This window comes from Pseudomonas subflava (assembly GCF_023823685.1).
Lineage (GTDB): Bacteria > Pseudomonadota > Gammaproteobacteria > Pseudomonadales > Pseudomonadaceae > Aquipseudomonas > Aquipseudomonas subflava.
Genome location: NZ_JAMXBF010000019.1, coordinates 1 through 51,779 on the forward strand (window position 1 = coordinate 1; position 51,779 = coordinate 51,779).

General features: G+C 67.1%; 56 protein-coding genes. 25 read left to right on the top strand and 31 right to left on the bottom strand.

Translation table 11 applies throughout. The annotated features are described in order from the left end of the window. Positions 1-58: 58 nt before the first annotated feature. Positions 59-250: a hypothetical protein gene (locus NF616_RS20720; protein WP_252275663.1), complete on the bottom strand. Its 192-nt coding sequence runs from the start codon at positions 248-250 to the stop codon at positions 59-61. A 16-nt stretch (positions 251-266) separates the two neighbouring features. Next, complete coding sequence (purU, locus tag NF616_RS20725; protein ID WP_252275664.1) at positions 267-1,118, bottom strand: formyltetrahydrofolate deformylase; 852 nt, start codon at positions 1,116-1,118, stop codon at positions 267-269. A 277-nt stretch (positions 1,119-1,395) separates the two neighbouring features. Here purU and mvaT point away from each other — a divergent pair, with 277 nt between their 5' ends. Then, complete coding sequence (gene mvaT / locus NF616_RS20730; protein ID WP_252275665.1) at positions 1,396-1,773, top strand: histone-like nucleoid-structuring protein MvaT; 378 nt, start codon at positions 1,396-1,398, stop codon at positions 1,771-1,773. A gap of 44 nt (positions 1,774-1,817) precedes the next feature. On the opposite strand, the gene sbcB is transcribed toward mvaT, so the two are convergent. Further along, positions 1,818-3,257 carry an exodeoxyribonuclease I gene (gene sbcB, locus NF616_RS20735; RefSeq protein WP_252275666.1) on the bottom strand — a complete coding sequence of 480 codons (1,440 nt, stop codon included), beginning with the start codon at positions 3,255-3,257 and terminating at the stop codon, positions 1,818-1,820. 141 nt (positions 3,258-3,398) lie between these two features. Here sbcB and NF616_RS20740 point away from each other — a divergent pair, with 141 nt between their 5' ends. The 7 genes from NF616_RS20740 to NF616_RS20770 all read left to right on the top strand — a co-directional run bounded on the left by NF616_RS20740 (position 3,399) and on the right by NF616_RS20770 (position 11,228). Next, a complete protein-coding gene (locus tag NF616_RS20740; RefSeq protein WP_252275667.1) occupies positions 3,399-4,205 on the top strand; it encodes a hypothetical protein in 807 nt (268 codons plus the stop codon). A 93-nt stretch (positions 4,206-4,298) separates the two neighbouring features. Next, on the top strand, positions 4,299-5,012 hold the full coding sequence (locus tag NF616_RS20745; protein WP_252275668.1) for an RDD family protein: 714 nt from the start codon (positions 4,299-4,301) through the stop codon (positions 5,010-5,012). Next, the gene (locus tag NF616_RS20750) at positions 5,009-5,989 is read left to right on the top strand and encodes a stage II sporulation protein M (protein WP_252275669.1); all 981 of its coding nucleotides are present in this window, start codon (positions 5,009-5,011) and stop codon (positions 5,987-5,989) included. Before NF616_RS20745 ends, NF616_RS20750 begins: the two co-directional genes overlap by 4 nt. Continuing rightward, entirely contained in the window at positions 5,976-7,562 is a 1,587-nt protein-coding gene (locus tag NF616_RS20755) for a DUF4129 domain-containing protein (RefSeq protein WP_252275670.1), read from the top strand. Before NF616_RS20750 ends, NF616_RS20755 begins: the two co-directional genes overlap by 14 nt. Further along, a complete protein-coding gene (locus tag NF616_RS20760; RefSeq protein WP_252275671.1) occupies positions 7,559-8,818 on the top strand; it encodes a DUF4350 domain-containing protein in 1,260 nt (419 codons plus the stop codon). The genes NF616_RS20755 and NF616_RS20760 overlap by 4 nt, the downstream gene beginning before the upstream one ends. Next, positions 8,815-9,900 (top strand): AAA family ATPase, encoded by a 1,086-nt coding sequence (locus NF616_RS20765; RefSeq protein WP_252275672.1) that lies wholly within the window; start codon positions 8,815-8,817, stop codon positions 9,898-9,900. Before NF616_RS20760 ends, NF616_RS20765 begins: the two co-directional genes overlap by 4 nt. Then, positions 9,897-11,228, top strand: a complete 1,332-nt coding sequence (locus NF616_RS20770; protein WP_252275673.1) for a DUF58 domain-containing protein — start codon at positions 9,897-9,899, stop codon at positions 11,226-11,228. The genes NF616_RS20765 and NF616_RS20770 overlap by 4 nt, the downstream gene beginning before the upstream one ends. A 54-nt stretch (positions 11,229-11,282) precedes the next feature. On the opposite strand, the gene NF616_RS20775 is transcribed toward NF616_RS20770, so the two are convergent. Next, a complete protein-coding gene (locus tag NF616_RS20775; protein WP_252275674.1) occupies positions 11,283-11,648 on the bottom strand; it encodes a diacylglycerol kinase in 366 nt (121 codons plus the stop codon). 109 nt (positions 11,649-11,757) lie between these two features. Continuing rightward, a complete protein-coding gene (gene erdR / locus NF616_RS20780; RefSeq protein WP_252275675.1) occupies positions 11,758-12,408 on the bottom strand; it encodes a response regulator transcription factor ErdR in 651 nt (216 codons plus the stop codon). 48 nt (positions 12,409-12,456) lie between these two features. Between erdR and NF616_RS20785 the strand changes: the two genes are divergently transcribed. Continuing rightward, positions 12,457-13,422, top strand: coding sequence for a DMT family transporter (locus tag NF616_RS20785; protein WP_434091919.1), 966 nt, complete (start codon positions 12,457-12,459; stop codon positions 13,420-13,422). A gap of 25 nt (positions 13,423-13,447) precedes the next feature. On the opposite strand, the gene NF616_RS20790 is transcribed toward NF616_RS20785, so the two are convergent. Next, positions 13,448-14,164 carry a tRNA-uridine aminocarboxypropyltransferase gene (locus NF616_RS20790; RefSeq protein WP_252275677.1) on the bottom strand — a complete coding sequence of 239 codons (717 nt, stop codon included), beginning with the start codon at positions 14,162-14,164 and terminating at the stop codon, positions 13,448-13,450. Between the two features lie 120 nt (positions 14,165-14,284). Here NF616_RS20790 and NF616_RS20795 point away from each other — a divergent pair, with 120 nt between their 5' ends. Further along, positions 14,285-14,686, top strand: a complete 402-nt coding sequence (locus NF616_RS20795; protein WP_252275678.1) for a quorum-sensing-regulated virulence factor family protein — start codon at positions 14,285-14,287, stop codon at positions 14,684-14,686. A gap of 1 nt (position 14,687) precedes the next feature. On the opposite strand, the gene NF616_RS20800 is transcribed toward NF616_RS20795, so the two are convergent. The 4 genes from NF616_RS20800 to NF616_RS20815 form a co-directional block, all read right to left on the bottom strand. Beyond that, complete coding sequence (locus NF616_RS20800) at positions 14,688-14,879, bottom strand: hypothetical protein (protein ID WP_252275679.1); 192 nt, start codon at positions 14,877-14,879, stop codon at positions 14,688-14,690. A 511-nt stretch (positions 14,880-15,390) separates the two neighbouring features. Beyond that, entirely contained in the window at positions 15,391-15,855 is a 465-nt protein-coding gene (gene recX / locus NF616_RS20805; protein WP_252275680.1) for a recombination regulator RecX, read from the bottom strand. 14 nt (positions 15,856-15,869) lie between these two features. Next, a complete protein-coding gene (gene recA / locus NF616_RS20810) occupies positions 15,870-16,916 on the bottom strand; it encodes a recombinase RecA (protein WP_252275681.1) in 1,047 nt (348 codons plus the stop codon). Between the two features lie 87 nt (positions 16,917-17,003). Next, positions 17,004-17,504, bottom strand: coding sequence for a CinA family protein (locus NF616_RS20815; protein WP_252275682.1), 501 nt, complete (start codon positions 17,502-17,504; stop codon positions 17,004-17,006). A gap of 76 nt (positions 17,505-17,580) precedes the next feature. Between NF616_RS20815 and mutS the strand changes: the two genes are divergently transcribed. Both mutS and fdxA read left to right on the top strand, forming a co-directional pair. Further along, on the top strand, positions 17,581-20,148 hold the full coding sequence (mutS, locus tag NF616_RS20820; protein WP_252275683.1) for a DNA mismatch repair protein MutS: 2,568 nt from the start codon (positions 17,581-17,583) through the stop codon (positions 20,146-20,148). A 139-nt stretch (positions 20,149-20,287) separates the two neighbouring features. Continuing rightward, on the top strand, positions 20,288-20,611 hold the full coding sequence (fdxA, locus tag NF616_RS20825; protein ID WP_192321587.1) for a ferredoxin FdxA: 324 nt from the start codon (positions 20,288-20,290) through the stop codon (positions 20,609-20,611). Positions 20,612-21,047: 436 nt separating this feature from the next. Here fdxA and rpoS read toward each other — a convergent pair whose 3' ends face one another. The 9 genes from rpoS to NF616_RS20870 all read right to left on the bottom strand — a co-directional run bounded on the left by rpoS (position 21,048) and on the right by NF616_RS20870 (position 28,575). Further along, positions 21,048-22,052: an RNA polymerase sigma factor RpoS gene (rpoS, locus tag NF616_RS20830; RefSeq protein WP_252275684.1), complete on the bottom strand. Its 1,005-nt coding sequence runs from the start codon at positions 22,050-22,052 to the stop codon at positions 21,048-21,050. 194 nt (positions 22,053-22,246) lie between these two features. Next, a complete protein-coding gene (locus NF616_RS20835) occupies positions 22,247-23,137 on the bottom strand; it encodes a peptidoglycan DD-metalloendopeptidase family protein (protein ID WP_252275685.1) in 891 nt (296 codons plus the stop codon). Positions 23,138-23,242: 105 nt separating this feature from the next. Further along, complete coding sequence (locus NF616_RS20840) at positions 23,243-23,878, bottom strand: protein-L-isoaspartate(D-aspartate) O-methyltransferase (RefSeq protein WP_252275717.1); 636 nt, start codon at positions 23,876-23,878, stop codon at positions 23,243-23,245. Between the two features lie 38 nt (positions 23,879-23,916). Next, positions 23,917-24,666 carry a 5'/3'-nucleotidase SurE gene (gene surE / locus NF616_RS20845; RefSeq protein ID WP_252275686.1) on the bottom strand — a complete coding sequence of 250 codons (750 nt, stop codon included), beginning with the start codon at positions 24,664-24,666 and terminating at the stop codon, positions 23,917-23,919. Continuing rightward, positions 24,654-25,712, bottom strand: coding sequence for a tRNA pseudouridine(13) synthase TruD (gene truD / locus NF616_RS20850; RefSeq protein ID WP_252275687.1), 1,059 nt, complete (start codon positions 25,710-25,712; stop codon positions 24,654-24,656). Before truD ends, surE begins: the two co-directional genes overlap by 13 nt. Beyond that, entirely contained in the window at positions 25,709-26,182 is a 474-nt protein-coding gene (gene ispF / locus NF616_RS20855) for a 2-C-methyl-D-erythritol 2,4-cyclodiphosphate synthase (RefSeq protein WP_252275688.1), read from the bottom strand. Before ispF ends, truD begins: the two co-directional genes overlap by 4 nt. Positions 26,183-26,256: 74 nt before the next feature. After that, positions 26,257-26,514, bottom strand: a complete 258-nt coding sequence (locus NF616_RS20860) for a hypothetical protein (protein WP_252275689.1) — start codon at positions 26,512-26,514, stop codon at positions 26,257-26,259. A 3-nt stretch (positions 26,515-26,517) separates the two neighbouring features. Then, positions 26,518-27,360, bottom strand: coding sequence for an S-formylglutathione hydrolase (gene fghA / locus NF616_RS20865; protein WP_252275690.1), 843 nt, complete (start codon positions 27,358-27,360; stop codon positions 26,518-26,520). 102 nt (positions 27,361-27,462) lie between these two features. Beyond that, positions 27,463-28,575 (bottom strand): S-(hydroxymethyl)glutathione dehydrogenase/class III alcohol dehydrogenase, encoded by a 1,113-nt coding sequence (locus NF616_RS20870; protein WP_252275691.1) that lies wholly within the window; start codon positions 28,573-28,575, stop codon positions 27,463-27,465. Between the two features lie 103 nt (positions 28,576-28,678). Between NF616_RS20870 and NF616_RS20875 the strand changes: the two genes are divergently transcribed. After that, the gene (locus tag NF616_RS20875) at positions 28,679-29,587 is read left to right on the top strand and encodes a LysR substrate-binding domain-containing protein (RefSeq protein WP_252275692.1); all 909 of its coding nucleotides are present in this window, start codon (positions 28,679-28,681) and stop codon (positions 29,585-29,587) included. Positions 29,588-29,642: 55 nt separating this feature from the next. Here the strand turns inward: NF616_RS20875 and NF616_RS20880 are convergent, their stop codons facing one another. The 3 genes from NF616_RS20880 to NF616_RS20890 are packed head-to-tail and all read right to left on the bottom strand — an operon-like array spanning position 29,643 to position 30,728. Further along, positions 29,643-30,260 carry an SOS response-associated peptidase gene (locus tag NF616_RS20880; RefSeq protein WP_252275693.1) on the bottom strand — a complete coding sequence of 206 codons (618 nt, stop codon included), beginning with the start codon at positions 30,258-30,260 and terminating at the stop codon, positions 29,643-29,645. A 25-nt stretch (positions 30,261-30,285) separates the two neighbouring features. Then, on the bottom strand, positions 30,286-30,546 hold the full coding sequence (locus tag NF616_RS20885) for a putative signal transducing protein (RefSeq protein ID WP_252275694.1): 261 nt from the start codon (positions 30,544-30,546) through the stop codon (positions 30,286-30,288). Then, on the bottom strand, positions 30,546-30,728 hold the full coding sequence (locus NF616_RS20890) for a CPXCG motif-containing cysteine-rich protein (protein ID WP_252275695.1): 183 nt from the start codon (positions 30,726-30,728) through the stop codon (positions 30,546-30,548). Before NF616_RS20890 ends, NF616_RS20885 begins: the two co-directional genes overlap by 1 nt. A gap of 83 nt (positions 30,729-30,811) precedes the next feature. Here NF616_RS20890 and NF616_RS20895 point away from each other — a divergent pair, with 83 nt between their 5' ends. Beyond that, positions 30,812-31,978, top strand: coding sequence for a 1-acyl-sn-glycerol-3-phosphate acyltransferase (locus NF616_RS20895; RefSeq protein WP_252275696.1), 1,167 nt, complete (start codon positions 30,812-30,814; stop codon positions 31,976-31,978). A gap of 62 nt (positions 31,979-32,040) precedes the next feature. Here the strand turns inward: NF616_RS20895 and NF616_RS20900 are convergent, their stop codons facing one another. After that, positions 32,041-32,319: a hypothetical protein gene (locus tag NF616_RS20900; RefSeq protein WP_252275697.1), complete on the bottom strand. Its 279-nt coding sequence runs from the start codon at positions 32,317-32,319 to the stop codon at positions 32,041-32,043. A gap of 329 nt (positions 32,320-32,648) precedes the next feature. Between NF616_RS20900 and NF616_RS20905 the strand changes: the two genes are divergently transcribed. Next, the gene (locus NF616_RS20905) at positions 32,649-32,855 is read left to right on the top strand and encodes a hypothetical protein (RefSeq protein ID WP_252275698.1); all 207 of its coding nucleotides are present in this window, start codon (positions 32,649-32,651) and stop codon (positions 32,853-32,855) included. A gap of 55 nt (positions 32,856-32,910) precedes the next feature. Here NF616_RS20905 and NF616_RS20910 read toward each other — a convergent pair whose 3' ends face one another. Continuing rightward, a complete protein-coding gene (locus tag NF616_RS20910) occupies positions 32,911-33,498 on the bottom strand; it encodes a YajG family lipoprotein (protein ID WP_252275699.1) in 588 nt (195 codons plus the stop codon). Positions 33,499-33,656: 158 nt separating this feature from the next. On the opposite strand from NF616_RS20910, the gene NF616_RS20915 reads away from it, so the two are divergent. Continuing rightward, the gene (locus tag NF616_RS20915) at positions 33,657-33,887 is read left to right on the top strand and encodes a hypothetical protein (RefSeq protein ID WP_252275700.1); all 231 of its coding nucleotides are present in this window, start codon (positions 33,657-33,659) and stop codon (positions 33,885-33,887) included. A 54-nt stretch (positions 33,888-33,941) separates the two neighbouring features. Here the strand turns inward: NF616_RS20915 and mqo are convergent, their stop codons facing one another. From mqo to NF616_RS20935, 4 genes are all read right to left on the bottom strand, one after another. Beyond that, on the bottom strand, positions 33,942-35,426 hold the full coding sequence (gene mqo / locus NF616_RS20920; protein ID WP_252275701.1) for a malate dehydrogenase (quinone): 1,485 nt from the start codon (positions 35,424-35,426) through the stop codon (positions 33,942-33,944). Between the two features lie 370 nt (positions 35,427-35,796). Beyond that, the gene (locus NF616_RS20925) at positions 35,797-36,084 is read right to left on the bottom strand and encodes a PA4642 family protein (RefSeq protein WP_252275702.1); all 288 of its coding nucleotides are present in this window, start codon (positions 36,082-36,084) and stop codon (positions 35,797-35,799) included. A gap of 109 nt (positions 36,085-36,193) precedes the next feature. After that, positions 36,194-36,679, bottom strand: coding sequence for a WbuC family cupin fold metalloprotein (locus NF616_RS20930; protein ID WP_252275703.1), 486 nt, complete (start codon positions 36,677-36,679; stop codon positions 36,194-36,196). Beyond that, positions 36,680-37,237, bottom strand: coding sequence for a hypoxanthine-guanine phosphoribosyltransferase (locus NF616_RS20935; RefSeq protein ID WP_252275704.1), 558 nt, complete (start codon positions 37,235-37,237; stop codon positions 36,680-36,682). It lies immediately after the preceding gene. Between the two features lie 276 nt (positions 37,238-37,513). Between NF616_RS20935 and upp the strand changes: the two genes are divergently transcribed. The 3 genes from upp (at position 37,514) to NF616_RS20950 (ending at position 41,072) form a co-directional block, all read left to right on the top strand. Continuing rightward, positions 37,514-38,152 (top strand): uracil phosphoribosyltransferase, encoded by a 639-nt coding sequence (upp, locus tag NF616_RS20940; protein ID WP_252275705.1) that lies wholly within the window; start codon positions 37,514-37,516, stop codon positions 38,150-38,152. Positions 38,153-38,154: 2 nt separating this feature from the next. Continuing rightward, positions 38,155-39,417 (top strand): uracil-xanthine permease family protein, encoded by a 1,263-nt coding sequence (locus tag NF616_RS20945; RefSeq protein ID WP_252275706.1) that lies wholly within the window; start codon positions 38,155-38,157, stop codon positions 39,415-39,417. 167 nt (positions 39,418-39,584) lie between these two features. After that, positions 39,585-41,072, top strand: a complete 1,488-nt coding sequence (locus tag NF616_RS20950) for a flavin-containing monooxygenase (protein ID WP_252275707.1) — start codon at positions 39,585-39,587, stop codon at positions 41,070-41,072. Here NF616_RS20950 and NF616_RS20955 read toward each other — a convergent pair. Next, positions 41,069-42,133: an SMP-30/gluconolactonase/LRE family protein gene (locus tag NF616_RS20955; RefSeq protein WP_252275708.1), complete on the bottom strand. Its 1,065-nt coding sequence runs from the start codon at positions 42,131-42,133 to the stop codon at positions 41,069-41,071. The genes NF616_RS20950 and NF616_RS20955 overlap by 4 nt on opposite strands. Positions 42,134-42,340: 207 nt before the next feature. Between NF616_RS20955 and NF616_RS20960 the strand changes: the two genes are divergently transcribed. Together NF616_RS20960 and NF616_RS20965 are read left to right on the top strand one after the other, a co-directional pair. Then, on the top strand, positions 42,341-43,261 hold the full coding sequence (locus NF616_RS20960; RefSeq protein WP_252275709.1) for an aldo/keto reductase: 921 nt from the start codon (positions 42,341-42,343) through the stop codon (positions 43,259-43,261). A gap of 2 nt (positions 43,262-43,263) precedes the next feature. Continuing rightward, positions 43,264-44,556, top strand: a complete 1,293-nt coding sequence (locus NF616_RS20965) for an NTP/NDP exchange transporter (RefSeq protein WP_252275710.1) — start codon at positions 43,264-43,266, stop codon at positions 44,554-44,556. Here NF616_RS20965 and NF616_RS20970 read toward each other — a convergent pair. Both NF616_RS20970 and NF616_RS20975 read right to left on the bottom strand, forming a co-directional pair. Continuing rightward, entirely contained in the window at positions 44,553-45,056 is a 504-nt protein-coding gene (locus NF616_RS20970) for a hypothetical protein (protein ID WP_252275711.1), read from the bottom strand. The genes NF616_RS20965 and NF616_RS20970 overlap by 4 nt on opposite strands. A gap of 279 nt (positions 45,057-45,335) precedes the next feature. Next, a complete protein-coding gene (locus tag NF616_RS20975; RefSeq protein WP_252275712.1) occupies positions 45,336-46,235 on the bottom strand; it encodes a LysR family transcriptional regulator in 900 nt (299 codons plus the stop codon). A 95-nt stretch (positions 46,236-46,330) separates the two neighbouring features. Here NF616_RS20975 and NF616_RS20980 point away from each other — a divergent pair, with 95 nt between their 5' ends. The 4 genes from NF616_RS20980 (at position 46,331) to NF616_RS20995 (ending at position 51,647) form a co-directional block, all read left to right on the top strand. Beyond that, positions 46,331-47,569: a 3-hydroxyacyl-CoA dehydrogenase gene (locus tag NF616_RS20980; RefSeq protein ID WP_252275713.1), complete on the top strand. Its 1,239-nt coding sequence runs from the start codon at positions 46,331-46,333 to the stop codon at positions 47,567-47,569. Further along, on the top strand, positions 47,566-49,356 hold the full coding sequence (locus NF616_RS20985) for an acyl-CoA dehydrogenase C-terminal domain-containing protein (protein ID WP_252275714.1): 1,791 nt from the start codon (positions 47,566-47,568) through the stop codon (positions 49,354-49,356). Before NF616_RS20980 ends, NF616_RS20985 begins: the two co-directional genes overlap by 4 nt. Positions 49,357-49,472: 116 nt before the next feature. Continuing rightward, positions 49,473-50,465 (top strand): CE1 family esterase, encoded by a 993-nt coding sequence (locus NF616_RS20990; RefSeq protein WP_252275715.1) that lies wholly within the window; start codon positions 49,473-49,475, stop codon positions 50,463-50,465. 18 nt (positions 50,466-50,483) lie between these two features. Then, positions 50,484-51,647: an iron-containing alcohol dehydrogenase gene (locus NF616_RS20995; RefSeq protein WP_252275716.1), complete on the top strand. Its 1,164-nt coding sequence runs from the start codon at positions 50,484-50,486 to the stop codon at positions 51,645-51,647. Positions 51,648-51,779 lie beyond the last annotated feature (132 nt).

Sequence of the window (51,779 nt, forward strand, 5' to 3'; positions counted from 1 at the left end):
GTGGCGACCTGGAGCAGCAGGCCGCGCGGCTGAAGCAGCTGGTCGACAGCTTCCGGATCTAGTCCCGGCCCGGCGCAGGGCTCTCCTGCGCCTCGCCCTTCTCTGCCGCAGGCTTGTCCTGCAGTTGCTTCCAGAGCTCGGCGGCACCGGGAAACTCGGTGCCGTCGCTGTCCTTCAGCGCCTCGGGATCGTAGCGCTGCAGGCAACCCTCGCCGAGGGTGGGCGGCGGTATGGCCTCGCCCCTTTTCATCCTCGCCTCCCGACGGTCAGTCGAACACCACCGTCTTGTTGTCGTGAATCAGCACGCGATCTTCCAGGTGGAAGCGCAGGCCGCGGGCCAGCGCCATCTTCTCCACATCCTTGCCCAATCGCACCATGTCCTCGACGCTGTCGCGATGGCTCACGCGCACCACGTCCTGCTCGATGATAGGGCCGGCATCCAGTTCCTCGGTGACGTAGTGACAGGTGGCGCCGATCAGTTTGACCCCGCGCAGCGAGGCCTGGTGGTACGGCTTGGCACCGACGAACGACGGCAGGAAGCTGTGGTGAATGTTGATCACCCGGCCAGCGTAGGCCTGGCACAGCTGCGGCGGGAGAATCTGCATGTAGCGGGCGAGCACCACCACGTCGGCCTGGTATTCGCCGACCAGCCGCGACACCTCGGCGAAGGCCGGCGCCTTGTCCTTGGGGTCCACCGGCACGTGATGGAAGGGAATGCCGTGCCACTCGACCATGCTGCGCAGGTCGTCGTGGTTGGAGATCACGCAGGGAATCTCGCAATCCAGCTCGTCGCTGTGCCAGCGGTGCAGCAGGTCCGCCAGACAGTGGGACTCGCGACTGGCCATCAGTACGACGCGCTTCTTCCGCTCGGAATCGGTAACGCGCCACTCCATGGAGAATTCCCTGGCGATAGGCGCAAAGGCCTGGCGGAAGCCGTCCAGATCGAATGGCAGCGAATCGGCCCGGATTTCGTGGCGCATGAAGAACCAGCCACTCTGATTGTCCGAGTGATGGCTGGCTTCGGTGATCCAGCCGTTATAGGTGGCGAGAAAACTACTGACCTTAGCCACAATACCAACGCGGTCGGGGCAGGCAATCACCAGCCGAAAAGTGCGCATGAATAACTCCAGAAACTTCGCGAGTCGGCCATTCTAGCCGCAGAGCAGGAAAACTTCAGCAGCCAACACCGGACATGCCCGCGTGCGCCACAACTTGCCCAAAGATCAACGGACGGCATCGGTCATCTATTTGCACACATGCTGCAACAGAGCGCTGCAGCACCAGAAACATGCAAAGGAATTAACCGATAAAACTTCTTCAACTTGTTTACTTGATCAATTGCCCTGTCTATTATTGCCCTACTTACAACAGCAACTGGCCATTGGGTAGAACAATATGTCGCTGATCAATGAATACCGCGCCACCGAAGAAGCCATCAAAGAGCTGCAAGAGCGCCTGAAAAATCTGTCGCAGGACGACAAGCTGAAGAAAGAGCTGGAGTTCGAAGGCAAACTGCGCACCCTGATGGGCGAATACCAGAAGTCGCTGCGCGACATCATTGCCCTGCTCGATCCGGAAGGCAACAAAGGCGCCAAGACCACTCGCGCCGCCAAGCCGGCCGGCGGCAAGCGCGCTCGCAAGGTCAAGCAGTACAAGAACCCGAACACCGGTGAAGTGATCGAAACCAAAGGCGGCAACCACAAGACGCTGAAAGAGTGGAAGGCCAAGTGGGGCGCTGCCACCGTGGAAAGCTGGGCCACTCTGCTCGGTTAATCACCAGGCGATACGAAAATGCCGGCAAATGCCGGCATTTTTATTTACGGCGCCATCCAATAACGACTGCGCAATAATTGTGCATGCTCACGCCAGGCCTGCAGCACTTGCTGCTGCGCTGGCGATGCCGATGCCCACTCCTGCTGCAACACCTGCTCGAACTTGTCCAGCGTATTAGGCGCACCGGCCGCTTCATCGCTCAATCGACTCCGACAGAAATCGCACCAAAGCCCCAACTCTTCAATGGACAATGAGTCGGGGAAGTTACGGGCCCGATAGCGAAATAGCAGTTGGCCAAGCCGCTCATCCGCGAAGGCCCAATTGTCGTTGGCCAACTGGGCCGCAGACGAAGTTCTCACTCGCTCGCACATTCGGCGATCACGATCATCGAGGAATCCGGCATATAACTGTTGTTCCGGGTCTGACGAGGTCGCGAAATCGTCCGCGGCATAGAGATCGTTCAGCTTCGCCTGCCAGACCGCCTGACTGTCTCTCAGCGATTGGGCACGCCGCTCGTATGCGTCGAGATCCAGCTGCAGGCGGACGACGTCCTCCGGGCGCAGCACCTTGAGCGGCGCCACCACCGGGCATTTGTTGATGTGCAGCAGCTTGAGCGGCACTGGCAGCTCGCCCTCGGCCAACGCGTCGCGGCGCGTATAAAGCCGACGACGCAGCTCCTCGACGGACAGTTCCAGCAACGGCTGGGCATCGCCATGCAGGTCGCAGACGATCAGGGCGTTGCGGTTGCGGGGGTGCCAGGCCAGCGGTAGCGCCACGGCCAGGTAACTGCGGCTTCCCGCAAAACGTCCGGAGACATGAACCAGCGGCTGTAGCAGCTGGATCTGCTCCGCCACCCTGGCCTTGCTGCGCAGCTGATAGAAGAAGTCGTAGAGACGCGGCTGGCGATCACGAATCAGGCGGGCCAGGCCGATGGTCGCGCGCACGTCCGACAACGCGTCGTGGGCCTGGCCGTGCTCGATGCCATTGGCGACGGTCAACCGCTCCAGCTTGAGCGATACCCTGCCCTCCTCATCCTTCGGCCACTCGATCCCTTCGGGACGCAAGGCGTAGGCCGTGCGCACCAGGTCGATCAGGTCCCAGCGGCTGTTGCCGCCCTGCCACTCGCGCGCGTAGGGATCATAGAAGTTGCGGTACAGGCTGTAGCGGGTCACCTCGTCATCGAAGCGCAGGCTGTTGTAGCCGGCGCCACAGGTGCCGGGCAGAGCCAGTTCAGCGTGCACGCGCGCCATGAACTCGGCCTCGGACAGGCCCTTTTCCGCGAGGACCTGGGGCGTGATACCGGTGATCCGACAGGCCGCCGGATGCGGCAGGATGTCGTCCGAGAGGCGGCAATGCAGGTTGACCGGCTCGCCGATCTCGTTGAGCTGCTCGTCGGTGCGAATGCCCGCCATCTGCAACGGTCGGTCGCAACGCGGGTTGATACCCGTGGTTTCGTAGTCGTACCAGAAGATGCTGGCGCTCATGTGCGGTCCTTGAACGGTCGAGGCGGCAGTCTAGCAAAGCATGATCTCGCTCACGCGAAGGTGCGCCCATGCTTGCTGGCGCGAGGCCACTGTCGCTAGGATGCGGGCTTGGAAAAACTCCATGACCAGGGAAAGTCTCACATGAACGAAGTAGCGATTCAGAACCCCTATGCCGTGCCCAGCAGCGACCTGATGGACAAGGCGGCCCCGGGCCAGGCCCTCTCCATCGAGGAAGCCCTCACCCGCGGCTACAACTTCTCGATTTCCGATCTGCTGGGCGAAGCCTGGCGCAAGACCAAAGGCACCAAGGGCATCATCTGGGGCGGCTTCTTCGCCCTCTTTGGCGCACTGATCGGCGCTCAGCTGGCGATCTACCTGCTGACGCTGGTGCTGGGCGTCGGTGCCGTCGGCCTGGCCGCGCTGGGCGGTGGCGAGGGTGCCGCCGTCGCCGGCATCTCCGGTCTGATCCTCATTACCCTCCTCAGCTCGCTGATCATGCTGGCCGTGACCTACCCCTTCATGGCCGGCTTCAACATGGTCGGCATCCGCCAGGCGGCCGGCCAGCCGGTGCGCTTCGCCGAAATCTTCAGCCACTTCAACCGCACCCTGCCGCTGCTGGGCGCGGGCATCCTGATGACCATCGTCACCGTCATCGGCTTCGCCCTGTTCGTTCTGCCGGGCATCTACCTGTCCATCGCCCTGCTGCTGACCATCCCGCTGGTGGTGGAGCGCAAGCTGTCGCCCTGGCAGGCCATGATGGTGTCCTGCAAGGCCATCAGCCAGCACTGGTTCAAGGTGTTCTTCCTGTTCCTGGCGATGAACATCATCCTCTGGATCAGCATGCTGCCGCTGGGCATCGGCCTGATCTGGACCCTGCCGATGGTCATGGTGATGATCGGTGCGCTGTACAACACCATCTTCGGTGTGCTGCCGCCTGAGTCCAACTGATCCGCTGTCAGAATTCGGGCCGCCGCGGGCGGCCCGATTGCTTTAGCGTCCTGCTGCTGGCTAGCATCAGGCTTTCTTCGATGCAGTTGACCGATGCAGCCTAACCTCGCCCTCTCCAGCACCTCGCTTCTGGACACCCGTCGTCAGGTGGAAACCCCGGAAGGCATCGACCTGATTCTGCGCCCCGCCGGCCTCATGCCCCGCGCCCTGGCGTTCGGTATCGATCTGCTGATCCGCGGCGCCATTCTGCTCGGCGCGTTTATCCTGCTCGGTGTGCTCGGCCAGTTCGGCGCCGGCCTCGGCACCATCCTCTATTTCCTGGTCAACTGGTGGTACCCCGTGCTCTTCGAGATGCTGTACCAGGGCCGCACCCCCGGCAAGAAGACCATGGGCCTGCGCGTGGTACACGACGATGGCACCCCGGTCGGCTGGGCTGCCTCGCTGACCCGCAACCTGCTGCGCGCCGTGGACATGCTGCCATTCGCCTACTGCGTCGGCGCCATCAGCTGCCTCAGCCACTCCTCGTTCAAGCGCCTCGGCGATCTCGCCGCCGGCACCCTGGTGGTCTACCGCGACGAGGAGCCCAAGCGCCCGCAGATTCCGGAGGCGGACATCGAGCGCGCGCCCTTCCCGCTCAGCCTGGCCGAACAGCGCGCCGTGCTGGACTTCGCCGAGCGCCGCGCCGACCTCTCCGGCGCTCGCCGCGCCGAGCTGGCCGCCATCCTCGCCGAGCCGTTGGACAGCCTGCCGGACCATGCCGAGAAGCGCCTGCACGGCATCGCCCGCGGATTGGTGGGCTCGGCATGAAACAGCACCTGTTCGAGCAACGCCACGGCGCCGACTGGCAGCGCTTCGAGACCCTCCTGGCGCCCCTGGAAAACGGCAAGGCCGAACGCCAGCAGTGCGAAAGCTTCGCCGCCGACTACCGACACCTCTGCCAACACCTGGCCCTGGCCGAGGAGCGCGGTTACAGCAGCCACCTGATCGATCGCCTGCAGCAGCTGGCCATGCGCGGCCACCAGCAGTTCTATCGTCACCGCAGCCACCTGGGCGCGCAGATCATCCGTTTCGTCATCGCCGGCTTCCCGCAACTGGTACGCCGCGAGTGGCGCGCCGTGCTGGCCGGCAGCCTGTTGTTCTTCGGTGCGCTGATCGGCATGGGCCTGCTGAGCTACCTCTTCCCCGAGCTGATCTACAGCCTGATCGCGCCCGAGCAGGTGCGGCAGATGGAGGAAATGTACGACCCGGGTGCCCGGCGCATCGGCCGCTTCGCCGAGCGCGACTCCGGCGAGGACTGGGTGATGTTCGGCTACTACATCATGAACAACATCGGCATCGCCTTTCAGACCTTTGCCAGCGGCCTGATCTTCGGCCTCGGCAGCCTGTTCTTCCTGCTCTACAACGGCCTGGTGATCGGCGCCATCGCCGGCCATCTGACGCGCATCGGCTACAGCGAGACCTTCTGGTCCTTCGTCGTCGGCCATGGCGCCTTCGAGCTCACCGCCATCGCCTTCGCCGGCGCGGCCGGTCTCAAGCTCGGCTGGGCCCTGCTCGCGCCAGGCCGCCTGCGCCGCGCGGAAGCGCTGCGGCGCGCCGCCGGCCAGGCCATCCAGCTGGTCGCCGGGGTCATTCTGTTCCTGCTGATCGCCGCTTTCGTGGAGGCCTACTGGTCATCCATGACCTATGCCAGCGCAGTGACCAAATACTGGGTCGGTGCCGGCCTGTGGCTGCTGGTGATCGCCTACTTCCTGTTTGCCGGACGGACCCGCCATGCGCCTGACTGACGCCAGCGTCGCCATCCGCCCGCGCACCGCCTGGGAGGCCATCGACCTCGGCGTGCTTCTGGCGCGCCGCCATGCCGGCCTGCTGATGCTCAGCTGGGCCGCCGTGACCCTGCCGCTGTTCGCGGTGATCAGCGCCCTGCTCTGGCAGTACCCGAGCCTGACCGTGCTGCTGTTCTGGTGGCTGAAACCGGCCTGGGAACGCCTGCCGCTGCACATCCTCTCGCGCGCACTGTTCGGCGACACGCCGACCTTGAAGGAAGCGCTAACGGCCCTGCCACGCCTGCTCAAACCGCAACTGATCGCCAGCCTGACCTGGCGCCGGCTGAGCCCGACGCGCAGTTTCGACCTGCCGGTGATGCAGCTCGAGGGCCTTGGTGGCGAGGCGCGCGGCAAGCGCCTCACGGTGCTGGGTCAGCGCCATTCGGGCGGCGCCGCCTGGCTGACCATCCTCGGCTTCCACCTCGAAGGTCTGCTGTGGTTAGGCCTGGCCACGCTGATCTGGCTGCTGGTGCCGCAACAGATGGAGACCCAGTTCGACTGGGAGACGCTGATCCAGGCCAGCAGCGGCAAGTGGCTGTGGCTGGAACACCTGTCCAACCTGATCTACGCCCTGGTGCTGGTGTTCTGGGAGCCGATCTACGTTGCCTGCGGCTTCACCCTCTATCTCAACCGGCGCACCGATCTCGAGGCCTGGGACATCGAGCTGACCTTCCGCCGCCTGCGCCAGCGCCTGGTTGGCAGTGCGTATGCCCTGCTGCTGGCCTGCGCCGCCGTGACGCTGATGCTGCCGGCCGGCGATGCCCTGGCCGCCGAGCCGGTCGGCACTTGCCCGGTACCTTTCGACGACCCCGCCGGGCCGGACGCCGAGCGCCTGCTGAACCAGCCGCTGACCAGCAAGGCCGCCCACGAGGGCATCGGCACGCTGCTCGACAACCCGCCGTTCGAGAACCGCGAGAGCGTCACCCGCTGGCGCTTCGGTGACGAAGAAAAGGCCGAGGAGCCGAGCGAGGAAGAGATCAAGGATTTCGCCGAACTGCTCGAGAAGCTGTTCAAGCTCAGCGAGTGGTGGGGCAAGCTGGACCCGGTCGCCCTGGCGTTCGAGGTCATGCTCTGGACCCTGCTGATCCTCGCCATCGCGCTGCTGTTGTGGCGCTACCGTGAGTGGCTGGAGACGTTCGGCGGCCGCCTCGGCCTGCCCCGTCGGCGGGTGCGCGAGATGCCGAGCCAGCTGTTCGGCCTGGAACTGGCCCCCGAGAGCCTGCCCGACGATGTCGCCGGCGAGGCCGAAAGGCTCTGGGCCGAGCACCCGCGCGAGGCCCTCGGCCTGCTCTATCGCGCCCTGCTCAGCCGCCTGCTGCACGACTTCCGCCTGCCGCTCAAGAGCTCGCACACCGAGGGCGAGGTCCTCCGTCTGGTCGAGGGCCTGCAACACGAGGAACTCGGTCGCTTCGCCCAGGCCCTGACCCGCCACTGGCAAAACCTCGCCTACGGCCACCGGCTACCGCCTGAGAGTCTCAAGCGCGGGCTCTGCGAGGGTTGGCGCCGGCTGTTCGGGCGGAGGGCAGCCGCATGAACCGCGCCCTGAAGATTGGCCTGGCCGGCCTTCTGCTGTTGACGCTCGCCGGAATCGTGCTGTTCGTGGTGCAACAGCTGCAGCCCTACGAGGAAACCGTCGAGCACGGCCCCTCCCCCGAGGCCCGCGCCAATGAATACCTGGCCGCGGAGATGTTCCTGCGCCAGCAGAAGATCCCGTTCCGCCGCGCCGACGGACTGGACGCGCTCAACGGCCTGCCCTCGGCGGGCCAGACGCTGATGCTGTTCGCCCCGCGCAACAACATGACCCCGCGCCAGGCCGAGCGGGTGCTGGCGTGGGCGGCCAACGGTGGCCACCTGGTGTTCGTCGCCGAGGAAGTCTGGGACGAGGAAGAGGGGCGCAGCGGCGATCTGCTGCTCGATGCCCTCGGCATCCAGCAGTACGACGCCTACGAAGAGGACGACAACAGCGAGGCCGCCGAGGAGACGCCGACCGAAGACGACACGGTCGAGCTCGAAGCCGAAGCCGAAGCCGAAGCCGAGGTTGCGACCGCGTCAGCGAATGAGGAAGCGGCTGAGGAAGACCGTTATCCCGAGCTTACTAAGATCTATCTGGAGAACGAGGAAGCGCCGGCCTACGCCGAGTTCGACACCGACTTCCACCTGTTCGACGGCCAGGACCGCGCCTACGCCTGGGCCAACAGCGGCGAGTCCACCCACATGCTGCAGCTGGAACACGGCAAGGGGCTGGTCACCGTGGTGACCGACGCCTGGCTGTGGCAGAACCACAGCATCGGCGACTACGACAACGCCTGGCTGCTCTGGTACCTGAGCCAGGACAGCGCCGTGACCCTGATCTACAACGCCGAGCGCGACGGCCTGTTCAGCCAGCTGCTCGAACACTATCCCGCCGCCCTGGCCGCACTCGCCCTGCTGATCGCGCTGCTGCTGTGGCACGTCGGCATGCGCCACGGCCCGTTGCTGGCGCCGCAGGCCGCGTCGCGCCGACAGCTCGAGGAGCACCTGCGCGCCGGCGCCGATTTCCTGCTGCGCCGCGCCGGCCAACAGCGCCTGCTCGGCAATCTGCAACGCGACATTCTGCGTCGTGCCCGCCATCGCCATCCCGGTTTCGAGCGTCTCGCCGTGGCCGATCAGTGGCAAGTGCTCGGACGCCTCACCCGCCTCCCCAGCAGCGCCATCAGTGCGGCCATGCGGCCCTTGCCGACGCGGCGCCTGTCCGCAGCCGACTTCACCCGCCAGGTCGCCAACCTGCAAACCCTCAGGAATGCCCTATGAGCGAAAACATCCCGCAGCAACCCAGCACCACTCCCGAAGCGACCACGGCGCCGGCGGATGTCGCCGGCTCGACGGCAGCCGCCGGCGCCGCACCCGCTGCAGCCCCGGTGAATCCGGTGGCCCAGCAGCGCCAGCGCGCCACCCAGATGTTGCAGGCCCTGCGCCAGGAGCTGCAGAAGGCGGTCGTCGGCCAGCGCGAGGTGGTGGATGACGTGCTCACCGCGCTGATCGCCGGCGGCCACGTACTGGTCGAGGGCGTGCCCGGCCTGGGCAAGACCTTGCTGGTGCGCGCGCTGGCCAAGTGCTTCGGCGGCGAATTCGCGCGCATCCAGTTCACTCCTGACCTGATGCCCAGCGACGTCACCGGCCACGCCGTGTACGACCTCGCCAGCGAGCAGTTCAAGCTGCGCAAGGGCCCGGCCTTCACCAACCTGCTGCTGGCCGACGAGATCAACCGCGCGCCGGCCAAGACCCAGGCCGCCCTGCTGGAGGTGATGCAGGAGCGCCAGATCACCCTGGAAGGCCGCGCCATGCCGGTGCCCCTGCCGTTCCTGGTGCTGGCCACGCAGAACCCCATCGAGCAGGAAGGCACCTACCCGTTGCCGGAAGCCGAGCTGGACCGTTTCATGCTCAAGCTGCGGATGGACTATCCGCAGGCCGACGAAGAACTGACCCTGGTGCGTCAGGTGACCCGTTCCGCCAAGGCCGACATGCTCGAAGTAGCGCCACTGCGCACCCTGCTGCAGGCCAAGGACGTGCTGGCCCTGCAGAAGATCGCCAGCGAGCTGCAGATCGACGATCAGGTGCTCGACTACGCCGTGCGTCTGGCTCGCGCCACCCGCAGCTGGCCGGGCCTGGCCATGGGTGCCGGCCCGCGCGCCTCCATCGCCCTGGTCCGCGGCGGTCGGGCTCGTGCCCTGCTGCGCGGCGGCGACTTCGTGGTGCCGGACGACGTCAAGGCCTGCGCCCTGGCCGTGCTGCGCCACCGCGTACGCCTCGCGCCGGAGCTGGATATCGAGGGCCTGTCCGTCGACCAGGTGCTGCAACAGCTGCTCGATCAGGTTCCGGCGCCGCGCCTGTGAAGCCATCGCGCCTGTTCCTCGGCCTGCTCGGTGGCCTGCTGGCCCTGGCCGTCGTGCTGGGTACGCTGCCGTTGCTCGACATCAAGCTGCCGCAAAGCCTGCAGCCACTGTGGTGGGGCCTGCTGCTGGCGCTGCTGCTGATCGCCGGCCTGGACGCCGCCCGCCTGCGCCGCCTGCCGTCGCCGCGCCTGGAGCGCCAACTGCCCGGCAACCTGCCGCTGGGCCGCTGGAGCGAGGTGCGCCTGACCCTGCACCACGACTATCGTCAGGCTCTGGCGGTGCAGGCCTTCGACCACCTACCCGAGCACATGGACTTCGAGTTCCTGCCGCAGCAGGTGGAGTTGCATCCGGGTGAGCAAACCGAGTTCGGCTATCGGGTACGCCCGCTCAAGCGCGGGCACTTCCGCTTCCCCCGCTGCGAGCTGCTGCTGCCCAGCCCGCTGCGCCTGTGGCAGTCGCGCCGCTTCGTCGGCCAGGCCAGCGAGACCCGCGTCTACCCGGACTTCGCCCGCCTCTATGGCGCCCAGCTGATGGCCGTGGACGACTGGCTCAGCCAGATGGGCGTGCGCCAGCGCCAGCGCCGCGGCCTCGGTCTGGAGTTCCACCAGCTGCGCGAATTCCGCGACGGCGACACCCTGCGCCAGATCGATTGGAAGGCCACCGCGCGCAAGCGCACGCCGATCGCCCGCGAGTATCAGGACGAGCGCGACCAGCAGATCGTCTTCCTGATCGACTGTGGCCGGCGCATGCGCAGCCAGGACGACGAGCTGTCGCACTTCGATCACGCCCTCAATGCCTGCCTGCTGCTCAGCTACGTCGCCCTGCGCCAGGGCGATGCGGTGGGCCTGGCGACCTTCGCTGGCGAGCAGGACCAGTACGTCGCGCCGGTCAAGGGACAGGCCCACATCAGCAGCCTGCTCAATGCCGTGTACGACCTCGACAGCACCCGCCGCCCGGCCGACTACGCCGCGGCGATCAACGCCCTGCTCGCCCGCCAGCGCCGCCGCGCCCTGGTGGTACTGGTCACCAATCTGCGTGACGAGGACGACGAGGAGCTGCTCGGCGCAGTCAGGCGTCTGGGGCGTCAGCACCGGGTACTGATCGCCAGCCTGCGCGAGGAAGTGCTGGATCGCCTGCGCCACACCCAGGTGCAGGACTACGAGCAGGCCCTGGCCTACTGTGGCACGGTGGACTACCTGAACGCCCGCGCCGGCCTGCACGAGCGCCTGCTGGCCCATGGCGTGCCGGTGCTGGATGCCAGGCCGAAGGAGCTGGGGCCGGAACTGGTCGGGCGCTATCTGGCCTGGAAGAAGGCTGGGGTGCTCTGAGCCCGGCGCCATTCGCGGCGCACGCGCGCAGGCCTCGGGCGAGGCCCGGGACGGTCAGCCCAGCAGGATGATCGCCCAGACCAGGGTGATCACCGCGAGCGAGGTGAGCTGGGCGGCGCTGCCCATGTCCTTGGCGTTCTTCGACAGCGGATGGCGCTCCAGGGAGATGCGGTCGATGGCCGCCTCCACCGCCGAATTGAGCAGCTCGACGACCAGCGAGAGCATGCTCACCGCCACCATCAGCGCCCGCTCCACCGGGCTCACATCGAGCCAGAAGGCCAGCGGGATCAGCACCACGTTGAGCAGGACCAGTTGGCGGAAGGCAGCTTCGCCAACGAAGGCGGCGCGCAGGCCGTCGAACGAATAGCCGGCGGCATTGAGGATACGTTTCAGGCCGGTCTGGCCCTTGAATGGCGACATGGAGAACTGCTGTCCTGTAGCGATGACGGGCGGCACCTTAGAGGCTGCGCCGTCAAAAATGCGTGAAGTGTGCGGCGCAAGCCGTTGCGAGGTGAGCAACGCGAAGGCGCTAGTGCCCCGGAATCGACTCCATCTGCTGCAGCAGCAGCGCCGCCTGGGTGCGGGTGCGCACGCCCAGCTTGCGGAAGATGGCGGTGACGTGGGCCTTGATGGTGGCCTCGGAGACGTTCAGCTCGAAGGCGATCTGCTTGTTCAGCAGCCCGTCGCACACCATGGTCAGCACGCGGAACTGCTGCGGCGTCAGGCTCGCCAGGCCGGCGCTGGCTGCCTTGGCCTCGGCCGATACGCTGGCAGCGGCGAAGGCCTGCGGCGGCCACCAGGCGTCGCCGTCGAGGATCTGGCGCACGGCCTGCTGGATCGTCTCCAGCGGGCTCGACTTGGGGATGAAACCGCTGGCACCGAACTCGCGGGAACGCGAGACCACCGCCGCGTCTTCCTGCGCCGAGACCATCACCACCGGGATCTGCGGATACTGCCCGCGTAGCAGCACCAGACCGGAAAAACCGTAGGCGCCGGGCATGTTGAGATCGAGCAGGACCAGGTCCCAATCACCCTTCTCGGCAAGGCGCGCCTCCAGTTCGGCGATGCTGGCCGCCTCCACCAGACGCACGTCCGGGCCCAACCCCAGGGTCAGGGCCTGCTGCAGGGCACTGCGGAACAGCGGGTGATCGTCGGCAATGAGGATCTCGTAGGCGGCCATGGCTTTCCTGTTCTTGTTGTCCAGCTGGCTGGCGAGGCGGCGCTCAGCATGCCGAGCCGTAGCGGGGTGGTCAAGCTCCGCGCTTTGCGGCAAAGTCGCCAGCTTTTGCCGCCGAGAACCGACATGCGAAGCCAAGCCCTGCGCGCCGACCTGCTGATGCTGCTGACCGCGATGATCTGGGGCTCCTCCTTCGTCGCCCAGCGCCTGGGCATGGACGCCGTCGGCCCCTTCCTCTATACCGGCCTGCGCTTCGCCCTCGCCACCGCGGCCCTGCTGCCGCTGGTGGTCTGGCTCGGCAGGCGCGAGGGCGAACAGCGGCCCGCACCGGTCAATCGCGGCCTGCTGCTCGGCGGCCTGGCCATGGGCCTGGCACTGTCGCTGGGCATCAACCTGCAGCAGGTCGGCCTGCTGTTCACCAGCGTGACCAACTCCGGCTTCATCACCGGGCTGTACGTCATCGTGGTGCCGTTGCTCGGTCTTGTGATCGGCCAGCGCACGGGCCTGGGCACCTGGCTGGGCGCAGGACTGGCGGTGCTCGGCATGTTCCTGCTCAGTGTCGGCGAGGGTTTTCAAGTCGCCTCCGGCGACTGGCTGCAGCTGGCCGGTGCCTTCGTCTGGGGCGTGCATGTACTGCTGGTGAGCTTCTTCGCCAGCCGCCACGACCCGCTGCGCCTGGCCCTGCTGCAGTTCGCCGCCTGCGCGGTGCTAAGCCTGGTTCTCGCGGTGCTGTTTGAGGAAATCCGGCTGGATGCCATTCTTGCCGCCGGCCCGGCCATCCTCTATGGCGGTCTGCTCGGCGTGGCGGTCGGTTTCACCCTGCAGGTGGTGGCACAGAAGCACGCCATCGCCTCCCATGCCGCCATCATCCTCTCGCTGGAAGCGGTGTTCGCCGCCATTGCCGGCGCCCTGTTGCTCGGCGAGACGCTGGCACTGAAAGGCTACTTCGGCTGCGTCCTGATGTTCGCCGGCATGTTGCTGGCCCAGCTGTGGCCGAAGAAGGTCGGCATCGCGTAGGAGTGCAATACCGGCGGCGCCCTGTTTATCGAAGAAACGGCTCGATGGCCCGGTGCGCCGGACTCCGTTCATCCACGACCCGGCGGTGCTTGGCGCCCAGGTAATGTTCGGTGAACAGGTCCAGCCAGGCATCCAGGGCGGCGGACGCCTGCGGCTCGCCGGCCAATTCCAGACAGAGCGCCGCAACCTCGGCGGTGCATAGGTGCTCGTCGCGAGTGGAGCGGCGCAGGCGATAGCGCGACAACTGCTCCGGCCTCAGGCTGAGCACCGGAAAGCGGTTCAGATACGGGCTCTTGCGGAACATCTTGCGCGCCTCGGTCCAGGTTGCATCGAGCAGGATGAACAGCGGGCGCTTGCCCTCTGCCAGCGGCGGCAGCTCCTCGATCACCCGTCCGGGCTCGGCGTATTCGCCGGGGAACACCACGCAGGGCGCATATTGCGGGTCGTCGAGCAGCTCCAGCAGGCGCGGGTCGACCTCGGTGCGCTGCCAGCCGAAGGCATGGGTGTCGGCCACCAGATCGGCGATCAGCCAGCCGGTATTGCTCGGTTTCAGCGCCTCCACGTCGTACATCAGCAGGCACACGCCGGCCCGCACCTCGACGTTCGGCCGCCATACGCACAGGCAGTAGCTGGGAATCACCCGGCAACCGGGACAGCGCTCGGAGCGCGAGCCTCGGGACACGAAGGGCTTGAGGCTGCGCGCCAGGCGCTCGGCGCGCAGGCGGGCGACGGCATGACTCATGACGGACTCCACGGGAAAGGCGCGCAGTCTACTCTCGCCGTCGACAGCGAGTAAGATGGGCGCTGCTGAACCCGGGCAAGGAGCGCCGGTCGAAGGCACATCGCAATCATGGAGATCGTCATGCCCCGCCTCATCGCCCTGCTCGCCCTCGCCACCGTACTGCCTGCCGTCCAGGCCGCCTCGCTGCAGGAGCACGAGCTGACCCGCACCCTTGAGCAGGTCGCCAAGGAAAGCAGTGCCGGCACGCCGCGGGCGATCAACGAGGACATACTCGACCAGGGCTATACGGTGGAAGGCAACGAGCTGGTCAACCATCTCAGCGTGCGGGCCGCCCATGCCGAGCAGATGCGCAGCAATCCGGCCACGGTGCGCAACCAGCTGGGCGCCAGTGTGTGCAGGAATCAGGGCTATCTGCGTCTGCTGGCCCAGGGCGCCGTGCTGCGCTACCAATTCAGCGAATACAAGAGCAATCAGCCGGTGGCCACCGAGCGCTTCGCCAAGGCCGACTGCGGCCTGCAGTGATTCAACCCTTGCCGCGGCGCTGCTCGCCGTCGGCACGCAATTCGGCCAGCAGCGCCTGCATGTAGCTGGCCCGCCGCACCCCACCCTCCAGGCGGCGCAGGCATTCATCTTCGAGGGTTAGGTTGTTGGTGCGCGCGGCCTGCGTCAGCAGGCGGTACAGCTCACGATCCAGCTCCAGTGTCAGCTTGGGCATGCCTGCCCCTCCCTTTCCAGTCGCCGCACCCCCGGCGGCATGCGGCGGTGCGTCTTCAGCAAGTAAAACAGAGGGCCGCCCGCCCTCCAGCCTGGCGGACGAACGGCGGTGCTCTTAAGGCATCACGAGCTAGGCCAAGTCCTGAATCACACCGCAGCGGGGAGCGCGGCCTCGCGCCAGCATCGCAGGAAGAAGATTTCAGGCCTGACGCGCCATCTGCATCATCCACCCGCGCTGCGTAGCGCCATGACCACACCGGACAGAGAGTTCGCGGGACGGCGTCTGAGGTGGCTATCAGCAGTCAGCTCACTGGAAGATCCACGAAGAGCCGGAACGGCTCGTTCTGATGCGCCCGGTCTGCCACGTTATACGCATGCGCATGAGAGCCTGCGCTCACAGCTGGAATATCAACCGGACGCACAACTGGATGCGGAACGCTTGCTACCAAGGCGACCTACCAGGCAGAAAAAACGGAGCCCGGAGAGGGGAACGCTCCGGGCTCAAGGGGAAGTCAGTCCAGACTGGCACCACGCAGCAGGCGGCCGATCTGCTCCTGGGAAAAACCACGGTAGGCGAGAAATCGAGCCTGCTTGGCCTTCTCGCGCAGGTCCGCTGGCAACTGCCCGGCGAACTTGCGCTGCCACAGCTCACGCAGTTGCTCACCCCAGTCGATCTCGGCCTCGCTCAGCGATTGCTCGATGGCGGGGCGCGGCAACCCGCGCTGGGCCAGCTCCTCGCGGATACGCATTGGGCCGTAGCCAGCTCGCGCGCGACTGGCGACGAAACTTTCCAGATAACGGCTCTCCGACAGCAGGCCCTCCCCCACCAGACGGTCGAGGGCCGCGTCGATCAACTCCTGGGGAGCACCGCGCTGGCGCAGCTTGCGGGTCAGTTCTACCCGACCATGCTCGCGCCGGGCCAGCAGATCCATGGCGGCGCGGCGCACGGCAACCGCGGTGTCGAGCATGACGCTCATGGGCGAGCAGCAGATCAGGCGTTGAGGTCAGCCAGATCGTCCTCTTCTTCCTCGGCGGCACCACGGGCGGCGCCAGCCACCAGCAGTTTCTCGCGGATAATTTTCTCGATAGCGCTGCCGGTTTCCGGATTGTCTTCCAGGAACTTGGCGGCGTTGGCCTTGCCCTGACCGATCTTGTTGCCCTGGTAGCTGTACCAGGCGCCGGATTTCTCCACCAGACCGAGCTGCACGCCCAGGTCGATGATCTCGCCGGTGCGATAGATGCCCTTGCCGTACATGATCTGGAACTCGGCCTGGCGGAATGGCGGAGCCACCTTGTTCTTCACTACCTTGACGCGGGTTTCGCTACCGACCACCTCGTCGCCTTCCTTCACCGCGCCGGTGCGGCGGATGTCCAGGCGCACGGAGGCGTAGAACTTGAGGGCATTACCGCCGGTGGTGGTTTCCGGGTTGCCGAACATCACGCCGATCTTCATACGGATCTGGTTGATGAAGATGACCAGGCAGTTGGCGTTCTTGATGTTGCCGGTGATCTTGCGCAGCGCCTGGCTCATCAGGCGGGCCTGCAGGCCGACGTGGGCATCGCCCATCTCGCCTTCGATCTCGGCCTTGGGCACTAGAGCGGCCACGGAGTCGACGATGATCACGTCAACCGCATTGGAGCGCACCAGCATGTCGGTGATTTCCAGGGCCTGCTCACCGGTATCCGGCTGGGACACCAGCAGGTCGTCGACATTCACACCCAGCTTGCCGGCGTAGTCCGGGTCCAGGGCGTGTTCGGCGTCGACGAAGGCGCAGGTGGCGCCCATCTTTTGAGCCTCGGCGATCACCGACAGGGTCAGGGTGGTCTTACCCGAGGATTCAGGACCGTAGATCTCGACGATACGGCCCTTCGGCAGGCCGCCGATGCCGAGCGCGATGTCGAGGCCAAGGGAGCCGGTGGAAATGGCCGGAATCGCCTGGCGCTCGTGGTCGCCCATGCGCATCACGGCACCCTTGCCGAACTGCTTTTCGATCTGCCCCAGGGCTGCCGCCAACGCGCGCTTCTTGTTCTCGTCCATTTCCATCCTCACGTGATCAAAGGGAGCCGATCGCTCGCCAACAACTGTATAAGTAGACAGTAGTATTCCATAAGGCAAGTCGCTCGCCTACCCCCACCCGGGATTTTCTCCTGCAGCCAGTCGGAGCAATCCTTCCAACGCCCGTAACACCGTCTGCCGGCGCACTGCATCGCGATCACCGGCGAACTGGCAGCGCTCGGCGAAGCAGCTCTCGCCGTCGGCCCAGGCGAGCCAGACGGTACCGACCGGTTTCTCCGGCGAACCGCCACCGGGACCGGCCACACCGCTGACCGCCACCGAAAAACGCGCACCGCTGCGCAGCCGAGCACCTTGGGCCATGGCCTCCACCACCTCGCGGCTGACCGCACCTACGCGGACGAACAACTCCGTAGGCACGCCCAGCTGAGCGGTCTTCTGCGTATTGGAATAGGTGACGTAGCCCGCCTCGAACCAGGCCGAGCTGCCGGCGATACGGGTGATGGCCTCGGCGATGCCGCCGCCGGTACAGGACTCGGCGGTGCTCACCTGGGTCCCCAGCCCTAGAAGCGCTGCGCCCAGCCGCTCGGCCAACTGCGTGATGGAATCCATATGCTCTCCGGGGTGAAACGGGCAAGGGGGATACCCTACACTACGCGCTTTTGCGATTTCAGCCGGACCGAACAGCATGAGCGATTTGTCAGCCCACACCCCGATGATGCAGCAATACTGGAAGCTGAAGAACCAGCATCCGGACCTGCTGATGTTCTACCGCATGGGCGACTTCTACGAGCTGTTCTACGACGACGCCAAGAAGGCCGCGGCCCTGCTCGACATCACCCTCACCGCCCGCGGCTCCTCCGCCGGCCAGTCCATTCCCATGGCCGGCATCCCCTTCCATTCGGCCGAGGGCTATCTGGCACGCCTGGTGAAATTCGGCGAGTCGGTGGCGATCTGCGAGCAGATCGGCGACCCGGCCACCAGCAAGGGGCCGGTGGAACGCCAGGTGGTGCGCATCATCACCCCCGGCACCATCAGCGACGAGGCGCTGCTGGATGAGCGCCGCGACAACCTGGTCGGCGCCGTGCTGGGCGACGAGAAGCTGTTCGGCCTGGCCACACTCGACATCACCAGCGGCCGCTTCAGCGTGCAGGAGCTGAAGACCTGGGAAAACCTGCTGGCTGAGCTGGAGCGTCTGGCGCCGGCCGAGCTGCTGATTCCCGACGACTGGCCGCAAGGCCTGCCGCTGGAGAAACGCCGCGGCGTGCGCCGCCGAGCGCCCTGGGATTTCGAGCGCGACAGCGCACGCAAGAGCCTGTGCCAGCAGTTCGGCGTGCAGGACCTCAAGGGTTTCGGCTGCGAAGGCCTGACGCTCGCCATTGGCGCCGCCGGCTGCCTGCTGGTCTACGCCAAGGAAACCCAGCGCACCGCCCTGCCGCACCTGCGCAACCTGCGCCACGAGCGCCTGGACGACACCGTCATCCTCGACGGCGCCAGCCGCCGCAACCTGGAGCTGGACACCAATCTCGCTGGCGGCCGCGACAACACCCTGCAATCGGTGGTCGACCGCTGCCAGACCGCCATGGGCTCGCGCCTGCTGACCCGTTGGCTGAATCGCCCGCTGCGCGACCGCTCCGTGTTGGAAGCACGCCAGGAAGCCATCGCCTGCCTGCTTGACCGCTACCGCTTCGAACTGCTGCAGCCGCAGCTCAAGGACATCGGCGACGTCGAGCGCATCCTCGCCCGCATCGGCCTGCGAAATGCCCGCCCACGTGACCTGGCGCGCCTTCGTGACGCTCTCGCCGCCCTGCCGCAGCTGCAAAGCGCGATGGCCGAGCTGGACGCCCCGCACCTGGCCGAGCTGGCGGTGAATATCCGCACCTACCCGGAACTGGCCGACCTGCTGGCCCGCGCCATCATCGACAACCCGCCGGCGGTGATCCGCGACGGCGGCGTGCTCAAGACCGGCTACGACGCCGAGCTGGACGAGCTGCAGTCGATCAGCGAGAACGCCGGCCAGTACCTCATGGACCTGGAGACGCGCGAGAAGGAGCGCACCGGCCTGGCCAACCTCAAGGTTGGCTACAACCGCGTGCACGGCTACTTCATCGAGCTGCCCAGCAAGCAGGCCGAGTCGGCCCCGGCCGACTACATCCGTCGCCAGACCCTGAAGGGCGCGGAGCGCTTCATCACGCCGGAACTGAAGACCTTCGAGGACAAGGCGCTATCGGCCAAGAGTCGCGCCCTGGCCCGCGAGAAGCAGCTCTACGAGGAACTGCTGGAGCTGCTCATTGGCCAGCTGGCACCGCTGCAGGATACCGCCGGCGCGCTGGCCGAGCTGGATGTGTTGAGTAATCTGGCCGAGCGCGCGCTGAATCTCGATCTGAATCGCCCGCGCTTCGTCGATGAGCCGTGCATGCGCATCGACCAGGGGCGCCACCCGGTGGTCGAGCAGGTGCTCGATACGCCTTTCGTGGCCAACGACCTGGGTCTGGACGATGCCACTCGCATGCTGATCATCACCGGCCCGAACATGGGCGGTAAGTCCACCTACATGCGCCAGACCGCGCTGATCGTGCTGCTGGCCCACATCGGCAGCTACGTGCCGGCCGCCGCGTGCGAGCTATCGCTGGTGGACCGCATCTTCACCCGCATCGGCTCTTCCGACGATCTGGCCGGCGGCCGCTCCACCTTCATGGTGGAGATGAGCGAGACCGCCAACATCCTGCACAACGCCACCGACCGAAGCCTGGTGCTGATGGACGAGGTGGGTCGCGGCACCAGCACCTTCGATGGCCTGTCGCTGGCCTGGTCGGCCGCCGAGCACCTGGCCAAGCTGCGCGCCTGGACGCTGTTCGCCACCCACTACTTCGAGCTGACCGTGCTGCCGGAGAGCGAGCCGGTGGTGGCCAACGTCCATCTCAACGCCACCGAGCACAACGAACGCATCGTCTTCCTGCACCACGTGTTGCCCGGCCCGGCCAGTCAGAGTTATGGCCTGGCAGTGGCGCAACTGGCCGGTGTGCCGGGCCCGGTGATCCAGCGCGCCCGCGAGCACCTGGCTCGCCTGGAGACCACCAGTCTGCCCCATGACATGCCGCGCAGCGAACCCGGGCAGCCAGCGGCGCCGCTGCAAAGCGACATGTTCGCCGTGCTGCCGCATCCCGTGCTGGAGGAATTGGGCAAGATCAATCCGGATGATCTGAGCCCGCGCCGTGCGCTGGAGCTGTTATACACGTGGAAGACGCGCATCTGACAGACTGCCGCGCAAGCTGTTAGAATCGCGCGCATTTTTCAGATCGCCCCGGTTTACAGCCTGAGCCGCGGCCTTTATCGAGCGCCTGCAGAACCTGCGCAGACGGGACCAGGCGTCGCCGCCCGAGGAGAGAATCAGCATGACCTTCGTTGTTACCGACAACTGCATCAAGTGCAAATACACCGACTGTGTCGAAGTCTGCCCGGTGGACTGCTTCTACGAAGGTCCGAACTTCCTGGTGATCCACCCGGACGAGTGCATCGACTGCGCCCTGTGTGAGCCGGAGTGCCCTGCTCAGGCGATCTTCTCCGAGGACGAGGTGCCGGACGGCATGCAGGAGTTCATCGAGCTCAATGCCGAACTGGCGGACGTCTGGCCGAACATCACCGAGAAGAAGGACGCTCTGGCGGACGCCGAGGAATGGGACGGCGTGAAGGACAAACTACAGCACCTGGAGCGCTAAGCGCCCCTGAGGCAAAAGGCCCGCACATGCGGGCCTTTTTGTTTCCAGCTTTCCTGCGGGCAAAAAAAGGGGCGGTGATTAGCCGCCCGCTCTTTCTTCCCTACTCCCTGAGAATCCTTTCATCATCCTGATGAACCGCTCCCTGCGGTGCTTCCCTGGCCGCCGTCCTGGCTCCCGTGCCATCTCCCTAGGCACGGCTCCATATTAACGGCTCCGCAGACTCGAACAAGTCGGTGAAATCCCTGTACGCAACTGCCGTTACGCTCCTTGGACTGCGGCAAATCCAGTAGATTCAAACAATTACAGCGAAGCCATGGATAAGAATGGATCGCAACTGGTGCGTCGTTCCGAGGAAGACTTACAGCGCCCGTAAGCGATGACTTACAAGCGCCCACAAAAAACCCGGCGATTGCCGGGCTTCTTGTGACATGTGGCGCTATTGGAAGAGGGCATCACTCGACAGGCCGTTCTTCTCCAAGATCTCGCGCAGACGCTTGAGCGCCTCCACCTGAATCTGACGCACACGCTCTCGGGTCAAACCGATCTCCTGCCCGACCTCTTCCAGCGTGCAGCTTTCATGGCCGCGCAGGCCGAAGCGGCGCACCACCACTTCGCGCTGCTTGTCGGTCAGCTCCGACAGCCATTGATCGATGCTCTCCGACAGATCGTCGTCCTGCAGCAGTTCGCAGGGGTCTGTCGGCCGGTCATCGGTCAGGGTATCGAGCAGGGTCTTGTCGGAATCCGGCCCGAGCGAAACGTCGACCGAGGTGACGCGCTCGTTGAGGCCGAGCATGCGCTTGACCTCATCGACCGGCTTCTCCAACAGGTTGGCGATTTCCTCGGCCGAGGGTTCGTGGTCCAGCTTCTGGGTCAGCTCGCGCGCCGCGCGCAGGTAGACGTTGAGCTCCTTCACCACATGAATCGGCAGGCGAATCGTGCGGGTCTGGTTCATGATCGCGCGTTCGATCGTCTGGCGAATCCACCAGGTGGCGTAGGTGGAAAAGCGGAAGCCACGCTCGGGATCGAACTTCTCCACCGCGCGAATCAGGCCGAGGTTGCCCTCTTCGATCAGATCCAGCAGGGAGAGGCCACGATTGACGTAACGCCGTGCGATCTTCACCACCAGGCGCAGGTTGCTCTCGATCATGCGCTTGCGCCCGGCCGGATCGCCCTTCTGCGCGAGGCGCGCAAAGTGCACTTCTTCCTGCGGGGTCAGCAATGGAGAGAAGCCGATCTCGTTGAGATACAGCTGAGTCGCGTCCAATGCTCGGGTGTAGTCGATGTACTTGTGCTGCTTGAGATGGGCCGCGGAGTTCTTGGGTTTGGCGCTGGAGACCGGCAGCTCGGCATCTTCCGCCAGTTCTTCCAGGATGATGCCCGGCTCCATGAGGAGCACCTCGTCATCGACGTCAAACTCCGGCGCTTCTTTGTTGAGTGCCATTTCTTGTTGTCCCATGCTGAGTTCGACAACCAGCTCTGGCGGCACCCATCCCGGCATCACATCAGATACAGACCCCAGCCCCCCAAGCTATTCAGCCTGCTGCCGAGCATTGCGTACCTGAAGCTAAAGCTGGATGACTCCCTGGCAAACACCAAAGCCCGCTCAGCCTACGCAGGAGACGGATGGTGGCAGGATCAACGACGCGGCAGATATTGCAGTGGATCTACAGGTTTGCCCTGGCGGCGAATCTCAAAATGGAGCTTCACCCGATCGGTACCCGTGGATCCCATCTCGGCGATATGCTGTCCGACTTTGACCTGCTGTCCCTCCCGCACCAGCAACTTGCGGTTATGTCCGTAAGCGCTCACGTAGGCATCGCTGTGCTTGATGATCACCAGTTCGCCGTAGCCCCGTAGACCACTCCCGGCGTACACAACGGAACCATCAGCCGCAGCTAAAACAGGCTGGCCCAATTCTCCGGCGATATCAACGCCTTTATTCAAACTGCCGTTTGATGAGAATTTGCCGATCAACAGGCCATTGGCCGGCCACGCCCACCCCTTCGCAGAACGCTGTACCGGCTGCACCTTGCCGGCCGATGCCTTGCTGCCGGGAGTTGCCGCGGGCGGTTGCGAAATGGGCTGATCCACCGCCGGCTTGCTCGGCTGCGATTGCACCGGCGGACGCGCCGTCGGCTGCGGCACCGAGACGACTGGCTGGCTGCTGACCGGCGGCGTGCTCGGGCGCACCACGACCGGGGCGCTGGCACGCTGTGGCTGATCGAAGCGGATCGTCTGCCCGGGACGGATGGTGTACGGAGCGGGAATGCTGTTGCGCGCGGCCAGCGCCTTCCAGTCCCAGCCGAAACGAAAGGCGATGGAGTAGAGCGTATCGCCCCGCTGTACCCGGTACTGGCCGCTGGTGGTCTGTGGACGGGAGGCGGCGCTGCCACCATGGGTCCGGTCCACGACCTGCACCGGCGTCGAGGGCGAGCTGCCACAACCCGACAGAATGGCCGCGAAGACTGCCGCCCCTAGGCCGATGCCCGCCAGGCGCTTGCGCTGCTGTCCGTTCGTGAGACTCAACCCCTGCTCCCTTTGCCGGTGTGTTTCTTAATAGTTGTCACGCATTGTGCCGGAATTATCCGCCATCGCCAGCACCGCGCGCTGGCATTGCCGCAAGGTCCCGCCTCAGGCCAGCGGGCCGTTGAGCAGGGGGACGAAGCGCACAAGATCGAGTACGTGACGGGAATAGCCGTCCTCCTCGCGCACGATCAGCAGCAGCTCCTGGGTCTCGCCGGCGCCGACCGGAATCACCAGACGGCCACCCACGGCGAGCTGATCCAGCAATGCCTGCGGCACTTCCACGGCCGCCGCGGTGACGATGATGCCGTTGTACGGCCCCAAGGCATTCCAGCCCTCCCAGCCGTCGCCCCAGCGGAACACCACATTGCGCAGCTTCAGTTCGACCAGGCGTTCCTTGGCGCGATCCTGCAGGGACTGGATGCGCTCCACCGAGAACACCCGCTCCACCAGCTGCGCCAGCACGGCGGTCTGGTAGCCGGAGCCGGTGCCGATCTCCAGCACCTTGTCCAGCGGGCCGCCGGCCAGCAGCAGTTCGGTCATGCGCCCGACTATATAAGGTTGGGAAATCGTCTGGTTGTGGCCGATGGGCAGCGCGGTGTCTTCGTAGGCGCGATGGGCCAGCGCCTCGTCGACGAACAGGTGGCGCGGCGTGCGGCGGATGACTTCGAGCACGTGCGGGTTGGACAGACCTTCCTCGTACAGCCGCTCGATCAGGCGCTCGCGGGTCCGCTGCGAGGTCATGCCGATGCCGTGGCGCTGCAGATGATCCTGGCCGCGCATCACAGCAGCCCCTCCAGCCAGCCGCCGACGCTGTCGAACGCCTCGTGCAGAGTTCGGTCGAGGCGCAGCGGTGTGATCGACACGTAACCCTGCAGCACCGCATGGAAATCGGTCCCTGGCCCTCCGTCCTCGGCATCGCCGGAGACGGAGATCCAGTAGCCTTCCTTGCCCCGCGGGTTGACCATCTTCACCGGCGCGGCGGCGCGGGCGCGATGGCCCAGGCGAGTCAGCTGGATGCCGCGGATGTGATCCAGCGGCAGATTCGGTACGTTGACGTTGAGCACCGTGCGCGGCGGTAGATCCAGCCGCTCGTGGGCCTCTACCAGCTTGCGCGCGTAGTAGGCGGCGGTGGCGAGATTATCGGTGCGCCGCGACACCAGCGAGAAGGCGAAGGCCGGCTTGGCCAGGAAACGCCCTTCGAGGGCGGCGGCCACGGTGCCGGAATAGAGCACGTCATCGCCGAGGTTGGCGCCCAGGTTGATGCCCGACACCACCATGTCCGGCACCTGTTCGAGCAAGCCGTTGAGGCCCAGGTGCACGCAGTCGGTCGGCGTGCCGTTGAGGCCGATGTAGCCGTTGGGCATGGTCGCCGGATGCAGCGGGCGGTCCAGGGTCAGCGAGCTGCTGGCACCGCTCTTGTCCTCGGTCGGCGCGACTATGGTGCACTCGGCGTAGTCCTGCAGCGCGCCATGCAGCGCGGCGATACCGGGCGCCATCACCCCGTCGTCGTTGGAAATCAGAATTCGCATGGAGAGTCCGTCTGCCCTGCCGGCAGCAAATCGACCAGTTCGCGCACCACGGCGGTGGCGAAGCAACCGGCCGGCAGGACGAATTGCAATTGCACTATCTCGGGCTCGGGATAATGCCACGCCAGTTCGGCAATGGGGAGGCGCAGGATGCGCCGTTCGTGCGCCATGCCCGCCTTCGCCAGCCAGGCGGCCAGCGCCGGCTCGGCCTCGGCAACGCCCTGCTCCAGCGCCTGCGCGGCACCGCCTGCCGGAGAGGAGCCTTCGCCCCACAGCGGCCCGGTTGGATGCAGATCGAGAATGGCCAGGCGCGGGTCGCTGCACTCGCTCTCCCCGGCCATGAAGAAGCTGCGGCTGTCGGTGAAGGCCAGCAGGTCGCCGACCTGCGCCTGGTTCCAGCTGCCTTCGGCCACCCGCACGGCCAGCGCACGGTTGAACAGATGGCTGCGCGCCGACGAGAGCAGGCGCGAGCGGGTGTTGCGTTGTTCCGGCAACTCGCTGCGTTCGGCAAAGGCGCGCGCATCGACCACGTTGCCGCCCTGCCAGCCGAAGCGCTGCAGACCGTAGTAGTTGGGCACGCCCTGCTCGCGGATGCGCTGCAGGCGTTGCTCCAGCGCGTCACGGTCGGCCGTCAGACTGGTCAGACGGAGGGTAAAACCGTTGGCCGAATGGGCGCCGCGCTGCAGTTTGCGCGAGTGACGCACGGCCTTGAGGATCGCCAGGGTCTCGCCTTCGGCGGCGGACAGATCCGGATCGGCCTTGCCCGGCAGGTGCAGGCTGAACCACTGGCGGGTCAGCGCCTGGCGGTCCTTCAGCCCGGCGTAGCTGATATTGCGCTGCGACACTCCGGCCGCGCGGGCCAGGCGCCGCGCCGCCTCCTCGGTATTGAGGCCGCGCTTCTCCACCCACAGCCACAGGTGCTCGCCAGTACCGGACAGCGGAATGTCCAGCACCTCATCGACCTGGAAATCCTCGGCGGTGGCCTTGAGCACCGCCGTACCGCATGCCTCGCCATGGGCGCGCGGACCCAGCAGTTCCAGTTCCGTCATGCCTTGAGCAGCAGCGCCACGGCGTGAACCGCGATGCCCTCCTCGCGCCCGGTGAAGCCGAGCTTCTCGGTGGTGGTGGCCTTGACGTTGACCGCGTCCAGCTCCACCTGCAGGTCCTCGGCGATCAGCCCGCGCATGGCCTCGATGTGCGGCGCCATCTTCGGCGCCTGGGCGACGATGGTGGCGTCGACGTTGCCGACCACATAGCCCTTGGCCTGGACCAGGCCGAGCACATGGCGCAGCAGTGCGCGGCTGTCGGCACCCTTGAAGGTCGGATCGGTGTCGGGAAAGTGCTTGCCGATATCGCCCAGGGCACAGGCGCCGAGCAGCGCGTCGCTCAGGGCGTGCAGCAGCACGTCGCCATCGGAATGAGCGATCAGGCCGAACCTGTGGGGAATGCGCACGCCGCCGAGAGTGATGAAATCGCCCTCGCCAAAGCGGTGCACGTCGTAGCCATGGCCAATACGCATAAGAAGAACACCCGGAAAAATCAGGTCGCGATTCTACCCCAGGCCGTCATCCTGCGAACCCTTCGCATCCGCCCTCAGTCGTCCGTCCCATCATCGAAGGCGCGATGCCCGGCGAAACCCCTGGCCTCGCCCAGCACCGGAAGCCGCTCGGCATCGCCATTTTCCGTCCGACCGATACGCCGCCTGCGGCGCGAGATGAAGAACAGCGGCCCGCCGACGCACACCAGCCCCAAAGTGGCGAACAGCCAGTCCCTGCTTAGCCACCAGGCGAAAGGCATCGACGCCAGCGCCGCCATCAGCAGCGCCAGCCCGAGCCACTCGCGCAGGCTCATCGATCAGCTCAGCGCCGCCGCGTGATGGCGCAGGTGATCGTCGATGAAGCTGGCGATGAAGTAGTAGCTGTGGTCATAGCCCGGTTGCATGCGCAGGGTCAGCGGATGCTCGGCAGCCTGGGCCGCGGCCTGCAGGGCCTGGGGCTTGAGCTGGACCTCAAGGAAGTCGTCACGATCACCCTGGTCCACCAGGATCGGCAGCTTCTCAGTGGCCTCGGCCAGCAACGCGCAGGCATCCCACTCGCGCCAGCGCGAACGGTCGTCGCCCAGGTAGTGAGAGAACGCCTTCTCACCCCAGGGGCAGTTGAGCGGGTTGGTGATTGGCGAGAAAGCCGAGACTGACTGGTAACGCCCCGGATTCTTCAGCGCGCAGATCAGCGCACCGTGGCCGCCCATGGAGTGGCCGGCGATGCCGCGCTTGTCGCTGACCGGGAAGTTGGCCTCGATCAGCGCCGGCAGCTCCTGCACCACGTAGTCATACATGCGGTAGTGACGCGCCCAGGGCTCCTGGGTGGCGTTGAGGTAGAAGCCGGCACCGAGGCCGAAGTCCCAGGCCTTGTTGGCGTCATCCGGCACGCCTTCGCCACGCGGGCTGGTGTCCGGGGCGACGATGATCAGGCCGAGCTCGGCCGCCAGCTTCTGCGCGCCGGCCTTCTGCATGAAGTTCTCGTCGGTGCAGGTGAGGCCGCTCAGCCAGTACAGCACCGGCAGTTTGGCGCCCTGCTCCGCCTGCGGCGGCAGGTACACGGCGAACACCATGTCGCAGTTGAGCGCGGTGGAGCGGTGGCGGTAGCGCTTGTGCCAGCCGCCACAGCTCTTGTTGCTGGAAACGATTTCGAGGGTCATGAGCCAGTTCCGTAGGGTGCGCCATGCGCACCAGTGGAGTTTCGGTGCGCATGGCGCACCCTACGCGAAAACCGCGAAGCCATGAGGCCTCGCGACTCGGCATCAGTAGTGAATGACGGTGCGGATGCTCTTGCCTTCGTGCATCAGGTCGAAGGCGGTATTGATCTCGTCCAGGCCCATGGTGTGGGTGATGAAGGTATCCAGCGGAATCTCGCCGGTCTGCGACTTCTCCACGTAGCTCGGCAGCTCGGTACGGCCCTTGACGCCGCCGAACGCCGAACCACGCCAGACGCGCCCGGTAACCAGCTGGAACGGACGGGTGCTGATTTCCTGGCCGGCACCGGCCACGCCGATGATCACGCTCTCGCCCCAGCCCTTGTGCGCGCACTCCAGCGCCGCGCGCATCAGCTGCACGTTACCAACACACTCGAAGCTGTAGTCGACGCCGCCATCGGTCATCTCGACGATGACGTCCTGGATCGGCTTGGCGTGATCCTTCGGATTGACGAAGTCGGTCGCGCCCAGCTCGCGGGCCACGTCGAACTTGGCCGGGTTGATGTCGATGGCGATGATGCGCGAGGCCTTGGCCATCTTCGCGCCGATGATCGCCGCCAGGCCGATGCCGCCCAGGCCGAAGATGGCCACGGTGGCGCCCTCTTCCACCTTGGCGGTGTTGAGCACGGCGCCGATGCCGGTGGTGACGCCGCAGCCGAGCAGGCAGACCTTTTCCAGCGGCGCCTCTTTCGGGATCACCGCCAGGGAGACTTCCGGCAGCACGGTGTACTCGGAGAAGGTCGAGCAACCCATGTAGTGGTAGATCGGCTCGCCGTTGTAGCTGAAGCGTGAGGTGCCGTCCGGCATCAGGCCCTTGCCCTGGGTGGCGCGCACCGAGCTGCACAGATTGGTCTTGCCGGATTTGCAGAATTTGCACTCGCGGCATTCGGCTGTGTACAGCGGGATCACGTGGTCGCCGACTTGCACCGAGGTCACGCCCTCGCCCACCGCCTCGACGATGCCGCCACCCTCGTGACCCAGGATCGACGGGAACACGCCCTCGGAGTCGGCACCGGACAGGGTGTAGGCGTCGGTGTGGCAGACGCCGGTGGCGACGATGCGCACCAGCACTTCGCCGGCCTTCGGCGGAGCAACGTCCACTTCGACGATCTTGAGCGGCTGGTTGGGGCCGAACGCGACGGCAGCACGGGACTTGATCATGGACGTTCTCCGGTGGGTGAAAAGTGCCGAGAGTGTAGACCTCGGCCTTTTTCTGGATAATCCGGGCAATCAGCAAAACATTATTGCCAACCAGGGATAATCGATGAGCAACTGGGAAGGCCTGGACGAGTTCGTCGCGGTGGCCGAATGCGGCCGTTTCGCCGCCGCCGCGCAGCGTTTAGGACTATCGACCTCGCAGGTCAGCCGCCAGGTGGCGCGCCTCGAGGAACGCCTGCAGACCCGTCTGTTCTACCGCAGCACGCGCAAGGTGACGCTGACCGAAGCCGGGCAGACCTTCCTGCAGCACTGCCAGCGCCTGCAGGACGCCCGCGAGGAAGCCCTGCGCGCCATCGGCGACCTCAACGACGAGCCCAAGGGGCTGCTTCGCATGACCTGCGCGGTGGCCTACGGCGAGCGCTTCATCGTGCCGCTGGTCAACGAGTTCATGGCGCGCCATCCGCAGCTACGGGTAGAGATCGAGCTGAGCAACCAGACCCTCGACCTGCTGCACAGCAGCATCGACCTGGCCATCCGCCTCGGCCGCCTGCAGGACTCGCGGCTGGTCGCCACCCGCCTGGCACCGAGGGTCATGCACCTGTGCGCGGCGCCCGCCTACCTGGAGCACTACGGCCGGCCGCACTCGCTGTCCGAGCTGGGCCGGCACAACTGCCTGGTCGGCAGCAGCGATCAATGGAGCTTCCAGCAGGACGGTCGCGAGCTGAGCCAACGGGTACAGGGCAACTGGCGCTGCAACAGCGGCGAGGCGGTGCTCGACGCCGCCCTGCGCGGCTTCGGCCTGTGCCAGCTGCCGGACTACTACGTGCAACCACACCTGCGCAGCGGCGCGCTGGTCGACCTGCTGCCGCAACAGCGCCCGCCGCACACCGCCGTATGGGCGCTGTACCCGCAGCAGCGCCACCTCTCGCCCAAGGTGCGCCTATTGGTGGAGCTATTGAAGGAAGGCCTGGCCCAGCGCCCGGAGTACCGCGAAGCAATCACCCCCACCCCGTAGGGTGGACTCAGGAGCGAAGCGACAGTCCACATTCACTCCTAGGTGACGATCCCACTCACCCCGGAGTAAGGCACTCCGGCCCCTCGAAGGCAGGATCATTGATCAGCGTACTCAGCACCCGCTCGCGCAGCGGCGGCTGCGGCGCCGCCAGCACGGCCTGCAGTTGCTCCACCGAGCTTTGCGGGTCGAGCCAGACGCGGGTAGCGGCCTGATCCAGCACAACGGGCCGGCGCAGATAGCTGGCCGGCGCGGTGATCATCGCCACGCTCAGGTAGGTCTGCCCCGCCGTCGGATAGGCTTCCCACAGGCCGGCGAAATACAGCAGGCCTTCGCTGCTCATCCAGTACGGTCGCTTGCGATTGGCCTGGCCGCGCCACTCGTAGAAGCCGTTGGCCGGCAGCAGGCAACGGCGCTGGCGAAAGGCCTCGCGAAACATCGGCTGTTCGGCCAGGGTCTCGGCCCGGGCATGGGCCGGCGCCTTGCCGAAGTCGTCGAGCCAGGCCGGGGTCAGCCCCCAGCGCCCCGCCGCCACCAGCAGTTCGGCTTCTGGCTGATGAATGAACAGCACCTGAGCGCCGGGCGACAGGTTCCAGCGCTGCGCAAAGCCTTCGGGAAAGCCGGGCAGACCGGCAATGGCCTGGGGCCAACGGAACAGGGCGTAGCGTCCACTCATGGGAAAAGGGGTATCCGGCAAACACTCAGCAGAGCAGCACGCCGGGGCAGCCGTCGGGCTCCTCGCCCGGCAACGGGGCGGCGGCATTGTACCCGGCGATCAACCGCCGCGCGTGCTCGGCGTCCTCGTCGTCCACCACCAGCGCCAGCAGCCCCAGGGCCGGCAACTCGCCCATCGCGCCCAGCAGATGGCGCCCCACCAGGTGCGCCTCCACGCCCTCGCTGGCCAGCATGCTCAACAGCAGCTCGGCCTCCAGCAGGTCCTGCGGCTCGTAGATGCGCTGCATCAATCGTCCTCCCGACGCACATCCAGCGACCATTGCTCGCCATCGGTACGCAATTCGAACAGGATCGGCCGGCAGCACACCGGGCAGTCCTCGACGTATTCCTGATCACCCGCCGAGAGGTCGAGTAGCGCCTCGGCCTGCTCCCAGCAGTAGGGGCACTGGTACAGCTGTGTTTCCAGCATCGCGGCCTCCGTGTGACTTGCCGTTATAATCGCCGGTCTATTGCTGGCCCGATGGGCATTCCGAGCAGCCTAACCACGAGAACATGATGGGCGAATTCGATTCCATCCGACCCTACGCCGACCACGAAGTCCCCGCCGTACTGGCGCGTCTGTTGAGCGACGACACCTTCCTCGGCACCCTGACCCATTTCCGTTTCCCGCGCCTGGCCGGGCCTTTCGGTTGGCTGCTCAAACCTCTTATAGCCCATCGCCTGCGTCGCGAGACGGCCGGCATCGCTTCGGTGGATGCCCTGCAGGCGCGCATCGAGCCCTATATCGACCGCACCGTGGAGCGCGCCACCGATGGCATCACCTTCTCCGGGCTGGACCGGCTGAAGGCCGGCGCGCCCTACCTGTTTCTGGCCAACCACCGCGATATCGTGATGGACCCGGCCTTCGTCAACTACGCGGTGTTCCATGCCGAGCTGCCGACCCCGCGCATCGCTATCGGCGACAACCTGTTGCAACGCCCCTTCGTCAGCGACCTGATGCGCCTGAACAAGAGTTTCATCGTGCACCGCAACGTCGCCGGGCGGCGCGAGAAGCTGGCGGCGTTCCAGCTGCTGTCGGCCTACATCAACCACTCGATCCGCGAGGAAGGCCAGTCGATCTGGATAGCCCAGGCCGAAGGCCGGGCCAAGGACGGCGACGACCGCACCGACTCGGCGATCCTCAAGATGTTCCACATGAGCCGCAAGGACGAGCCCTTCGCCGAGGCTCTGGCGGCGCTGAATCTGGTACCGGTGTCGATCAGCTACGAGTACGACCCCTGCGACCAGGCCAAGGCCCGCGAGCTGCAGATCCGCGCCAGCACCGGCAGCTACGAGAAGGCGCCGGGCGAAGACGACGCCAGCATCGCCCTGGGCATCACCGGCTACAAGGGCCGCGTGCACGTGCACTTCGGCGAGCCGGTGCGCGAGGGCTTCGAGGACGCCAAGCAGCTGGCGGCGCTGATGGACCGGCACATCCTCGGCGGCTATCGACTGTTCCCGGTACACCTGCTGGCCTACGCCCAGTGGGACGAGCGCGACCTCGAGCTGCAGGTACCGAACGCCGAGCAGCTGTTCCCCGCCGCCGAAGTTGCCGCCGCCCGCACCGAGTGGCAGCGCCGCCTGGACACCTGCCCTGCCGAGCAACGCCCCTGGCTGATCCGCCAATACGCAACACCGGTGCGCAACCAGTACCGGGTCAAGGCCGGCCTGCCGCTCTGAGGGTGGCTGAATGCAAAACGGCAGCCCTAGGGCTGCCGTTTTCGTTTGTGCCCGAAGCGCCGTCAGAGACCGGTGCTGAACCAGGACAACAGCAGCGCGGCGGCCAGGGTGGCCGCACCGAAGCCATAGAAGAAGCGGTTGATGCGCTGGGTGCGCTCGTCCAGCAGGCTGGCCTCGGCGTCCAGCTCGGCATCGGCGGCCAGGCGCGCGCTGGCGCGTTGTTCGCGCAGACGGGTGGCGAGCAGCAGCCAGCTGCCGGCGAGGGCGAAGAACAGCGCCAGGCCGTTGATTACTTGCGGGGAGTGGTTGGAGAACAGGTTCCAGAGGTACTGCAGGGACACGCGAATCACCTCGGCAGCCAGGGCTGCACCAACAACGGGAAAAGAAGGCACCAATGCCAGGCGCGGGCTCATAAGCACACGAACTGCGGAGCGTCGGGGCGCTTGCCAGCGCACCAGAATCGGGCGGCGGCGCCGAGGCGGCCGGCCGATAGCGGGCGGCAGTCTACTGAAAAGCTCCGGGTTATGAATTCCCTTCCGACGAACGTCGCGCAGTAATCACGAATCCGTATAAACACGGTCACTTTCCTGGCCTAGGGTTTGATTCTCCTTGAGTGACTCGCCAGTCACTCGCAGTGACGGAGCTTCATTCCACCCGCGGAGGAACCGCCATGCTCAACCCGCAACCCCTGGATCGTGACTACCTGATCGACTCGCTGGACGAGGTCGAGGCCGTGATCGACGAGCTGTCCTTCAACGTGCAGGACTATCACTGGCTGGTGTACTGCGCGATGGGAGGCCACGAACACTACGACCTGCCCGACGTCGACGACCGCACCGGATTCAGCCTGCCGGAGCTCTACGCCGAAGCGGCGTGAGCCCGAAACAAAAAAGCCCGGCAATGCCGGGCTTTTTCTTGCCTGCCTGCAGCGCTTATTGCTGGCCGAGCATCTGGCCGATGGTCGGGTCCTTGAAGGCGCGGGTCAGGGCATCGCTCAGGACGTCGGAAACCAGCTTGGTGTTGGTCTCCTGGTTCGGCGCCATGCCGAAGCGCTGGTTCAGCGAGGCACCATAGCGGCCGGTGTAGCGGCGCGAGCTGTTCTGCACCTCGGCACGGATACTGGCACTGATGTCAGCCTCGGTGACGTAGGTGCCTTCCTTGGGCGACTGGTACTTCAGGTCGGCCAGGGTCAGGGTCAGCTGCGGGGCGTTGTAGGCGTTCGGACTCGGAGTGAAGCCGAGCAGGCGTACCGCCGCCTCGGCCTCGGCCTGCAGGCGCGGCAGGACGTCCTTACCCTCGACGCTGATGTTGCTGGTCTCCGGATAGAGGCCGCCACGGGTGCCGAGTACCGGCGACTGGCGGCCGTCCACCACGCGCACCACCACCGGCTGCCCTTGGCCGACCGGGGTCAGCGAGGCGGTGAGCTTGGGCTGCGGGCGCAACTGTTGCGGGCTGTGGGCGCAGCCGACCATGGCAACGCCGAACGCGGCTAGCAGACCGAACAGCAGGTGTTTCTTCATGGGGCGATCTCCGAAAGCGTGACTGCGGAAGGCCGGCAGTATACCCAGCGCTCCGCTCAGTGTCCTTGTTCTGACCCTGTCGCCACGGGCACGGTTCCTGTCATCACCCTGTCACCCCGGCATGCGATAAGGCTCGGACCCTGGAGGATGTTGCAATGATGAGTCTGTGGTCCCTGTTCACCCCGCGCGCCCGGATGCGCCGCTTCGCCCTGCTGGATGCCAAGGGCACCTGCCGCGCCCTGCGCGAATGCCGTGAAGTGCCGGCCGAGCAGGGTTGGGTCGAGGTTCGCGAGCTGCGCAACCACTGGCTCGGCCAGCCGCTGCCGGAAGATGCCCGGCTCGAATCGCGCGCCTCGCGAGGCCGGCGCGGATCGGCGCTGGCCGCCTGAACGGCGGATACGAAAAAGCCGCCCGAGGGCGGCTTTTTCATCGCGCGTCGACCATCAGGCCAGCTGCAGGGCCTTGGCGCTTTGCTCCGCCACCGAGCGGTACAGCGCGGCGTCGTCTTCCAGCGCCTTCTCGCGGGCCGGGAAGATCTGCTGCAGCTTGTCCGCCCACTCGCCCTTGGTCTTGTCGGCGAAGCAGCGCTCGATCAGGTTGAGCATGATCGACACGGTGACCGAGGCGCCCGGCGAGGCGCCCAGCAGCGCGGCGATGGAGCCGTCGGCGGCGGCCACCAGTTCGGTACCGAACTGCAGGATGCCGCCCTTCTTGGCGTCCTTCTTGATGATCTGCACGCGCTGGCCGGCGATCTCCAGACGCCAGTCCTCGGCCTTGGCCTCGGGGTAGAACTTGCGCAGGGATTCCAGGCGCTGTTCCGGCGACTGCAGCACTTCCTTGATCAGGTAGCGGGTCAGGTCCATGTTGTCGCGGGCCACGGCCAGCATCGGGCCGATGTTGCTCGGGCGCACCGACAGCGGCAGGTCGAGGAACGAGCCGTACTTGAGGAACTTGGTGGTGAAGCCCGCGTAGGGGCCGAACAGCAGCGAGGTCTTGCCATCCACCACGCGGGTATCCAGGTGCGGCACGGACATGGGCGGCGCGCCCACTTCGGCCTGGCTGTAGACCTTGGCCTGGTGCTGCTTGACCACGTCGGGGTTGTCGCAGCGCAGCCACTGGCCGCTCACCGGGAAGCCGCCGAAGCCCTTGCCTTCCGGGATGCCGGACATCTGCAGCAGCGGCAGCGCGCCACCGCCGGCGCCGAGGAAGACGAACTTGGCCTTGATCTGGCGCTGCTCGCCGCTCTTGGTGTTCTTCACCTGGGCGGTCCAGCCGTCGCCACTGCGCTCGAGGCCGGTGACCTTCTGGCTGTAGCTGACATTGACGCCGCCCTGGACGGCGAGGAACTGCAGCAGCTGGTTGGTCAGGGCACCGAAGTTGACGTCGGTGCCATTGCCGGCGCGGGTCGCGGCGATGCGCTCGTTGCCATCGCGGCCCTGCATCATCAGCGGCATCCACTCGGCCATCACCGCCTTGTCTTCGGTGTACTCCATGTTCTCGAAGGCATGGTGCTGGCTGAGCAGCTCATGGCGCTTCTTGAGGAAGCCGATGTCCTTGTCGCCACGCACGAAGCTCATGTGCGGCACCGGATTGATGAAGTTGCGCGCGGAACCGAAGCCGTCCTTGCCGGCCAGGTGCGACCAGAACTGCTTGGAGACCTCGAACTGGGCGTTGATCTGCACGGCCTTCTTGATCTCGATCGAGCCGTCCGCCGCCTGCGGCGTGTAGTTCAGCTCACAGAGGCCGGCGTGGCCGGTACCCGCGTTGTTCCACGGGTTGGAGCTCTCGATCGCGCCGGAGGAGCGCAGCTCGGCGATCTCCAGCTTGAGGCCCGGGTCCAGCTCCTTGAGCAGCACCGCCAGGGTCGCACTCATGATGCCTGCACCGACCAGCAGCACATCCACCGTTTCGTGATTGACTTGCGTCATTAACGCTTCTCCAAGATCTGCAGTACCAAACCGCTGACATCGGCCTTTTGAGCCGCGCATCGGCGTCTAATCACTGACAGCCAGACGGGTGTCTGGAGCTTCGGAGGGCTGGCATCGTGGCCGATGAATTGGCCTGACAGACACCGAGCAACCTCGTCCGGCACGTGCCGCCTGTGGGCGATCCGTGCGTTCAATTCTTTCACTCGCCGCGCTGCCGGAACCGCTCTGCACCGGGCTCCGGCCCGACTCGCAGAGGCCTCCGAGGCCCAGGAGCCGGGGAGTTTTCGGCGCGCACAATACCACTAATGCCGCTGACTCAGTCGCAAAAAATGCACGAACCCGGTCGGACGGTCACTTTTCCGACGACGCCTCAGGCTTTCGCCGCGTTCACCGCCTCAACATAGGGCTCGGCCTGGCGCTGGTCCTGGATCAGGGCGACGAAGTCATGGCCCTGGGCATCCTTGGCGTCCAGGTCGTAGCCGGCCTGCTTGAAGAAGGTCAGGAAGCGTTCGAAGTCGTCGATGCGCAGGCCGCGGTAGGCCTTGACCAGCTTGTGCAGGGACGGCGGGGTGTCGTCGGCCGGCTCGACCTCGAGGAACAGCTTGATCGAGTCGTCGCTGATCTCTTCGCCAATCACCTGTTTCTTGTCTTTACGCATCACGCACTCCAGCTCGCAGCGGACTTCAACGGGGCCGGCAGTGTACCCCCGCCCAGGCCGACGCTCAACGCGACTAAAGAGCAGAAACGCAACGCCTCGCGGGCCGCAACTAGACCCGCCGGTCGGCGAAATGCGCGCGCATCCAGGCCAGGTAGTCGGCGACGCCGGCCTCGCCCTCGCGTGGCGCCCAGGCGGCCTGTTCGGCCTCGACCGGCGGGCGGTAGGGTCCGGCCTTGCACTCGAAGAGGATGCTGTCCGGCGCCAGCACCACCAGCGCATGGAACTGGCCGGGTGCGAGGTCCACGCCGAGGCAGTCGCCACCGGCCTCGAGCAGGCGGGTGGCCTGCACGGCGCCGTCGTCGTCGAACAGCAGCAGGCCGATGCGGCCCTGCAGCACCAGCAGGGCCTCGGCCTTGTCGGCGCAGAGGTGGCGATGGGGAGGGATATAGGTATCGGGCTGCAGCCCCACCGCCAGGCGGTGGCAGGGCTCGCTCATCTCATGCAGGTTGTGGTGGGCGCGCCGGCGCGGGGCCTCGGCCGCCTTGCCCGCCAGTGCGGCGAACAGGGCGCGGTCGAGGAAGACCGGCCCGCGCACTTACAGTCCCTTGACGGCGTAGATGCCCGCGGCGTTGCGCCAGTAGCCCTTGTAGTCCATGCCGTAGCCGAAGATGAAGCGGTCTTCGCAGGACAGGCCGACGTAGTCCGCCTTCAGGTCCGGGCGGGCCTTGCGGTCGTGGTCCTTGTCGATCAGCACGGCGGTGTGCACGTTGCTGGCGCCGGCGTGCTTGCAGAACTCGATGATGGCCGACAGGGTGTGCCCCTCGTCGAGGATGTCGTCGATGATCAGCACTTCGCGGTCGATGAAGGAGATCTCCGGCTTGGCCTTCCAGAACAGCTCGCCGCCGGTGGTCTCGCTGCGGTAGCGGGTGGCGTGCAGGTAGGACAGTTCCAGCGGGAAGTCCAGCTTGGTCAGCAGCTTGCCGGCGAAGATCAGGCCGCCGTTCATCACGCAGAACACCACCGGGTTGCGCTCGGCCAGCTCGGCGCAGATGGCGGCGCCGACCTGCTCGATGGCGGTCTCGACCTGGGCTTCGGTGAACAGGCAGTCGGCTTCGGCCATGACTTGGCGGATGTGGGCGAGATCGGCAGGCATGGCAGGCTCCGGGATAGGGTGAAAAAGGGGCTGGCTGAGAAATTGCCGGGAGCAATTTCCAACGTCGCTCCAGCGACGGCCCGAAGGGTGACCGCCAAGGATGGTAGGTCATAAAAAATGGCCGGCAAAGGTACTCAGATGAACCGCGGAGGGCAAGCCCGGGGCCAGATTTTCTGACCGCTTGCTCAGGCAACCCGGTAAACTGCGCGGCTTCTAGCCGAAGCACCCTCTGCATTACTCTAGCCAGCATTCACTTCCCGCCCCGGAGAACCTCGCATGCCCATCCGTGAGATCCGCCACCCGCTGATCCGCCACAAGATCGGTCTGATGCGCCGCGCCGACATCAGCACCAAGAACTTCCGCGAACTGGCCCAGGAAGTGGGCGCCCTGCTGACCTACGAGGCGACCAACGACCTGCCGCTGGAGCACTACGAGATCGAGGGTTGGGCCGGGCCGGTGCAGGTAGAGAAGATCGCCGGCAAGAAGATCACCGTGGTGCCGATCCTGCGCGCCGGCATCGGCATGCTCGACGGTGTGCTCAGCCTGATCCCGGGGGCCAAGGTCAGCGCCGTGGGCGTCGCCCGCAACGAGGAGACCCTGCAGGCCCACACCTACCTGGAGAAGCTGGCGCCGGAGATCGACGAACGCCTGGCGCTGATCATCGACCCGATGCTGGCCACCGGCGGCTCCATGGTCGCCACCATCGACCTGCTGAAGAAGGCCGGCTGCAAGGAAATCCGCGCCATGGTGCTGGTCGCCGCGCCGGAAGGCATCAATACCGTGGCCGACGCTCATCCGGACGTGACTATCTATACCGCGTCCGTCGACCAGCGCCTGAACGAACACGGCTACATCATTCCCGGCCTCGGCGACGCCGGCGACAAGATCTTCGGCACCAAGCAGAAGGACGCCTGAGCATGAGCGAGTACAACGACCCGCTGCCGCGGCAGATCCTTTCGGGCGCGCAGATGCTGTTCGTCGCCTTCGGCGCGCTGGTGCTGATGCCGCTGATCACCGGCATGGACCCGAACGTGGCGCTGTTCACCGCCGGCGTCGGCACCCTGCTGTTCCAGCTGGCCACCGGGCGCCAGGTGCCGGTGTTCCTGGCCTCGAGCTTCGCCTTCATCGCGCCGATCATCGCCGCCAAGGGTGAGTTCGGCATGCCCGCGGTGCTCGGCGGCGTGGTCGCCGCCGGCTTCGTCTACATGCTTCTCGGCCTGGCCGTGAAGCTGAAGGGCCCGGGCTTCATCGACCGCATCCTGCCGCCGGTGGTGATCGGCCCGGTGGTGATCTCCATCGGCCTGGCCCTGTCGCCGGTGGCGGTGAACATGGCCATGGGCAAGACCGGCGACGCCGCCGCGCAACTGGTGCCCTACCAGACCGCCATGATCATCTCCATGTCCGCGCTGGTCACCACCGTGCTGGTGGCCGTGCTCGGTCGCGGCCTGTTCCGCCTGGTGCCGATCCTCTCCGGCATCGCCGTCGGCTGCCTGCTCTCGGCCTTCTTCGGCGTGATCGACACCACCGGCATCGCCGCCGCGGCCTGGCTGGAAATGCCCAAGTTCATGGCACCCGAATTCCACCTCGGCGCCATCCTGTACATGGTGCCGGTGGCGCTGGCCCCGGCCATCGAGCATATCGGCGGGGTGATCGCCGTCGGCACCGTCACCGGCAAGGACTTCGTGCGCAAGCCCGGCCTGCACCGCACCCTGCTCGGCGACGGCCTGGCCACTTCGGCCGCCGGCCTGTTCGGCGGCCCGCCCAACACCACCTATGCCGAGGTCACCGGCGCGGTGATGCTGACCAAGAGCTTCAACCCCAAGGTGATGACCTGGGCGGCGATCTTCGCCATCTCCCTGGCCTTCATCGGCAAGTTCGGCGCGGCGCTGCAGGCCATCCCGGTACCGGTGATGGGTGGCATCCTCTGCCTGCTGTTCGGCTCCATCGCCGTGGTCGGCCTGAACACGCTGATCCGCCACCAGGTCGACCTGTCCGAGGCGCGCAACCTGGTGATCGTCTCGGTCACCCTGGTGTTCGGCATCGGCGGCATGGTCATCGGCGGCAAGAGCTTCGCCCTGTCCGGCATCTCCCTGTGCGCCATCAGCGCCCTGGCGCTGAACCTGCTGCTGCCGGGCGGCAACGCCTGGCGCAGGCACCCGCCGATCGATCCCGAGATCTGATCGCCCAGGCCCCGCTCGCGGGGCCTTTTCATTTCCGCCGGTCGCCCCTTTGGCGCTTTCGCCATCATCGCCGACCCCGCGTCGCGCCCGTCCGATGTCATGCTGCCTGGGCCTGCCCCACCGCCGGGTTGGCTAGGCTTGCTGCAGCCATCACACGAGGAGCCCGCATGTCCGTCGAAGACCTGGATGTCCTGATCGTTGGCGCCGGCCTGTCCGGCATCGGCGCCGCCTGCCACCTGCGCCTCGAATGCCCGGACAAGCGCCTGGCGATCCTCGAAGGGCGCGCCGCCATGGGTGGCACCTGGGACCTGTTCCGCTACCCCGGCATCCGCTCCGACTCGGACATGTACACCCTGGGCTACAGCTTCCGCCCCTGGACCGATCCGCAGTCCATCGCCGACGGCCCGTCGATCCGCCGCTACATCGAAGACACCGCGAGCGAGCATGGCGTCGACACGCTGATCCGCTACCGCCACCGGGTGCTGCGCGCCGAATGGGACAGCGCCGAGGCGCTGTGGACCCTGCACGTGTGCCGCGGCGACGAGGCCGAACCGGTGCTGCTGCGCAGCCGCATCCTGGTGCTGTGCACCGGCTACTACCGTTACGAGGCCGGCTATACCCCGGACTTTCCCGGCCGCGAGCGCTTCGCCGGCCGCTTCATCCACCCGCAGCACTGGCCGCAGGACTTCGACCCCAGCGGCAAGCGCATCCTGGTGATCGGCAGCGGCGCCACCGCTGTGACCCTGGTGCCGGCGCTGGCCGAGCAGGCCGCCAGCGTCACCATGCTCCAGCGCTCGCCGACTTACGTGATCAACCTGCCCCAGCACGATCGCCTGCTCGCGGCGCTGCGCCGGCGGCTGCCGGCCACCTGGGTCTATCGCCTGGCACGCACGCGCAACGTGGCGATCCAGATGCTCTTCTACAACCTGGCCAGGGTCTGCCCCGGCCTGGTCCGGCGCATGCTGCTCGGCCTGGCGCGGCGTCAGCTGGGCGAGGACTTCGACATGCGCCACTTCAGCCCGCACTACAACCCTTGGGACCAGCGGGTCTGCGCGGTGCCCGACGGCGACCTGTTCAAGGCACTGCGCAGCGACCGCGCCGAGGTGGTCACCGACGAGATCGAGACCTTCACCGAGCACGGCGTGCAATTGCGCTCGGGCCGCGAATTGCAGGCCGACACCATCGTCAGCGCCACCGGCCTGGAACTGCAGCTGTTCGGCGGCCTGCAACTGGTGGTCGACGGCCGCCCCTTCGTGGTGTCGGAGAGCATGGGCTACCGCGGCCTGATGCTGCGCGACCTGCCCAACGCCGCGGTGATCCTCGGCTACACCAACGCCAGCTGGACGCTCAAGGCCGACCTGTCCAGCCAGTACCTGTGCCGCCTGATCCGCCACATGGACGCGCTCGGCATGCGCCAGGTGACGCCGCGCCAGCACGGCGAGGTGGGCAAGGCGCCGTTCCTCGACCTGCAATCCGGCTACATCCACCGCGCCGCCCACCTGCTGCCCAGCCAGGGCGACCGCATGCCGTGGAAGGTCTACCAGAACTACCTGCTGGACCTGGCCATGCTGCGCCACGGCCGCCTCGAGGACGGCAGCCTGGAGTTCGGCTCGCCGCACCCCGCGCGGCGCGGCGAGATGGCGCTGACCGACTAGAGCGCAACGCGGTAGGCGCGATCGGCATCGATCTCGCCCACCCCGCCCGGCGTGCCGAGCAGCAGGTCGCTGCCCACCTGCACCACGCTGCTGAAGCTGGGCAGTTCGCTGCCCAGCGAAGCCTGCAGACTCTCCAGCACACGGCCCTCGCCGTCGAAGCGGAACACATGGGGATAGCGGCTGGGCCGCGCCAGCAGCGCCGGCGGCAGGCGCGAGGCGACCTTGCGCAGCGACGGCCAGGGCGCCAGCGCGTCGAGCACGGCCTTGCGCGGCGAAAAGAACGAGCACCAGTAGCTGCCGTCCGGGGCGACGGACAGGTCGCCGGGAAAGCCCGGCAGGTTATCCACCAGCACCTCGCGCCGCCCGGCCCGCGCGCCGCCCAGCCACAAGCGGGTGATGCGATAGGCGCCGGTTTCGGCGACCAGCAGGTAGGATTCGTCCGGGCTCAGCACCACGCCGTTGGCGAACTGCAGACCGTCCATCACCCGCTCGATGCGCCCGTCCCGGTAACGCACGAACACGCCACCGTCGCCACCGTGCTCCAGCAGCGCCCGCTTGTTGTCGGCCAGGCCCCAGCGGCTGGAAGCCTCGGTGAAGAACAGGCGGCCGTCACGGGCGACGAACACATCGTTGAGGAAGGTGAAGCGCTGCCGGGCATCGCTCTGCACCAGCACCTCGGCGCGGCCCTCGGGCGTCACCCGCCAGATCCTGGCGTTGGCCTCGTCCGCCGCGTACAGGCTGCCGTCCGGGCCGAAGTTCATGCCCACCGGGCGGCCGGCCAAACGCACGAAGGTCTGCGCCGCCTCGCCCGCGCGCCAGCGCAGGATGCGTCCGTCGCCCACGCCGCTGTAGCGTCGGCCCTCGCCGTCCACCACCACGGTGTCCGGCCCGTCCAGGCCGGACTGCTCCAGCACTGCTCCGTCCAGCCGGCCATTCGGCGCCCACACGCCCTCGGCCTCCGGCACCGGCCGCGGCTGCCAGGCCACCGGCCGCAGCGGCGTGGGCCAGAACAGCAGGTAGGCGAGCACCGCGAGCATCGCGATCAGCAGCAGCTTGCGCATGGCGATCTTCCTTATTGTCGTTGTGCCCGCAGCCTAATCCAGACCCGCTCCGGGGCGCAGGTCCGGCCGCGCCAAAGCACTGGCCTTGCCGCCCGGCAGAGGACGATAGAGGCGCCGCTGGTTTGGTTACCGGATATTGCCCCGGCACCCCATGGCCGGCCCGAGGGTCTATCACTTGCTGATCGCCAACCGCCCGGGAGACCCGCCATGACCACCCGCCGCCGCTTCATTCAGCACGCCTCCGCCCTCGCCGCGCTGGCCACCCTCGGACCGCTGTCCGGCCTGGCCCAGGCCACGGCGAGCGGCGAGCTGCTGCGCCGCAGGATTCCCGCCAGCGGCGAACTGCTGCCGGTGGTCGGCCTGGGCACATCACGCACCCACGACGTGCCGCTCGACGAGGAACACCTGGCGCCCCTGCGCGAAGTGTTCGCCACGCTGATCGAAGGCGGTGGCAGCCTGGTCGATACCGCGCCCAGCTACGGCCGCGCCGAGGCGGTGTGCGGCGAGCTGGCGGCGGACAATGTGCGGCCTCGCCTGTTCCTCGCCACCAAGGTCTCCTCCAGCGGCCGGGAAGCCGGCCGGCGGCAGATCGAGCAAAGCTTCCGCGACCTGCAGACCGAGCGCATCGACCTGATCCAGGTGCACAACCTGCAGGACACCGAGACCCAGCTGCAGCTGCTGCGCGAGCTCAAGGAACAGGGCAAGGTGCGCTACATCGGCGTGACCCACTACCTCGACTCGGCCCATGAGCGCCTGCTCGAGGTGCTGCGCCGCGAACCGGTGGACTTCGTGCAGTTCAACTACTCCATCGGCGAACGCAATGCCGAGCGCGAGCTGCTGCCCTTCTGCGCCGACAAGGGCATCGCCGTGCTGATCAACCGCCCGTTCCAACGCGCCGCGCTGTTCGACAAGGTGCGCGGCAAGCCGCTGCCGGAATGGGCCGGCGCCGAGCTGGACGCCGGTTCCTGGGCCCAGCTGATGCTCAAGTACATCCTCGCCAACCCGGCGGTGACCGCGGTGATTCCCGCCACCTCCAAGCCCCGCTACATGGCCGACAACCTGCGGGCCGGCCGCGGCCGCCTGCCGGACGAAGACCAGCGCCGACGCATCGTCGAGCTGTTCGCCTGAGCATGCGCAGACGACTGGCGCGGGCGATCAATGCCGAGGCCGGCGAACTGAATGCCGCGCTGGCCGGCTTCGCCCTGTTCTTCTGCCTGTTCTGCGGCTACTTCATGCTGCGGCCGATCCGCGAGTCGATGGGCATACAGGCCGGCGTCGAGCACCTGCAATGGCTGTTCACCGCCACCTTCGTCGCCATGCTGCTGGCGGTGCCGCTGTTCGCCTGGCTCAACTCGCAGGTGCCGCGCCGCCGGTTCGTCGACTGGGTGTTCGGCGTCTTCGCCCTCCAGCTGCTGCTGTTCGCCGGCCTGTTCGCCGGCCTCGGCGACAGCGTCTGGCTGGCGCGCGCCTTCTACGTGTGGATCTCGGTCTACAACCTGTTCGTCGTCTCGGTGGCCTGGAGCCTGATGGCCGACGTGTTCGACGCCGTCCAGGCCAGGCGGCTGTTCGCCTTCATCGCCGCCGGCGCCAGCGTCGGCGGTCTGTGTGGCCCGTTACTCAGCGCACTGCTGATCGAGGCGCTGGATGCCGCGGGGCTGACCCTGCTGGCCGCCCTGCTGCTGCTCGGCGGCCTGGCGCTCAAGCACTTCCTGATGGACTGGCGCGAAGCGGGCGGCGCCGGCCGCCCGGGCGCCGCACCCAGCGAGAACCCGCACCGCCCGGTGCCGGGCAATCCCTTCAGCGGCTTCACGCGGGTGCTCGGCTCGCCCTACCTGCTGGGCATCTCGGCGTTCGTGGTGCTGCTGGCCACGGTCAGCACCTTTCTCTATTTCGAGCAGGCGCGGCTGGTGGAGGCGCTGTTTCCCGAGCGCGACGAGCAGGTACGGGTCTTCGGCGCCATCGACTTCGTGGTGCAGGCCGGCGCGCTCGCCGCCCAGCTGTTCATCACCGGGCGGGTAGCCCAGCGCCTCGGCGTACGCGTGCTGCTCGCGGGCGTGCCGGCGCTGATGTGCGTGGGTTTTCTCGGTCTGGCGCTGGCGCCGGTGTTCGCCACGCTGGCGGCGCTGATGATCGTGCGGCGCATCGGCGAATACGCCTTCGTTCGTCCGGGGCGAGAGATGCTATTCGCGCCACTGGACGCGCAGACCAAATACAAGGCCAAGAACTTCATCGACACCGTGGTCTACCGCGGCGGCGATGCGGTCAGCGGCTGGGCCAAGAGCCTGCTCGACGCCCTGGGCCAGGGCGCCGTGCTGGTGGCGCTGGTCGGCGCCGGCTGCGCGGCGCTGTGGGCCGCGCTCGGCTGGTACCTCGGCCGGCGCGCCGACCGGGCGGAGCGCTACCCGGTCAGCACCGGGGATTAGGCGAGCAGGTTGCGGGTTTCTTCATAGGTGGCGATGGCTTCGATGGCCACCCGCGTGGTCACCTGCTGCTGCGGTCCGAAGGTGAGCTGGTTGGCCTCGAGCTGCGCCGGGGCGAGGTTCTGCGGCGCCAGCGGATCATTCAGCTCGGCCTGCTCGGCGGCCAGGGCCTGGTCATTGCGCTGGGCCTCGAGGAATCGTTCCACCTGCTGCTGACGCAGCCGATCCTCCAGCGCCTGGGTGGCTTCTTCCGCCGCCTGCTGCGCCTGTTCGGCCTGCAGTTCGCGCAACTCTTCGCGGCGCGCCTCGATCAGCGCCTGGCGCTCCTCGGCACGCTCGGCGGCCCGTTCACGAGCCAGCTCCAAGCGGTCGGTGATGCTCTGCTGCGCATCGATGCCGAGGCGGTTCTGGCTGCCCAGCGGGCCGGCAGTGGTGTCGTCGGTCTGCCGCAGCGGGCGCGTATCGTAGAGGCTGGTGCCGGTGGGGCTGATGGCGATGGGCATGGGGTTCTCCCTGGGTTTCGGCCTGGGAGTTCCAGTCTACGGCCGCATGGGCGGGCCTTTTAGGCGGATGAGGCATAAGCGCCGGGAGCAGATGATCTAGCACTTTTCCGCGGCAGAAAGGTCGCCCGCGCAGCGTCGCCGACGCTCTTCCCGCGCAATCGCCCATGGCAGAGGCACTGCAGGAAAATCCGCCGCTGCGTCTGGAAAATCCCGTCGCAGAGCCGTCGAAGCGTGACCAGCGAGACCGCAGTCGCGGTAGAACGCGACGAACGGTCGTGATCAGCCCTCGCCCAGCAGGCCGATCTGCTCGATCAGCCACTGCAACGGCATGTCGCGGCGGCGCAGATCCAGGCTGACGATCTCCAAGTGGAAGGGCCCCAGCTCGAACGGCAGCTCGAACAGCTGCAGCGGCAGCAGGTTGGCGAAGTAGCGGGCCAGGCGGGCCGGCAGCACCGCCACCAGATCACCACCGGCGGCGATGTGTGCGGCCTGCAGGTAGTTCGGCGTGGTGTAGACGATCTCGCGGCTCAGGCCGTGCTCGCCCAGCCACTGCTCGACCATGCCGCGGGTCTGGCCGCCATGCACCCAGAGGTGGCGCAGGCGCAGAAAGCCGTCCAGGGCCAGACCATCGCGCAACTGCGGATGGTCGCGGCGCGCCACCAGTTGCAGGGTCTCGCTCATCCAGCGCACGCCGGTAAAACGTGGCGGCAGCGCCTCGAAGCGGCCCAGCGCGATGTCGATCTCGCCCTTCTCCAGGGCCTCGGCGGGCAGGCGCGGCGACAGGTGACGCACGTCGATGCGGATGCCCGGCGCCTGCTCGGCCAGGCGCTCCAGCAGGCGCGGCATCAGCAGCATCTCGGCGTAGTCGGTCAGCGCGATGGTGAAGCGCTGGCGGCTGCGCGTCGGCTCGAAACGGCTGCCCTCGCCCAGGCTCTCCTCGATCTGCCGCAGCGCCGCGCGAATCGGTGCCTCCAGCTCCAGTGCCCGCGGCGTCGGCTGCATGGCGCGGCCGACGCGCACCAGCAGCGGGTCGTCGAGCAGGTCGCGCAGGCGGTTCAGCGCGTTGCTCACCGCCGGCTGACTCAGCGCCAGCCGCTCGGCGGCGCGCGAGACGTTGCGCTCTCGCAACAGGGCGTCCAGCACGCGCAGCAGGTTGAGGTCGAAGGTCAATATATTCACGAGGGGAATTCTGCTTATCACAAGTCAAAATTTCCCAAATAGTACAGCCCTCCTTAAGGTGCGTCAGTTGTGTTTTTTGTGATCGAGGGAAGGCTATGAGCAACAACTACAAGATCGAACAGGCCGCCGTGATCGGTGCCGGCACCATGGGCCGCGGCATCGTCATCAGCCTGGCCAACGCCGGCATCCCCGTGCTGTGGCTGGACAACAACCCGCAGATGGTCGAGGCCGGCCTGAAGATGGCCGAAGACACCTGGGCGCAGAACGTCGCCAAGGGTCGTATCAGCACCGGCGAGGCCAGCCTGCGCCTGGCGCGCATCCAGGCGGTGAACGACTACGCCGACCTGGCCGAGGTCGACCTGGTGATCGAGGCCGTCTACGAGAACCTCGAACTCAAGCAGGAAATCTTCCGCACCCTCGACCGCACCGTAAAGCCCGGCGCGATCCTCGCCAGCAACACCTCGGCGCTGGACATCGACGCCATCGCCGCCGTCACCGCCCGCCCGCAGGATGTGCTCGGCCTGCACTTCTTCAGCCCGGCGCACATCATGAAGCTGCTGGAGATCGTCCGCGGCGCGCACACCGCCCCGGCCGTGCTCGACGCCGCCCTGGCCCTGGGCCAGCGCATCGGCAAGGTCAGTGTGGTGGCCGGCAACTGCGACGGCTTCATCGGCAACCGCATGCTGCACACCTACGTGTTCGAGGCGCGCAGCATGCTCCTCGAGGGCGCCTATCCCTACCAGGTGGACGCGGCCCTGCAGGGCTTCGGCTTCGCCATGGGCCCGTTCCGCATGTACGACGTGGTCGGCATCGACCTGGAATGGCGCGCCCGCGAGCTGGCCGGCGAAGGCCAGGACGCGCCCCAGGTCCAGGTGGACAACCGCCTGTGCGAACTCGGCCGCTTCGGCCAGAAGTCCGGCAAAGGCTACTACACCTACGCGCCGGGCAGCCGCCAGGCCGAACACGACCCGGTGGTGGACGCGCTGGTGCAGCGCGAGGGCGAGCGCCTCGGCTATGCGCGCCGCACCGTCGGCCCCGAGGAAATCCTCGAGCGCTGCCTGCTGGCACTGGTCAACGAGGGCGCCAAGATCCTCGAAGAGAACATCGCCGCCAACGCCCATGACGTCGACCTGGTGTATCTGAACGGCTACGGCTTCCCCGCCGACAAGGGCGGGCCGATGGCCTGGGCCGATGCCCAGGGCGTGGCCTTCATCCGCGAGCGCCTGCTGCAGCTGGCCGAACGCCACGGCGCGCACTGGCGGCCGGCCGGGCTGATCGACCGCCTGGTGGCAGACGGCAAGAAATTCAGCGACGTACAGGAGGGCCGCGTATGAGCTACCAGGCCCCCCTGCGCGACATGCGCTTCGTGCTGCACGAACTGTTCGACGTCGCCGGCCACTGCGAGCGCCTGGGCAACGGCCTGGACCGCGAGCTGATCGACGGCGTGCTGGAAGAGGCCGCGGCCTTCACCGGCAACGAGATCGCCCCGCTCAACCGCAACAGCGACGAAGAAGGTTGCCGACTGGAGAACGGCCAGGTCAGCACGCCGAAAGGTTTCCGTGCCGCCTACAAGCAGTACGTCGAGAACGGCTGGGCGAGCATGACCGGCCCGGTGGACTTCGGCGGCCAGGGCTTCCCGCAGCTGGTGTCCTTCGCCTTCCACGAGATGCTGATGGGCGCCTCGCTGTCCTTCCGCGTCTACTCCGGCCTCACCGAAGGCGCCGTGTTGGCGCTGGACAAGCACGGCAGCGACGAGCTCAAGCGCGACTACCTGGGCAAGATGGTCAGCGGCGAGTGGACCGGCACCATGTGCCTGACCGAGCCCCAGGCCGGCACCGACCTGGCGCTGCTGCGCACCAAGGCCGAGCCGCAGGCCGACGGCAGCTACAAGGTCACCGGCAACAAGATCTTCATCAGCGGCGGCGAACAGGACATGTCCGAGAACATCGTCCACCTGGTGCTGGCGCGCCTGCCGGACGCCCCGGCCGGGGTCAAGGGCATCAGCCTGCTGCTGGTGCCGAAGTTCGTCGCCAATGCCGACGGCACGCCGGGCGCGGTCAACGCCCTGTCCTGCGGCGCCATCGAGCACAAGATGGGCATCAAGGGTGCCTCCACCTGCGTGATGAACTTCGACGGCGCCACCGGCTGGCTGGTCGGCGAGGCCAACCAGGGCCTGGCCTGCATGTTCACCATGATGAACGACGCGCGCTTCCAGGTCGGCCTGCAGGGCCTGGGCCTGGGCGAGGCGGCCTTCCAGGGCGCCCTGCGCTATGCCCGCGAGCGCCTGCAGTCGCGCGGTCTGACCGGCGCCGCGGCGCCGGAGAAGGCGGCCGACCCGATCATCGTGCACCCGGACGTGCGGCGCATGCTGCTGACCCAGAAGACCCTGGTCGAAGGTTGCCGCATGCTCGCCGCCTACACCGCGCGCCAGCTCGACCTGGAGCACGGGGCGGACGATGCCGCGGCCCGCAAGGCGGCGGCCAAGCGCGCCGCGCTGCTGATCCCGATCGTCAAGGCGTTCTTCACCGACATGGGCCAGGAGTCCGCCAGCCACGCCGTGCAGGTGTATGGCGGCCACGGCTTCATCCGCGAGTGGGGCATGGAGCAGCTGATGCGCGACAGCCGCATCACCCAGCTCTATGAAGGCACCAACGGCATCCAGGCGCTGGACCTGATCCGCCGCAAGCTGCTGGGCGACGGCGGAGCCGAACTCAACGCGCTGATCGACGAGTTCGCCGCCATGACCCGCGACGCCGCCGGGCAGCCGGCGCTGGCCGAGATGGCCAGCGTGGTCGAGGCGCGCCTGCAACAGTGGCGCGAGCTGGCGGCCCAGGTGATCGCCAGCAGCCAGCAGGACGCCCAGGAAATCGGCGCCACCTCGGTGGACTTCCTGCAGTACTCGGCCTATGTGTTGCTGGCCGGCTTCTGGCTGCAGGCCGCCGCTACCGCCCAGCGCGCGCTGGACGCGGGCACGGGCGAGGCGGCCTTCTACCAGGCCAAGCTGCAGAGCGCGGCGTTCTACCTGCGCCGTGTGCTGCCGCGCGCCAGCAGCCACCGCGAGGCCCTGCTGGGCGGCGCGGCGTGCCTGATGGCCATGCCGGAGGAGAGCTTCGCGTTCTGAAGAAACGGGCGGGGCAACCCCCGCTCTGTCGCATTCCGTAGGGTGCGCCGCGCGCACCACGTCCGAGCACACCCGCCTGAGCGGTACGCACGGCGCACCCTGCCCGAGAGGCACGCATGACAACGACAAGAAAAGTGCTGATTCCGTTACTCCTGCTGGTCGCCCTCCTGGCCGGCCTGTACGGCTATTACCTGTACGCACCCAAACCCGAGGTACCCGCGCTGAGCGCGGCCCTGCAGGAGGGTCGCATCGAAGTCGGCGGCATGCCGCGCGACTACGCCTACTACCTCCCCGCCGGCCTGCCGGCCGGGGCTCCGCTGCTGTTCGTGCTGCACGGCTCGCTGCAGACGCGCGATGACGCGCGCACCTTCAGCGCCTACGCATTCGAGCGCCTGGCCGACGAACACGGCTTCATCGTCGTCTACCCCCAGGGCTACGAGCGCAACTGGAACGACTGCCGCAGCACCGCCGACTACCCGGCGCGCACGCAGAACGTCGACGACGTCGGCCTGATCACCGCGCTGATCCGGCGCTTCGCGGACGAACACCGGGCCGACCCGCGCCGCGCCTTCCTCGCCGGCTACTCCAACGGTGGCCACCTGGGCCTGCGCATCGCCCTGGAGCGTCCGCAGCTGCTGGCCGGTGTCGCCGCCGTGGCGGCCAACCTGCCGACGCCCGACAATCTGGCCTGCACGGCCGTGGCCGGGGCCACGTCGGTGCTCTTCATGAACGGCACCCGCGACCCGATCAACCCCTTCAACGGCGGCCGCGTCACCCTGTTCGGCTTCGGCGACCGCGGCACCGTGCTTTCGGCCTACGAGTCGGCGCTGTTCTTCGCCGAGCGCGCCGGCTACAGCGCGGCGGACGTGCGCCGTGAGGAGGCCTGGCGCGATGCCGCCGACCCCGCCCGCCGCGTCGACCTCGACCGCTGGCAGGCCGAGGGCGGCGCCGAGGTCGCCCTGTACGGGGTGATCGGCGGCGGCCATCTGCTGCCGCAGGCCGGTTTCCGCCCGCCACGCCTGCTCGGTCCGACCCTGTCCGGCTTCGACGGCCCGCGCGCCATCTGGGACTTCTTCACCCGCCAGCGCCCGATGCCGGCGCAGCCCTGATCCTTAGGAGGCATTGCCATGCAACCCTTCAGCTTCGCCACCACCGCGCAGATCCTCTGCGAATCCGGCTCCAGCACCCGCCTCGCCGGCCTGTGCCAGGAACGCGGCGCCCAGCGCGTGATGCTGGTCACCGACCCCGGCATCACCCGCTTCGGCCTGCTCGACGGCGTGCTGCCGGGCTTCGCCGCCGCCGGCCTGGCCGTGGAAGTGTTCGACCAGGTGATCGCCGATCCACCCGAGGCCATCGTGCTCAACGCCGTGGAACGCGCCCGCACGCTGGGCGCCGACCTGGTGGTCGGTTTCGGTGGCGGCAGCTCGATGGACGTGGCCAAGCTGGTCGCCCTGCTCGCCCACCCCAACTGCCAGCAGGCGCTGAAGGACGTCTATGGCGTGGGCAACGCCCGCGGCCAGCGTCTGCCGCTGATCCAGGTGCCGACCACCGCCGGCACCGGCTCGGAGGTGACGCCAATCTCCATCGTCACCACCGGCGAAACCACCAAGATGGGTGTGGTCTCGCCGCTGCTGCTGCCAGACCTGGCGCTGCTCGATGCCGAACTGACCCTCGGCCTGCCTCCGGCGGTGACCGCCGCCACTGGCATCGACGCCATGGTCCACGCCATCGAGGCGTATACCACCAAGCTGAAGAAGAACCCGCTGTCCGACCTGCTGGCCCGCGAGGCGCTGCGCCTGCTGGCCGCCAACCTGAACGAGGCGGTGCACAACGGGCAGAACCGCGAGGCGCGCCAGGCCATGCTGCTGGGCGCCTGCCTGGCCGGCCAGGCCTTCGCCAACGCTCCGGTGGCGGCGGTGCATGCCCTGGCCTATCCGCTCGGCGGGCACTTCCACATCCCCCATGGCCTGAGCAACGCCCTGGTGCTGCCGCACGTGCTGCGCTTCAACGCGCCGGCGGCCACGCCGCTGTACGCGGAGCTGGCGCCGCTGCTGCTCGGCGAGCGTTTCCAGGGCGGCAGCGAGGAACAGCGCTGCACGGCCTTCATCGACGAACTGGCCGCGCTCAACGAGCGCTGCGGCCTGCCCAGCCGTCTGCGCGACGCCGGGGTGCCGGAGGCGATGCTGCCGACCCTGGCCAGCGACGCCATGCTCCAGCAGCGCCTGCTGGTGAACAACCCGCGCGAGGTGAGCGAGGCCGAGGCGCTGGCGATCTACCGGGCGGCGTATTGAGAGGCGCCCTCTTCCGCCGGGAGCGATGGCAGGACGGCACCACGCCGGTCGCCACCACCCTCTCCCCCGGCCCCTCCCCCGTAAACGGGAGAGGGAAGGCAACCGCGCAAGGCTTAAGCGCCGGCGCAGAGC

Coding starts and splice junctions, on each gene's coding strand:
- NF616_RS20720 (WP_252275663.1), bottom strand. CDS start 250: ATGAAAAGGGGCGAGGCCATACCGCCGCCCACCCTCGGCGAGGGTTGC.
- purU (WP_252275664.1), bottom strand. CDS start 1,118: ATGCGCACTTTTCGGCTGGTGATTGCCTGCCCCGACCGCGTTGGTATT.
- mvaT (WP_252275665.1), top strand. CDS start 1,396: ATGTCGCTGATCAATGAATACCGCGCCACCGAAGAAGCCATCAAAGAG.
- sbcB (WP_252275666.1), bottom strand. CDS start 3,257: ATGAGCGCCAGCATCTTCTGGTACGACTACGAAACCACGGGTATCAAC.
- NF616_RS20740 (WP_252275667.1), top strand. CDS start 3,399: ATGAACGAAGTAGCGATTCAGAACCCCTATGCCGTGCCCAGCAGCGAC.
- NF616_RS20745 (WP_252275668.1), top strand. CDS start 4,299: ATGCAGCCTAACCTCGCCCTCTCCAGCACCTCGCTTCTGGACACCCGT.
- NF616_RS20750 (WP_252275669.1), top strand. CDS start 5,009: ATGAAACAGCACCTGTTCGAGCAACGCCACGGCGCCGACTGGCAGCGC.
- NF616_RS20755 (WP_252275670.1), top strand. CDS start 5,976: ATGCGCCTGACTGACGCCAGCGTCGCCATCCGCCCGCGCACCGCCTGG.
- NF616_RS20760 (WP_252275671.1), top strand. CDS start 7,559: ATGAACCGCGCCCTGAAGATTGGCCTGGCCGGCCTTCTGCTGTTGACG.
- NF616_RS20765 (WP_252275672.1), top strand. CDS start 8,815: ATGAGCGAAAACATCCCGCAGCAACCCAGCACCACTCCCGAAGCGACC.
- NF616_RS20775 (WP_252275674.1), bottom strand. CDS start 11,648: ATGTCGCCATTCAAGGGCCAGACCGGCCTGAAACGTATCCTCAATGCC.
- erdR (WP_252275675.1), bottom strand. CDS start 12,408: ATGGCCGCCTACGAGATCCTCATTGCCGACGATCACCCGCTGTTCCGC.
- NF616_RS20785 (WP_434091919.1), top strand. CDS start 12,457: ATGCCGAGCCGTAGCGGGGTGGTCAAGCTCCGCGCTTTGCGGCAAAGT.
- NF616_RS20790 (WP_252275677.1), bottom strand. CDS start 14,164: ATGAGTCATGCCGTCGCCCGCCTGCGCGCCGAGCGCCTGGCGCGCAGC.
- NF616_RS20795 (WP_252275678.1), top strand. CDS start 14,285: ATGCCCCGCCTCATCGCCCTGCTCGCCCTCGCCACCGTACTGCCTGCC.
- NF616_RS20800 (WP_252275679.1), bottom strand. CDS start 14,879: ATGCCCAAGCTGACACTGGAGCTGGATCGTGAGCTGTACCGCCTGCTG.
- recX (WP_252275680.1), bottom strand. CDS start 15,855: ATGAGCGTCATGCTCGACACCGCGGTTGCCGTGCGCCGCGCCGCCATG.
- recA (WP_252275681.1), bottom strand. CDS start 16,916: ATGGACGAGAACAAGAAGCGCGCGTTGGCGGCAGCCCTGGGGCAGATC.
- NF616_RS20815 (WP_252275682.1), bottom strand. CDS start 17,504: ATGGATTCCATCACGCAGTTGGCCGAGCGGCTGGGCGCAGCGCTTCTA.
- mutS (WP_252275683.1), top strand. CDS start 17,581: ATGAGCGATTTGTCAGCCCACACCCCGATGATGCAGCAATACTGGAAG.
- fdxA (WP_192321587.1), top strand. CDS start 20,288: ATGACCTTCGTTGTTACCGACAACTGCATCAAGTGCAAATACACCGAC.
- rpoS (WP_252275684.1), bottom strand. CDS start 22,052: ATGGCACTCAACAAAGAAGCGCCGGAGTTTGACGTCGATGACGAGGTG.
- NF616_RS20840 (WP_252275717.1), bottom strand. CDS start 23,878: ATGACCTCGCAGCGGACCCGCGAGCGCCTGATCGAGCGGCTGTACGAG.
- surE (WP_252275686.1), bottom strand. CDS start 24,666: ATGCGAATTCTGATTTCCAACGACGACGGGGTGATGGCGCCCGGTATC.
- truD (WP_252275687.1), bottom strand. CDS start 25,712: ATGACGGAACTGGAACTGCTGGGTCCGCGCGCCCATGGCGAGGCATGC.
- ispF (WP_252275688.1), bottom strand. CDS start 26,182: ATGCGTATTGGCCATGGCTACGACGTGCACCGCTTTGGCGAGGGCGAT.
- NF616_RS20860 (WP_252275689.1), bottom strand. CDS start 26,514: ATGAGCCTGCGCGAGTGGCTCGGGCTGGCGCTGCTGATGGCGGCGCTG.
- fghA (WP_252275690.1), bottom strand. CDS start 27,360: ATGACCCTCGAAATCGTTTCCAGCAACAAGAGCTGTGGCGGCTGGCAC.
- NF616_RS20870 (WP_252275691.1), bottom strand. CDS start 28,575: ATGATCAAGTCCCGTGCTGCCGTCGCGTTCGGCCCCAACCAGCCGCTC.
- NF616_RS20875 (WP_252275692.1), top strand. CDS start 28,679: ATGAGCAACTGGGAAGGCCTGGACGAGTTCGTCGCGGTGGCCGAATGC.
- NF616_RS20880 (WP_252275693.1), bottom strand. CDS start 30,260: ATGAGTGGACGCTACGCCCTGTTCCGTTGGCCCCAGGCCATTGCCGGT.
- NF616_RS20885 (WP_252275694.1), bottom strand. CDS start 30,546: ATGCAGCGCATCTACGAGCCGCAGGACCTGCTGGAGGCCGAGCTGCTG.
- NF616_RS20890 (WP_252275695.1), bottom strand. CDS start 30,728: ATGCTGGAAACACAGCTGTACCAGTGCCCCTACTGCTGGGAGCAGGCC.
- NF616_RS20895 (WP_252275696.1), top strand. CDS start 30,812: ATGATGGGCGAATTCGATTCCATCCGACCCTACGCCGACCACGAAGTC.
- NF616_RS20905 (WP_252275698.1), top strand. CDS start 32,649: ATGCTCAACCCGCAACCCCTGGATCGTGACTACCTGATCGACTCGCTG.
- NF616_RS20910 (WP_252275699.1), bottom strand. CDS start 33,498: ATGAAGAAACACCTGCTGTTCGGTCTGCTAGCCGCGTTCGGCGTTGCC.
- NF616_RS20915 (WP_252275700.1), top strand. CDS start 33,657: ATGAGTCTGTGGTCCCTGTTCACCCCGCGCGCCCGGATGCGCCGCTTC.
- mqo (WP_252275701.1), bottom strand. CDS start 35,426: ATGACGCAAGTCAATCACGAAACGGTGGATGTGCTGCTGGTCGGTGCA.
- NF616_RS20925 (WP_252275702.1), bottom strand. CDS start 36,084: ATGCGTAAAGACAAGAAACAGGTGATTGGCGAAGAGATCAGCGACGAC.
- NF616_RS20935 (WP_252275704.1), bottom strand. CDS start 37,237: ATGCCTGCCGATCTCGCCCACATCCGCCAAGTCATGGCCGAAGCCGAC.
- upp (WP_252275705.1), top strand. CDS start 37,514: ATGCCCATCCGTGAGATCCGCCACCCGCTGATCCGCCACAAGATCGGT.
- NF616_RS20945 (WP_252275706.1), top strand. CDS start 38,155: ATGAGCGAGTACAACGACCCGCTGCCGCGGCAGATCCTTTCGGGCGCG.
- NF616_RS20950 (WP_252275707.1), top strand. CDS start 39,585: ATGTCCGTCGAAGACCTGGATGTCCTGATCGTTGGCGCCGGCCTGTCC.
- NF616_RS20955 (WP_252275708.1), bottom strand. CDS start 42,133: ATGCGCAAGCTGCTGCTGATCGCGATGCTCGCGGTGCTCGCCTACCTG.
- NF616_RS20960 (WP_252275709.1), top strand. CDS start 42,341: ATGACCACCCGCCGCCGCTTCATTCAGCACGCCTCCGCCCTCGCCGCG.
- NF616_RS20965 (WP_252275710.1), top strand. CDS start 43,264: ATGCGCAGACGACTGGCGCGGGCGATCAATGCCGAGGCCGGCGAACTG.
- NF616_RS20970 (WP_252275711.1), bottom strand. CDS start 45,056: ATGCCCATCGCCATCAGCCCCACCGGCACCAGCCTCTACGATACGCGC.
- NF616_RS20980 (WP_252275713.1), top strand. CDS start 46,331: ATGAGCAACAACTACAAGATCGAACAGGCCGCCGTGATCGGTGCCGGC.
- NF616_RS20985 (WP_252275714.1), top strand. CDS start 47,566: ATGAGCTACCAGGCCCCCCTGCGCGACATGCGCTTCGTGCTGCACGAA.
- NF616_RS20990 (WP_252275715.1), top strand. CDS start 49,473: ATGACAACGACAAGAAAAGTGCTGATTCCGTTACTCCTGCTGGTCGCC.
- NF616_RS20995 (WP_252275716.1), top strand. CDS start 50,484: ATGCAACCCTTCAGCTTCGCCACCACCGCGCAGATCCTCTGCGAATCC.